The following is a 57501-nucleotide window of genomic DNA, read 5'->3' as shown; positions in this document are numbered from 1 at the left end:
AATTTTTTTGCCGCCTTGTTAGCGTGTGCTCGAAAATTTAAGCTCGTTCAGGCTAGGTATGGCCTGAGTAATGCGTTTTTACCCCTCTCTCAGCTTAAGGATAAGCGTATGTTCGCGCCGGCCAATGCTGCGCACTTCGCGTTACAGATCCCCTCTGTACGCAACGATTTTAAGGTGCTGGCCTTTCACGGCACTGAAGCTATCAGCACCTTGTACGCGATCCAGGTTGAACTCGTCAGCGAGTCCCCTGATTTCGATCTTGAGAGTCTGCTCAGTCAGCCGGCTTTCCTTCAGTTCGGCCTGAATGGCGAAGGTATTCATGGGCGTATTGAAGATGTGTTCGTTGGTGAGGCCGGTAAACGCTTGACCCGTTACCAGCTAACTTTGGTGCCCGCATTGCACTATTTGCAGTTCAGCCATAACGAGCGGATCTTCCAGCACCTGACGGTGCCGCAAATCATCGCCCAGGTACTCAACGGACACGGCATCCATGCCGATGCGTATACCTTTCATATCAGCACCAGCCCCGAGCGCGAATACTGCACTCAATACGGTGAAAACGACTTTGAGTTCATCCAGCGGTTATGCAGTGAAGACGGGATTTCGTGGCACCACCAACACAACCAGGATGGCCACCAGCTCGTCTTCACTGACGATCAGACCTATTTCCCCAAGCTGGGGGATACACCGTATCAGCAAGGCTCTGGCCTCGCGGCGGATCACGTGGTCGTCAGCCAGTTCTCCATGCGCTTCAGCACTCGTACTAGCACGGCCACACGCCGGGGTTATGATTTAAAACGTCCAAGCCAGCTGCTAGAAAGTCAATTCACTGCCGAGTTCAGTCCTGCACTTGAGGATTATCGCTATCCGCTGCTGATCGAAAATGAAAAGCTCGGCAAACAGTTGGCGCGGCAGACCCTGGAGCGGCACCGTAGCGACTACCAGTTGGCCGAGGGTGAAAGCGACCAGCCGATTCTGCGCAGTGGTCACTTCTTTACTCTGACCGAGCACCCACGCAAAACGTGTAACGCGTTGTGGCTGTTGCTGAGCGTCACGCATTCGGGCAAGCAACCTCAGTCACTGGAGGAATCAATCACCAGCGACGTTAAACCCGAAGACGGGTTTACCCAAGGTTACCGCAACAGCTTCAGCGCGATTCCCTGGGACGTGTTCTACCGTCCACCATTGGTCACACGTAAATCGGTGTTAGTCAGCCAGACAGCCCGGGTCACCGGCCCAGCGGGGGAAGAAATCTTTTGCGATGAGTACGGGCGGGTTAAGGTCGAGTTCCATTGGGACCGCGCCGAACTTGGCAGCGACAAGAGCAGTTGCTGGCTACGGGTATCCTCCAGCTGGGCCGGGGACAGTTTCGGTGCGGTGACCATCCCGCGTATCGGCATGGAAGTGGTGGTGACCTACTTGGAAGGTAATCCCGACAATCCATTGATTACCGGGTGCGTGCCTAACAAGGTCACACCTGTGCCGTACCCGTTACCCGCGAACAAAACCAAAACGGTCCTGCGTAGCCACAGCTCGCCCGCGAGTGGCGGTTACAACGAACTGTCGATTGAAGACCGCAGCGGTCAGGAGCTGATCTACCTGCGTGCTCAGCGTGACATGGAGCAGAAGGTCGAACATGACAGTCGGCTGGAAGTGGGTAACGAACGCCGGGAAACCATCAAGGGCAACAGCATTGCGGTGCTGGAAGCTGAAGAGCAGCGTACCGTCACCGCTGACCGCAAAGTCGACCTCAAAGCCAATGACTATTTGCAGGTTGCTAGTAGCAGCCATACCCGTGTAGGGCAAACAGTGGTGATTGAGGCGGGTCAACAAGTCCACCTCAAGGCTGGTGCTCATCTGATCCTAGATGCAGGGGCCAGCATCACCTTGAAAGGCGGCGGTCAGCACATCGTGATTGGCCCTGGCGGTATTTTCAGCAGTACCGAGATTCAAATAGGGGGCGCACCTGCTGCGGGAACCGCCGCCGCTCCCGTGTTGCCTGGGATGCTTGAAGGGTTGACGGCGCCATCAGCATTGCCGCTTCCCAGCCTTCCGTTTTACCAACAGCAGGCGGTGGCAGGTGCTCTTTTACCTATTCCTGGTTGTCAGCTCGACGCATCAGGTCATTGCCCAATCCACCATCCAGGTAAGACGGCATGATCAAGTCCATCTCCTCGCCCTTTCAGGCGCCTGAAGCACTGGGCGTCCTGTGTGTGATTCTGGATGCCAGTTTTGATCCGGATTTACCAGCTTATGTCGATCAGCTCACTGGCTATGGCGTCGAACGTTGTATACCGCTCTTCGACGATACTCCTTATGCCGGTCTGCAAGCTGCCGGGCCTTTCGCGTTACTGTGCCCGACACCTGGCGCTTCCATGGAGCACGTCAGCAGGCTGTTGGAGCGGGCCGATGCCGGATGTGTTGTCTATCTGCAGGATGAGCAATCCTTTGAGAGGGCCGTTGAACATTGGCGCAGCCTGCTGACCATCAGCACCGATGACACGCCTGTCCAACTGATGCGTTTTTTCGACCCGCGCTGGCTGGAGCCGCTGTTGAACAGCCTCGATGAAACGGAGCTGTTGCGGTTCATGGGGCCGCTCACCGATATGGCCTGGCGCAACGAGCTGGGCTGGCGCCATCTGGCTAATCCCCGACCTGACCCGGACGCAGAGATTCAGGAGCCTGGCTGGTTGCACCTGAGCTTCAAGCGCCAGGCTCAGATGGATGAGCACCGTTTGAAAGTGCTGGCCGGACGATTCGCTCTGGATTATCAGACGGTACTATCGATGCCTGAACCGGTGGAGTTCGTTTATCGGCAACTACTCGGGGCCCGGCAAACAGGGTATCTGCAACTGGCCGAGCAAGAGCGTTGGTTGCGTCTGGCGCTACGTCAGGGCGATGGCTTCTGGAACAGTTCCCCAAATACCGAATTATTGGCCCGTGATGACTTGGGCCTTGGCGACAAGCTAGTCGAGCTTGAGCGTCTCTGAATCACAAGGACGATGATCCGATGAACAACACCTACACGGTTAAAAACGGCGATACGTTGGGAGACATTGCCCAGCAAAGCGGTGCTAAAACGGCTGAGATCCAGGGGCTTAACCCGATCATTACTGATCCCAACTACATCCAGCCTGGTTGGGAGCTGAAGCTGCCCGATACCGCGCCCAAGCCAGCTCTGCCACCACCGATGCATGCGGATAACACCAGCTCCACCGCACTTAAGGGGCAAGCCCAGTGCGATGAAGAATTGGTCGATGTGGCCCATATTACCGGTGAGCCCCATTTCTATGTTTTGACTGACAAACAGTCGAAGGCACTGAAGCAGGAAATCAGTGCTGTTCAGAAACTGATGGATGAGCTGCATCAGAACCTCGCGAAAGCGCTGCCCACCACCCAGTGCAAGAAAACTCAAGATCCCAATGCCAGCTGCGCCTGCTCACGCTGCGTCAAAGATGCTTGGGCAGTCAAAGCCGAAGGTGCCGGGTTGCTGATGCGCGACCCCAAATCCCAGCAAAAAAAAGCCGCACCACTGACCAGTGATAAAGATCTTCAGGGGACAATGGCCACTTTGCAGAAAGCGCGTGACTGGTATCAAGGTTACAACCCCAGCTCTTTTGGGGTTATGCAATTTGAAACTAACTGGAAAGATTTACGGGACAAGAAGGTCAAAGAACTAGATACGGAAATTGGCAAGCTTCGTGCTCAACTTGCGGCCCAAAAAAAAGCCGAATCCGAAGACAGCTCTACCACAGCTAACAGCGCCGCCCCGGATCTCAAACATGGCAAGGGGCGCAGCATTGAACGTCAGCGAGGCAGTCAGACCAAATCTGGCGTCACCGTAGTGGAAATCATCCTGTTCAGCGACCCGACTCAGCGTCATTACGTTTCGATCCCGTGGCGAAGTACAACCGCATGGAATGTCCGAGTCCCTACCCGCGTCATGGCGGGAAAACCCTTCAACAAGCAACTGGCTGCTGATCTGATCAAGGACATAAAAAACGCGGTCGGTGGAGGACGCAAAGCAGGCCCCTTGGGCATTCTGGAACTCAAGATCAGTACCTGGACCAGCAAGCAGGATAACCTGCTCAATGCGTTGCATAAGGAAGTGGCCTGGACTTCTAATGAAAGTGATGCATCGCCCTATGCCATATCCGCCGAAGCCCATATCCTGCGCTTCGCCGCGAGTGCCAGTGCGGGGGTCAATAGCTGGAACCCCAAAGAGGGCAATATCGATGTGGGCGTTAAAGGGAGCGCGGCTTTCTCGCTGGCTGAAGCGTCAGCGTCCTTGAATTCGTATTTTCCTAGTCAGGGCGGATACGTCGCGAACATGGCCTATCTCAATGCTCTGAAAAAGGAGGTTCTACACCCTATGGGTGTGTTTCGCCTGAGTGGCAAATTGGAGTTATCGTGCTTTGTCGGAGCCAAGTTACAGGGCGAGGCTGGCGTCAAAACACAATACAAACCGACTGAAACACCCGCAGGAGCCACCGCGTTACTGGGTACACCGACCATGGAAATCGGTCGCAGTGGCAACATTGGTGTCAAGTGCGATGCCTTTGCAGGTGCGCAAACCGGTGGGGCCCTGAGCGGTGCCTTTGAGTGGGTTGAACCGGAAAAACAAGGGACGGGGAAAGCCGTCGTCGGTCAGACAAACGCCAATAGCAACTGGGCGAAGTTGGCAGAGATCAAGGCTGAAGGGAATGTCGCCTTGGGGATCGGTGCCGGTGGTGAGTTTGGCTTCAGCATTGCGAAAGACCGGTTGGCATTTAACTGCAAAGGCTCGCTGGTATTCGGTCCTGGTGCCGGTGGTGGGTTTGGTACGGTGGTGGACCTTGAGCAGGTGGGAAAGCTGACGTTGCTGTTTTGTAATGCCTTGGCGGATATAGATTACAGGCACCTGTTGGGGGTGACGGAGGAAGCTTTTAGCTACATGGCATCAGGGTTGTATCAGGTGGCGACCTCACCAGTGAAAAAGACCATTGAGGGGTTTGAGTGGGGGAGGGATGAAATGCTTTTTTGGTGGACAGAGAGACAAGCCACAAGGGTTGAGGCTGAAGCGCTGGCCGATTATTTGATTGCGCATAAGACAGATAAGATCATGCGGATTCAAGGGCAAGATGTGCCGTTGAGCGTGCTGCCGCCTGAAACCATTGGTCCCATGGTCTACCTGCTAACAGAAGGGGTTATCGCCAGAGGGATTGGTAGCTTCAACGAAAAGCAGGAGAAGGCCTTGGTCATTCTTCTGTCCGAAGTACGTCGCTGGCGGCAATTTATTGAAGTGCTGGAGCATTGTTCACTCGGCGCGACAAAGGTCAATGCCATGGAGAGTTTGGAGCGAATTAACGCCTTGCTCAATGGGCATGAACAAGACCAGTTCAATCGTTTTATTGATAGCTTGGCGGTAAACCAGACCTCCGATACTACAGTCCGATTGGCCTGGAACCCCAGCAATGCTTGGCGTAAGGAGAATGTGCTGGTGGCTGCACAGCACAGTGGCCGGTTTGATGGTTTGGCATGATTCTGAACGACAACAAGGGCGCTTGAAAGCGCCTTTGTTGGCTGCTGGAGTGCTTTAAAGTGGCTGATTGGATTGGATTGCGCAGCGAAAACTTGTACCGGGTAAATGCCTGCTTCTTGTAGGCTCATTAGGGAATCGTCGAACAGTACTGGCCGTGAGCAAAGGATCTTCGCCTGCATTGGTGCCTCGACGGATTCGTTCCGTTCCGGTAGCCGGGCCCTGAGGGTTTTCCAATGGCGAGTGGCGGTAATAGTCTTTATCGTACCAGTCGTTTACCCAGTCGGTAGCGTTGCCTGACATGTTATAGAGTCCTAGCGGATTAGGAACGAAACTGTCTACAGCAAAGGTGCGTCCCTTTCCTTGGAGAGGAAAATTTCGTCCGTAATTCAAACTGCCGTTATCTGTAGGGAAGAACACATGCAATCCGCGACTGCGGGCGGCATATTCCCATTGGGCTTCTGTGGGCAGATCGATAGGATATCCACTCAGGGCTCCTAGCCAGCCGCAAAAGTCCTTGGCTTCTTGCCAGCTTTGGGTCGGCGCAGGCAGATTTGGCGCGTAAAGAATTTCCTTCAGATCTTCTCGCTTGCGATTTTCCGCATCAAACAACGGTTTGCCCTGAGCAATAAAGAACAAATCGAAATCGCCCAGTGTTGTTTGGTATTTCGACAGATAATAACTGCTCAGCTTAACGGAATGAACGAAGTCGTCGTCACCGTCCATGCTGATATGACCCATCTGCTCCGTGTCCACACCGCATGGCCAGTCACATAGATTTTTGGGGTCATCGTCGTAGGGCCAACCAAAATCCCCCATCTGGAACTCGCCACCTTCGACAAACACCATATTGTCCAGTGATTGCACCACGGTATTCAGTATCTTTTCGCGAACCTCTGCGGAAAGGTTTGGGTATTTTTGCTCAATGGTCACATCGACTACAGCGACTTTATCCGGCGAGAGCTTCTGGCTTTTCGGTAGAGGGGAGGATTGCGCTTGGCAACCTGTTAGCAGCAGTAAAGTGCAAAGAGGTAATAATATTTTTATTGCCATTGAAATATCCTTATACATGCATATCAAAGCTCTAAGTCTATCATTTTTCCGCTCGATATGACCTAAAAAAGCAATTATTACAGGCAGTGTAGGTGCCCGAGAGTTGTTCCATTGTTGGAGCCATTCTCGGGACTGTGTCATGTATGTGACTGTTCAGTTGGGTATTCTGCCCTCGGCACACCATTCATCCCATTCACCAAGCTGGTCGCTGGTAATCATTGTGTCTTCACCGTTTTCCTTGTGGAAGGCATCAATCCATTTGGTGGAGCAGGAGTTGTCCTCGTTGGAAACCATAGTGGACTCTTCTGCTTTGGGGGCTTCGTCTGGATACCATGCTTCCCGTTTGTAGTTGCCCGAACTGATAAGATTGCCGTCCTCGTCCCACTCTTGAGATGACCCGTGTCTTATGCCGTCTACCATGGTGACGAACTTCAAAGGCCTACCGTTTTCATGCCATGTCTTGACCAGTCCTGTTTTCATTCCGTCCACAAATGGAACTTCGGCAGTGAGTACACCCTCGGGGGTCCATAGTTTCATAGAGTCCACGTAGGCCCCGTTTTTAGTGGTGGCGTGATAAGTCATTTTTCCGGTGTTTTCGTCCCAAGAGGTTTGTTCCCCGTCTGCCTTGCCATTAGTGGAATTGTATTCACCGACTAGCTTGCCAGTGTGAGGACCGTAAATTTCAGTCTTGCCGTCCCGTAAATCATTCTTGAAACTGGCTTTCGCTAGTAAAGTCGTTCCATCTGTAGCGAAAAGCTCTACCTTTCCATCAAGGTTGCCAGCGTTATATTGGGCGGTGTAGCGTTTGATTGTGGTATTGGATTTATAGCAGGTCGTCTGGCCGGACAGGTAGCCGTCTTTAAACGTGGAGTTGCAAACAAGGTGCCGTCCGTAGAAAAGATTTTCATCTGAATGAAATTTGGTCATAGCCTGATTGAAACTTACGAGAAGTTCATTGTAGCTATTAGCTGTGCGGATGTTGCGATCAGGAAGATTTGTCACGAATCCGGTGAACGGCTTGTTGTCGTTGTTTGCGTATATCTTGCCATTAGAGAATTGTGCGTTTCTGTAGTCCAGTTCGCTGGGGCCGCAGCCGGTAAGAACTGAGACACTGGTCGTAATGGCGAGCAGATAATGAATTTTCATTTTGTTTGCTTTTCCTGGTTTCGGTTGTATTGGGTAATGAAACGGAGTTCCTGCTTTTTGGGTGGCAGGCTACCTATTTTGCTATTACTGTGTTGCGATAGGAGCCTTGAAGTTTCACAGGGGGGTGTGAGTGTGTCGTATTAAGGGCATACCAAGCGCTTTATAGGCTGCAATGCAAGGTACTAATGCAATTATAGGCGAGGGTCGGTTTTTATGATTCTTGTAGAGTTGTTCAATACGCAGGAATAGTCGGAGATATCTCCACTGACTATCGTTCCCGCACCTATGGTGACTCCCTTGCCGATATTTGCGTAGGGTAGAATGGTTGCGTTAATGCCGATGAAACACTCATCATCAATTATGCAATGTTTAGATATGGTTGCTCCGTGCGCAATAATCACCGAATCCCCCACTTGGGAACTATGCCCGATGAAAGCTCTTGCATGAATGCTAGTGTTGTCGCCTATAGACACATCGGCCTGTAAGACCGCGCCAGCTTGGATGCAATTGCCCACGCCTATTTTGACCATGCTCAAGTCAACGTCAGGATGTATTAGGTTGTCTAGTACTCCGCCTTCTTTGAGGACTTTATTCGTAGTTTCGTGGCGAATGTTTGGAGAGTCGCTAATTAAGTTTACGAACTTTGCATCATGCTCTTTGAGCTGAACTGCCAGATCAAGGCCGCCTACGATAGGGAAGCCGTAGAAAAAGGTTCCATGTTTAGCCGGGTCATCATCCAGAAAAACAAACTCTAATCTCGGACTTTTCAAAAGTACTTCATGGATCGTACGAATGATTTCCGGGTTTTTTGCCTCTAACAGATAAGTTTTCACGTCCGCCTCCTAGATAGCGATCTCTGCCCAAGGAAACCCAGGACAAAGGGATTCCTTCTTAAAAACACCTCCCGTTAAAGCCTCCGCCCGCTTGGCGACTACTGGCGACATGCCGTGTTTTCTTCGGACCCAACCGGAAACGGTGCTTTGATCAACTCTCAATTTTTCGGCTGTGATTTCTTGTGTGCCGAAGAAGGCGACAAGGTCCTGATAAATACTGTTCATTTCTCTCTTCCGATTAGATATAGGGATTCCCATACAGTACATTACGGGTAATCCTGTTTGCAAGAATATGGGAGCACCCGTAATACTGCGCTGATGGAATTTAAAGACAGACTCAAAGCCGCCCGACTACACGCAGAACTCAACCAAACTGAGCTAGCTGAGCGTGCAGGCCTCACGCAGGCCTCGATTTCTGACCTTGAACGTGGAAAATCAAGAGCGACAGTTTTTGCTGTACAACTCGCTGCGGTATGCAATGTATCTGCAAGGTGGCTGGCTGAAGGCTCCGGGGATATGCTTGATTTTTCTTTGGTTCAAGATCGTTCTTTGGGTAGCGTTGTTACCAACGTTTCCGATCCGACTGAGTCGCAAAACAATACCTTTAGGCAGGATAAGATGTTTGCCGCTCAAGCAAGCCCTCGTTCCCGCTTGGTGCTCGAAAAAATCGCGGACGCAGTGGATGCAGGCTATTTAACTGAAGAAGACATGCTTCTCCTTGAGAAAATCGCCAGTCGAATCGCTGCGAAGCCGCAACCAAGCAAGGAATAGATAAAAAAGCGTTTGACCGCCAGGACGCGCTGACCAAACGCGGTTAAGTGAGCTGCTCTCAGGCAACGAGTTGCAAAGCGGCACCAAGGGCCTTCTGTTTGATTACCGCACCTTGGCCAAACCATGCTGAATCCATCCGATATTCCGAACTGCGGGCGCGCCGTTCGTGATCCACATACTCCGTCACAGCGTTCAGCAACCCCCATGCTGTACCGTGAGTAGATTCCAAATCTGCTCCTCGGCCTCTACCTTCGTACAGGCTTTGTACCTTCTCCATTGCTCGCTTGTTAGGCAGTACGTTGGGAATGGGGCTATTAGCGCTGGTATCACATAGCACCTCCATAAAAAATCCGAGAGCCTCCTTCGTCTGGACCTTGCGTTCTGCGAGGGTGCGCATCCGATACATGAATTCGTCCCATTGCGAGACGGCGATACCTAGCTGCTTTTTTACTGCTCGCGGATCAAAGCGAGTGCTATGTGGGACCTTAATGGCGTGGGTGGCTCCGTTCAGAGAGACAGTCAGCGTGTTGTTGCAGACCACTCGAACGGTCGTAGGCGTCGCTGTGGTGGCCAAAGTGCCATCGCATGAGGTAGCCAGTAGTAGATAGCCGTTTACTTGGTCATGTCCCTTCAGCGTGGCCGCTTGACCTGTTCTGGCAAGAGCCCAGAACTTGCGTCCACCTTTCAACACGCCAGCGGTTTCCAGCTCATACCCCGAGAACTCGGTAAGGTCTCGATAGAACTCCAGAACTTCGCGCGGCTGTACCACTTGATAGCGCTTGGATACCACCGATAGCGGCGCTTTAGTGTCAGAGCGATACAACACCTTTTGTTCTGGGAACGAGTGAATTGTGCCCAGGTGGCCTGATGCATCCGCTTTAAAATGAACTGGGCTTTCCTGGATCTGCCAATTCATACCGGCTTCACGTTGCCAGATTTCTAGGGGCTGTTTCGGCGACAACGCAGAGCCAAGGCCGTGCCAGGGTGCATCGCCAACGTATGCCATTTGTTCAACGAGATGTGCCATAAGAGTAGTTCCTTTGGGTATAGATCGGCATAAGCGCTGCGTAGAACGCAGCACTAGGCGGGGTAATTTGAGAGATTGATTAAGTAGGGAGGTTGAAACGATGCCCGCAGGTCAGGCAGAAGTTATTGGCCAGAACATGACGATCCAGCTTTTCGCCAAGTTGAGCGCCAACAATACAACCGCTCACGCCTCCGGCTAGTCCGCCGAGGATGGCGCTAGAGAATGCACTGAGCGTGATAGCAAATGGATCGGGAGTGCCCCCGACAGGAGGGACAATGCGGGTTGCAGCGAGCGCGGCGCTGACGCCTTGTGCTGCGCCTCCGACGGCGCCGAGAACGGCACCGATCCGCATGGCTGTTTTATGGAAAGCGATGTTTTGCGAGTTACAGAAAGGGCACCGAAATGACATGGTTGAAGCATCCATGATGAATATTCAGTACCGTGATATAGGTGTGTAATGAGTTTCAAAATCATTTGCGGCGGAAGCAGTTAGTCCTCCCGTCCCCAACGCTCGGCATTTGTCAGTCAAAACGCATACCGAGATAGTTCCTCGGTATACGCATTTAGTTCCTATTGAGAGTGTTACAGCCTCTGGCCCAGTCAGACCGGCGCTCGACTCGCCGTAAAAAAATACTGGTCGCTGGAGCCTTAAGTCTAGGGCGAGGGAGGCATAAAGTTGCGTCATTCCCAACACATGACGAGAAGGCAAGTGACAAATACAGAAGCCGTTTTCTACCCAAGGATCTTGCGCCTGAAGCAACTGTCCGAGCGTATTGGCCTTGGACGGTCAACGATCTACGATCGCATGGACACCCAGTCGCCGAGGTACGACGCTACGTTCCCCAAACCAATCAAATTAGGGCCAGCGGCCATCGGCTGGATTGACTCCGAAATCACCACCTGGATTGAGCAGCGCATGTCTGCCACGGTGGTGCGCTAATCCTAAAAGACCTGTTTGCTGATGAAAGGGGCTGAAATCACCTTTAATCTTTTCTAGCTGAATTCGAACACTAACTCCGTATACGGTTTCAACTAATACTTCTATTGCGAGGTGCGCTGCTGGCAGTGCTTCGATCGAGATCGGCTTGCCTTAATATTTTTGGTTTATATGTTATTAGTATTACTACTCTAGATAATAATAGATCTACTCTCTAGAGTTTAGTAACCATTCAGCAAGCATCACATATGCTTGCGTGTAAGTAGTGAGTGAGGTGTATCTACAGATATCAAAATGTAGTGAATTGACTTGATCAACAGTCAAGTCAATCAGCAGTTATCATTAATGATTAAGTGTCTTGAAATATGAGGAGGTGTATGTGGCGAGTAGTGACGAAGAGCGTTATGAGGCGCTTGTGAGCAAGATGGATATGCATATAGAGGGAGTGGGTCAAGTAGGAGCTTTGGATGCAGGCTTGATCTGTACTTTAAAAGAAGCCTCATCGTTGGTGGAGAAGCTAGTAAAGTCGAAAGGAGATGCGTTTGGCCTGAGTGCTTTGGATGAGTTTGATAGTGCATGCCTAGAGGTTAATGCCCCTGGCAAGATACTACTCAAGCTACTAAGGCTTCATATTCCTGACGACGCCCGATTCAATGCGCTTTACACGTTGGAGCCGTATATTGAAATGGCAGTGGATCACGTTAAAAAATTTGGTCTGTATCACCCCTCTTTGTCATGGCGGCTGAGAAGACCGGTCAATGAGACGCATAAGCTCATGGCGTACCTGAACGGGTGCGTGGATCAGATCCGTCAAGCGGTTAAAACTAAGAGCTTTCTAGCGAAGCTCAACAGCTATCAACGGTCGAGTAATAAAAACTACAAGGGACTCAAAGAATATGTAGACGCGTTGTTCGAACGCCATGCCAGGCTGCTGGTGTTGAGGGTTGATCTTTCTTACTCGGAAGAAAATTCCAAGACAGAGCAGGATCAAGCTCAGCGAGATCGAAAGCGCCTGTTCGAAAACGCGAGGTCGAATAAGCTGTTTGGTGACATGGTGGGCTACATCTGGAAGCTGGAGCACGGGCCGAAGAAAGGCTTCCATTATCACATGATGTTTTTCTTTGACGGCTCTAAGGTTCGAGAAGACATAACTCTGGCCAAACGGATTGGCGAGTATTGGACGAGCGTTGTTACGAAAGGCCGAGGCCTGTATTACAACTGCAATGCGGTAAAGCTTGCCTATAAGAGCTGTGGGATTGGAATGATTGAACATACGGATGTCGAACTGCGCAGCGGTTTGTGGAGCGCTGTGGTTTATCTCACTAAGACGGATCTATACATGAAACTTCAAACTGAAGGGCGAGGCATGGGAAAAGGGTCATACCCTCGCTCTAAAGACGCCCGTGGCAGACCTAGAGCGTTAATGGCTGCTTAAGAGTGCAGGGCCTAGGGTTCGGCGCTGTCGAGCGACCTGCGCAGCGCTGAAAACTCTATGGTGATTAATATGTATTCTTTAATTTATTATTTATTGGTGAACGCTTGGTTTTCTCCCAAACAGAATTCACGAGTTCATCTTCACGCAACCATTTGGTCAGCCAATTTTCAATGTTAGAGATCTGTACACCAGAAATGTTGTTGCTTTCGATAAAAACGGTCAAAGAAGGTTCTAGCGCCGCTACTGCGGTTGACTTATAAGGCCAACCTGCTTCTGGCCGCAATTTCTCCAATAGCCTTGTAACTTCCTCTTTCACAGGTAATAAAGATTTATTTCGGCCCTGAGCATTGTTGCTGTTTTGTACAGAGCGTTTGTTAGACTCGTTAAGGTTTTGGATGTTCGCTGAGCCCTCTATGATTTTGCCAATCATTAGGCTGGACTCGTTATTAAAAGCCCACGCCCGGTCGCGATCTTTATTCTGCTCGGCAGCGCTGGCTAATTCCAAGTATAAGCAAGCGTATTTCACGTTCTGAAGCAATATAGTGATTTCGTCGTCGTGCTTGCTGGCTTCGTTGTCCCAGTCGTCCTGTAACTGCCCCTGAATTTCAGGGGTGCTGATGCTGGAACGGATTCTTTCTAACAGTTCTAGATGTGCGTCAGGCTCGGTAAGTGGTGAGAAGAAGTGGTCTCGGAGAATGTGGTGATTTCTAGCGATGGCTGCATTTATTGTGGTATTGCCAATACGTTCATTCATATGCATTGCGAATTGGCTCGGCGAAAATAACGTGGGCTTTTTTTCTTTCATTCGGTCTGCTGATATTTGATGAGATTAGTTTGTTCGTATCTCGCCGACGCTACATTGTCGAACCCGTGGAGGAATGTTGGTCGGGAGGGGCGTGTTTAACCCACATGGCTATTGAGGGACGTAATAAATTTATTCCAGTCGTGCATTAGGTCGCGCCGTTTGTCGAGAAAATCAGTACGCGAATATGCCCCTTCAGTTTGATCTCGCTCATCATGCGCTAGCGCCATTTCGCAAACTTCACGTGGGTAGTGAGTGCATTCCCCAGCCCAGTCTCGGAATGAAGAACGAAAACCGTGTCGGGTGATTTTTTTGTATCCTATGTCATGTAGGAGCGTCCGTATGGCGTTTGCATGCATGGCCCCTGAGCAGCGCGCTCTATGTCTCATCATGGTCAGATTTTTAACAAACAGTTCGGCAGCGAAAAAACGCTGCCTTCACTTAGCTCTGTCGATTGCAAGCGAACGCCTGCTCACACGCCTCCCGAAGATAAGACGTTGGTCTTCCAGCTCATCGAAGAGTAGCTTCAGTCTAGGCTATCGATGATTGCGGATATTGAAAGGTTTCCGGTAGCTGCTTCCTTGATATGTTCGCTCCACCACTTCATCATTGGGCGTCGACGCTCAATGTAATCGGCCCGATTGTACGCGCTACGTACCTCATCCTTGTCAACGTGAGCAAGCGCAACCTCGATCAGCTCAGGATCCCAGCCGTGCTCGTTGAGGATGGTACTGGCCATTGAGCGCATTCCATGGCTCACCAGGCGACCTTCAAACCCCATGCGCTTCAGAGCCATATTGGCCGTTTGGCTGTTGCAATGGGTCCGGGGATTCCGGTCTGCTGGAAAAATATGCTCTCGGTGGCCGCTAAGCGGTTTTATAGCCTCTAGAAGCCCCAAAGCCTGTTCCGTAAGTGGGATGATGTGAGTCCGACGCTTTTTCATCCGCTCCGCAGGTATTGTCCAGATCCTCTTGTCGATGTCGATGTCTGCCCATTGTGCGGTAGCTGCTTCTGCGGGACGAGTCATGGTGTGGAGCTGCCACTCAATCAAGCAGCGTGTAGTCCTTTTTATACTGGCATTGGCCACCGTCACCATAAGTTCTTTCAGTTCGTCTGGTGCGAGCGCTGCCATGTTTTTCTTTTTTGGTTTCTTGAAAACCGAACGAATCCCGCTGAGTGGGTTTGAGTGAATCAAGCCGGAATTCACGCCGTAAGTCATGATTTCGTTAAGACGCTGGCTTAGCCGCTTTACGGTCTCAAGGCTGCCTTTGGTCTCAAGCGGTCTAAGTAATTTAATGACCGCCGGTGCGGTGATCGCTGAGATCGGGGTTGTACCCAGGTCGGGGAAAACATGCAGCGTCAGCGAACGCCAGATGTCTTCAGCATAGGCAGTGGTAACAGCGTCTTTCTTGAGTTCGAACCACGCGGTGGCAACGTTTTTAAAGGTATGTTCCGTAGTCGCTCTTAATATTTGCCGATCCGCGTCACGCTTCTCCTTCGGATCTAACCCTTGCGCCACCAACTCTCTGGCTTCTACGGTCCGTTTCCGGGCTTGAGCCAAGCTCACCTCCGGAAAGGTGCCAAGGCCCATGTTGATCCGTTTTTTGGTTGCTGGGTGAATGTAGTTAAAATTCCATAGTTTCGAGCCATTGGCTCTCACCCTCATCTGAAGGCCGTCGCCATCAGTGAGGATGTAGTCTTTTTCCTTTGGTTTCGCTGCTTTGACTTTGACGTCTGAAAGCCGCGTTGTTTGAGCACCCATGGTGATCTCCGGTACTGCGTGTATTCCAAAAATACCAGTCGTGGGTTTGGAATACCACGTGGAATACACGAATTGTAGGATGAGTTCAGATACCATCGGACCCAGTTGGACCTGAAAGCCCCGTATTTACTGGATTTCAGGCACAAAAAAAGACGCCCTTGGACGTCTTTAGATGTTTATTTGGTGGAGCCGGGGGGATTTGAACCCCCGTCCGCCAGTACTCCGCTGTCGGTACTACATGCGTAGCCGTGTCTATTAAGTTAACCCTCAGCGACCCGACGGGCAGGGTGCTTTGGGCGAGTTGTGTAAGTTTTAGCCGCTTCGTCCACAACGTACTGCACGGCGATTCTGTTCTATATGACAATCATTTTGGGTTTACAGACATCCCCTGATGATTGCTGGACCCGAAGGTACCAGAAGGGAAGGCTAAGGCTGCTTACGCAGCGAGAGCGTATTCCCCGTAGGTTTCGTCATTGGCAACTATAAGAAGTTGCAACAGTGGATTTACGAGTTCTGTTACCAACTCGGCATGCACCTAAAGTTTCGCAACCGGCGTCGAATCCTAAACGGCCCCGAACTCATTGCTCTGTACATCTTGATGAGCAACAAGCCTGCGCAGTGTACGCCAAACGACAGGGGAAGGCCAACCCGAAGGTTGGCCACGCTGTCATTAGTTGGCGGGTTCGTTGGCCAGATTGTCTACGCGTTGCAGCGCTTGCGTGGCCGAGGCGATGCATTTCTTGTCATCACCCGCTTTTTGCGCCATCTCCGCGTCGCCCTGCATGCGCTTGATGTCCATGGTGGTGTTTTCCGACGTGGCCGGGAGGGACGTGACCTTGTCTTTGAGTTCTTGCAGTTTTGAGGTGCACAGATCGTTGTCCGCAGCAAACACGGGGGAGGCCAGCAGTGCGGCGGAAATAAACAAACCAGCAAAAGCAGTGCGTTTCATGGGTATCTCCTTGAACAGTTGGTCTCGGTGCTGCCGGACGATCTGGCGGCTCTGCCGAGGTCGGAACAAGCCACGTTCGTTTAGGGCTTGATTAATCGACTGCGGCTGCGCAGAGGAATTCGTTTTTTTTTACGTTCGGTATGAAAAAGCCGAGACACCTCTCTGCTCGCCTTGAAAAGGGGCGAAATAGCCCCTTTTCCATACAAATGGATCAGGCAGATTTGGCTCGTGTGACTCGATCGACCAGATAAACCAAGCCGTGATAGTCGATCCCGCCATGCTGCGTCAGGCCGATTTCGCACGTGCGGCTGGTGGAAATCCCTTCACTGCAATGCTGCACTGCGTCCTTGAGTGTGCGCAGCGAGTGGCTGTTCAGTTCCGGTGTGGTGAAGCCCTTGTCGCCGGCAAAGCCACAGCAATGAATACCCTCCGGAATCACCACGGTTTTGCTGCACTTGCGCGCCAGATCGATCAGCGCCTGGCTTTCGCCCAGGTGCTGAGTGCTGCACGTCACATGCACTGCAATCGGTGCGTCCTGAGGCGTGAAGTCCAGCCGATCAAGCAGGTGCGTACGGATGAAACGCACCGGGTCGTACAGATCCAGACGCACATCGGCGACGTCCTGCACCAGTCGCAACGTACACGGACTGGTATCGCAATAGATCGGATCAAGCCCGCCGCGACTGGCGTGGAGCAAGGCGCTGATGAGTTCTTGCCGCTTGTGTTCGGCCTGCTCCGCATAGCCCTTTGAAGCGAAGGGCTGACCGCAGCAGAGGTTGTCCTGATTGTCCGGGAAGACGACCTGGTAACCGGCCTTTTCCAGCAAGCCACGGGTTTTGTCGTACAGCGACATCTGCTCTTTATCGCCCGCCGCCGGGCCCATGACCCGTGACACACACGCCGCCAGATACACCACGCGTGGGCGTTCGTCCGACACGCTCGGGCTGAAACGGATGGCTTTCTCCGGTTGCGGCATCGCGCTCGTCCACAGAGGCACTTGGCCCTTGGACAGGCGCGTCAGCGTTGCCGAAAGCTTGGTCAGACGCGGCGCACCGAGCAGCATTCGCGCGCCGTTGGCTACGTGCAGGGTGAAGCGTGCCCCTTGCAGGGTCTTGGCGAAATTTCCTTCGATCCAGTCGGCAGTTTTCTGATGCGTTGCGTGTCGACCGCGAAGCTTTTTCACCAGTTCGCCGGTGTTGATGCCTACAGGGCATCGTTGCGCACACAAACCCGTCGCGGCGCAGGTCTCGATGCCTTGGTATTCGTAGGCTTCTTCCAGTTCGGTGGTGTCGATGCCGGCACGTTTTTTCGCCTGAATGTCGCGCCAGATCACGATGCGCTGGCGTGGGCTGAGGGTCAGGCCTTTCGACGGGCAGACCGGTTCGCAGAAGCCGCACTCAATGCACTTGTCCACAATCTCGTCGGCCGCCGGCAGCGGTTTCAGGTGTTTGAGGTGGATCTGCGGGTCTTCGCTGAGTACCACATCCGGGTTGAGGATGCCGTTGGGGTCGAGCAGGCGTTTGAGCAGCCACATCAGTTGATACGCGTCGCTGCCCCATTCCAGCTCAACGAACGGCGCCATGTTGCGCCCGGTGCCGTGTTCGGCCTTGAGCGAGCCGCCGAACTCCACGGCCACCAATTGCGCGACGTCGTCCATGAACGCTTGGTAGCGTGCGACTTCTTCCGCGCTGTTGAAGCCTTGGGTGAAAACGAAGTGCAGATTGCCTTCCAGTGCGTGTCCGAAAAGGATCGCTTCGTCGTAGGCATGTTTGTCGAACAGTTCGATCAAGCGGTTCACACCGATTGCCAGTTGCTCGACCGGGAATGTCACGTCTTCGATGATCACCGTGGTACCGGTTTTGCGCACGGCGCCGACGGCGGGGAAGGTGTCTTTGCGGATTGCCCAGAGGCGGGCGTTCTCGACCGGGTCTTCAGTGAAGTCGACCTGTTTCTCCACCGGGAAACCACTGAGTGACGCCATGATCTGCGCCAGTTGTTCCTGCAGTAATGAGGAAGAAGCCGCGCGGGATTCGATCAATAACGCACAGGCATTGTTCGACAGTTGCTGTACGAAAGCAGGCATGCCCGGTTTGCTCTGCACCGAACGCAGGCTGCGCCGATCCAGCAGTTCCACCGCCGACACCGGTTGGCTTTTTAGTACGGTGACCGCGTTGCAGCAGGTTTCCACATCCGGGAACACGATCAGCGCCGAGGCCTTGTTCGGATGATCGATAACGGTGTCGTAAGTCACCGCGCTGATAAAGCCGAGAGTGCCTTCGGAACCGACCAGCAAGTGGCTCAGGATATCCACAGGCTCATCGAAGTCCACCAAGGCGTTGAGCGACAGGCCAGTGGTATTTTTCAGACGATATTTATGGCGGATTCTCTCGGCCAGTTCGGCATTGGCGCGAGTCTCGCGACCGAGCGTCGCCAAACGTTCGAGCAGATCGCCGTGGCTCGCGCGAAACGCCGCCACACTGTGGGCATCTTCAGTATCAAGGCGCGTGCCGTCGGCCAGAACAAGGCGCAGGCCGGCCAGCGTGTGATAGGTGTTTTGCGCGGTGCCGCAGCACATGCCGCTGGCATTGTTGGCCACGATACCGCCAATTTTGCAGGCATTGATCGAGGCGGGATCGGGGCCGATCTTGCGTCCGAATGGCGCCAGCCAGGCGTTGGCCTGGGCACCGATCACGCCCGGTTGCAGACGGATTTGCGTGCCCTGGCCACGAATTTCGCGAGCGTTCCAGTTATCCCCAAGCACGATCAAAACCGAATCGCTGATCGCCTGCCCCGACAGGCTGGTGCCGGCGGCGCGGAACGTGACCGGTACACGGTCGCGTTGAGCCAGTTTCAGCAGGGTCACCACTTCGTCTTCGGACTCGACGCGGATCACCAGTTTGGGGATCAGCCGATAGAAACTCGCGTCGGTGCCAAAAGCCAGGGTTGATAGCGGATCGTCAAAGCGTCGATCAGCCGGAATCAGTTGCTGCGCATCGCGCAGGAAAGCCGCCGGTAGACTCATCGGTCCTCCAGAATCAATACCACCAGGTCTTTCGGGCCGTGGGCGCCATAGGCCAGCACTTGTTCGATGTCAGCGGTTTTCGATGGGCCGGACACCAGCAGCGCGTTGGTCGGCATGCCCTGAGCCCATTCAAATTCTTGCTGCACCTGATAGAAGTTGTCGCGGATTTCGCTGGCCTTGAGCAGAGCGAAATGCACCGGCGGCACCAGGCTCATCAGGCGCGGTTCTTCGCGGGTCGGCCAGAGAATCAGGCTACCTGTTGCCGCTATGGCGCCGAGGGTGCCGGTGAGGCTGGCCGGGGTGTCGTTGAACAACTCGGCTTTCCATTCTTCCATCGGCCGGTTGTAGGATTTCAGCGTTGGCAGGTCAGGATTGTTCGCCCAGTGCTGCGTGACTCGTTGCCCGTGCGCTGTCGTCGGTGCGATCAACAGGCTGGGCAATTGACGGTCGCGCAGCAATTGCTGGAGCTGTGCCGGCCACTCTGCGTCTGAGGTCAGATGGATTTCGGTGTGCACCGCTTCCATCAGCTTGCGCAGTTGCGGGATGCGTTGTTCGGCGCTGTAGGTGTAAGGCTGAGTCACCAGATCGACGTCGAAGTCGTCAGCAATCGGCGTGGTGCCGGTCAGACTTTTGCGCAGTTTGCCGAGGATATTTTGCTTGGCACTCATCAGCGATCTCCCTGTTTGGCCAGATGCTCGCGGGCCATGTCATGCAATGAGCGGGCGGCGGGTTTCGGTGCACTGTGGTTCTGCGTCCATGGGCCGACATTGCTCGGCGCCAGGGCGCGCAGGCGCGTGGCGAAGAAACCGAATAACCGATACAGGGTCGGCGAGCTGTTGAGTTTCGCCCAGGCGTTCCAGATGAAACGTTCCTTGCGCGAGTACTTGCTGCCCTGACCGCGCATCACTTGATGAGGGCTGTCGGGGGCTTTGACGTTCTCTTCGCGTAGGCGACGCAGCAATGCCGGGATAGGAATTTTTACCGGGCACACTTCGCCGCACGCGCCGCACAACGACGAGGCGCTCGGGTGGTCTGGAACCTTCGCCAGACCGACCATGTGCGGGGTGATGATTTTGCCGATTGGCCCCGGATACACCTCACCATAGGTGTGACCGCCGACCCGGGTGTAGACCGGGCAATGGTTCATGCAGGCGCCGCAGCGGATGCAGTTCAAGGTCTGACGCAGTTCACTGTCGGCGAAGGCTTGGCTGCGACCGTTGTCGAGCAGCACCAGATGCACGTCCTGCGGGCCGTCGAGTTCATGTTCCTTGCGTGGACCGGAGATCATGTTGACGTAAGTGGTGATTGGAATGCCCAGCGCCGAGCGGGTCAGCAGCGATAGCAGCGGGACCACGTCGCGCAGGTTTTCCACGACTTTTTCGATACCGGTGACGGCGATGTGGACGGGGGGCACGGTGGTGGTCATGCGCCCGTTGCCTTCGTTTTCCACCAGCAGCAAGGTGCCGGTTTCGGCCACGGCGAAGTTGACGCCGGAGACGCCGATGTCCGCTTCGAAGAATTTCTGCCGCAGGACTCTGCGACCGATCTGAATGAGTTGGTCAACGTCCTTGGTGTATTCCACGCCAAGTTTGTCGTGGAACAAGGACGCGACCTGACCTGCATTCTTGTGGATCGCCGGCATAATGATGTGTGAAGGCTTCTCGTGGTCGAGCTGGACGATGTATTCCCCCATGTCGGACTCCAGACATTCAATGTCTTGAGCCTCGAGGAAATGGTTCATCTCCATCTCTTCGCTGACCATCGATTTGCCCTTGATCACTTGCCGCGCCTCGTGAGCGCGGATGATCGACAAGACGATGCCATTGGCTTCGTCCACCGTTTCCGCCCAGTGCACTGTCACACCGTTGCGGGTCAGGTTTTGTTCCAGTTGCTCGAGCAGGTCGGGCAACTTGGAGAGCGCGCGGGCTCTGATCGAGTTGCCCAGAGCACGCAAGTGTTCTCTTTCGTGGGCATCGCTGAAAGCCGCTGCCCGTTTGGTCATCAGTGAATCCATCGCCGTACGGAAGTTGTTCCGTAGCTGCGGATCACCCAAGGCGTTGTGCGCCCGGGTGCGGAAATCTTCTTCTACGGTGACCGTAGGAATAATCGCCGAGGTACTCATTGCGCACCCCCGGTTCGTTGCCAGAGGAAACTCGCCAGGTGTTGGCCGCGCAGCGCTTCTTTCTGTTTTTCCAGCGAACCGTTGATGTTCATCAAACAGCCGCAGTCCGCACTCAACACCTTGTGTGCGCCGGATTCCTTCAGCGCTCGGGTCTTGTCAGCCACCATCGCGCCGGAAATGTCTGGCATACGGACGCTGAATGTCCCACCGAAGCCACAGCATTCGCTTTCGTGGTCGTGATTGACCCGTTCCACGTTGCTCAACTGCGCCAACAACTCTCGGCCATGCAGGTGAGTGTTCATCTCGCGGCGCGCTGAGCACGAGGTGTGCAGCGCGACTTTCACTGGTGCGCCGCTGTCCTTGAGCTGCACCTTGCAGACGAACAGCAGAAACTCCGCTAACTCATAGGTACGGGCCGCGAGGGCCTGGACCTGTTTGAGTGTGTCCGGCTCGTCCTTGAACAAGTCGGCGTAATGTTCTCGCAGCATGCCGGCGCAGGAGCCCGACGGCACGACCACCGGATAATCCCCGGCAAACAGCGCCAGTTGTGAGCGCGCCACCGTCCGTGCCTGCTCGGTGTAACCCGAGGTGTAGGCCGGTTGTCCGCAGCAGCTCTGCCCTTGCGGGTACTCGACCCGGATCCCTTCGCGCTCCAGCAAATGGATCGCGTCCATCCCGGCTTCCGGGTAGAAGAGGTCGACTACACACGTCCCGAACAGGTAGACCTGCGAGGGTTTCTCGCTGGGGTATTGCCGAGGTTCGGGCAGTGGCGGTGCAACGCGGGTTGCGTTCGGCACCGCGTTGTAAAAAAGCTCGCTCATCAGGCGTGTCTCCGGGTGATCCCGGTTATCCGTCCGCTGAGGCTGCTGAATATAGAGCGCGTTGCTTTCAGCAGCCTTACAGACCGGGTTGTGAATTGCTGACGCCGGAATCACGAACCGGCGTCGGTTATTTCCATGTCGCTTGTAGGCTTCTTGCCGGTTTTAGTGCACCAGCATGCCAGTGAACCAGTAGGCCTGAGCCAAAGTGATCAGGCCGACAATCGTTGCAAAGAATAGGCTGTGCTTGAGGGTGAAGCGGAACAGATCCGACTCCTTGCCCACCAGGCCCGTCGCGGCGCAAGCCACGGCGATCGATTGTGGCGAGATCATCTTGCCGGTCACGCCGCCGCTGGTGTTTGCGGCTACCAGCAACACATCGCTGACACCGATCTGGTGGGCGGTGGTGGCCTGCAACGAGCTGAACAGGGCGTTGGACGAGGTATCGGAGCCGGTGAGGAACACACCAAGCCAGCCGAGGAACGGCGAGAAGAACGGGAATGCAGCGCCGGTCGCGGCCAATACCAGCGCCATGGTGGAAGACATGCCGGAGTAATTGGTGACGAAAGCAAACGCCAACACCATGCCAATCGACAGAATGGGCCAGCGCAGCTCGAACAGTGTCTCTTTAAAAGTGGTAAGACCAGTTTTAACGTTGATCTTAAGTACCAGCATCGAGATCAGTGCGGAGAAGAAGATCGCCGTGCCGGTCGCGGAAATCGGGTCGAATTTGAACACCGCCGCAATCGCCGTGGGCGTTGCCACGATCGGTGCGGTTTTGATCACCAGTTGATCGAGGTGCGCAATTGCGAAGTTGAATACCCAGCTGTACATCGAGCCGCCGGCGGCGAACATCGCCTTGAATGGCTTGAGGGTCCAGATGGTCACCAGCACGGTGAGGATCAGGAACGGCGACCAGGCTTTGAATATTTCCCCCAGGCTGTAGGGCGAAGCTACGGTGGTGCGCTTCTGGCCGAAACCGCCGACGCTGGCGGTGATGGTTGCGCTCGACGTGGCGCCGGCGATTTGCGCGTCGGCGCTGCGTTTCGGCTGCCAGACTTTCAGGAACAAGGTCAGGGAAATCAGGCTGACCAGGGCCGACGTGATGTCCGGCAGTTCCGGGCCAATGAAGTTGGAGGTGAAGTACTGGGTGACGGCAAAGCTCAAGCCCGCAACCAGCGCAGCTGGCCAGGTCTCACGGACGCCGCGCAGGCCATCCATCATGAACACCAGCCAGAACGGTACAAATAACGACAGCAATGGCAGTTGGCGACCGGCCATGGCGCCGATCTTGAATGCGTCGATCCCCGTGACCTGGCCGGCCACGATGATCGGAATCCCCAGTGCGCCGAACGCGACGGGGGCTGTGTTGGCGATCAGGCACAAACCTGCGGCATACAGCGGGTTGAAACCCAGTCCGACGAGGAGGGCGGCGGTAATCGCCACCGGCGCGCCGAAACCGGCGGCCCCTTCGAGGAATGCACCGAAGCAGAAACCGATCAGCAGCACCTGCAAGCGCTGGTCGTCAGTGATAGACAGCACCGAGCTGCGAATAACCTCGAACTGACCACTTTTGACGGTCAGTTTGTAGAGGAATACCGCGGCGACAATGATCCAGGCAATCGGCCATAGACCGTAGGCGAAGCCATACCCGGCAGCGGCGAAGGCCATGTCGACCGGCATCTGGAACGCGAAGATCGCCACGGCAATCGACAGGGCGAGCGTGATGCTGCCGGCTATATGACCTTTGAGGCGGAATACCGCCAAGGCGAGGAAAAAGAAAACGATGGGAATGGCGGCCGCGAGTGCGGACACGCCGAGACTGCCGAGCGGGCTGTAGAGCTGTTGCCAGGTTTGCATATGGGGTGGCCCCTAATTGTTGTTGGTCAGGCACTGTCAGCGTTCTTGGATAATTGGTAAGACCAATTTACAATCGCTGTTGGCTAGGGTAAAAGCCTTCATATCGGTGTGTCAATTTGTCGCCCTGAAACTTTTGTCGAACAAGCGGTGCAGATCGCATCTGATCCGGTTCGGGCCAATGTCGTCTGATAGGTGTCGGCAAGGCGCCGATAGGCCAGAATAGAGAGCCCGGCGATCGGTCGGGGTCGTGGAGAAATGAGTTATGGGGTTTGATCAGATACGTCAGCGCCGTTTGTCTGACGATATTGTCGAGCGACTTGAGGGGATGATTCTCGAGGGCACGTTGAAGTCCGGTGAGCGGCTTCCGGCGGAGCGCACGCTGGCCGAACAATTTGGCGTATCCCGCCCGTCGCTGCGCGAGGCGATTCAGAAACTGGCGGCCAAAGGTCTGCTGGTCAGTCGCCAGGGCGGCGGCAACTATGTGGTTGAGAGTCTGGGTTCAACGTTCAGCGATCCGCTGTTGCAATTGCTTGAAAGCAACCCTGAGGCGCAGCGCGATCTGCTGGAATTTCGCCACACTCTGGAGGCATCGTGTGCCTATTACGCTGCATTACGTGCTACCGACGTTGATCGTGAACGATTGACCGCTGCGTTCGATGAGCTGCAGGACTGCTATTCGCGACACGACGAAATCAGTCGTGCGGAGGAGGGCGCTGCGGACGCGAAATTTCACCTGGCGATTGCCGAGGCCAGTCACAACGCCGTGTTGCTGCACACCATTCGCGGGCTGTTCGATCTGCTCAAGCGCAACGTCGTGACTAATATTGGCGGCATGTACAAGCAGCGCACGGAAACCCGCGACATGCTGATCACTCAGCATCGGGAATTGTATCTGGCGATTATTGAGGGGCGCGCGGAGCAGGCGCGGGAAGTTTCCAGCCGACACATTCTGTATGTGCAGGAAGTGCTGGAAGAGGTGCGGCAAGAGGTTCAGCGCATGGCGCGAGCGGAGCGGCGAAAGGGGAAGTAGCTTTTTTAAAAGCAAAAGATCGCACCGGCGGCAGTTCCTGCGTGTGGGAGATGTATTTCCCTGTAGGAATTGCCGCCGGCTGCGATCTTTTCAGGCAGAAAGACTCAGTCTTCCTTGCCCTTGTTGCGCACGGCACGCTGCAACTCACGACCTGCATCGCGTTCACGCTCGGTGTCACGCTTGTCGTATTCCTTCTTGCCCTTACCCAGAGCGATCTCACACTTGACCATGTGCTTGCTCCAGTACCAGGACAGGCATACGCAGGCGTAACCCTTTTGCTGCACAGCGGCGGCGAGTTTTTCAAGCTCGCGGCGATTGAGCAGCAATTTGCGAGTGCGCACCGGGTCAGCGATGACGTGGGTGCTGGCGGTCATCAGAGGCGTGATGTGACTGCCGAGCAGCCACGCCTCGCCATCCTTGAGCAGCACATAACTGTCGACCAGTTGCAGCTTGCTTGCCCGCAGACTTTTTACTTCCCAGCCGGCCAGGACCAGACCGGCCTCGAACTTATGCTCGATGAAGTAATCGTGTCGCGCTTTTTTGTTCTGCGCGATGGTCCCTGTTGGGTGTTTCTTCTGTTTAGCCATAGGGGCGGCATTATATGGAGATAAATGGCCGTCGGCTACGGTGATGCTGCGTGCTTGAGCAGGTTGAGTGAATGCCGGACAATGCGGCCTCTTTTTCTAACGCTTGGGCGTGATAAACGATGTCGACAGACAAGGTTTCTGTCCACGGCAGTTGGGCTAGCCGCTGGGTATTCATACTCGCCGCGACCGGTTCGGCCGTGGGACTGGGTAGTATCTGGAAATTCCCCTACATGGTCGGGATGTACGGCGGCGGCGCGTTCGTATTGATGTTTCTGGTGTGCATCGCACTGATCGGCATCCCTGTCATGCTCGCTGAAACCCTGATAGGCCGGCGCGCCCGGCAAAGTCCGGCGAATGCCCTGAAGGTGCTGGCGCTTGAGGCTGGGCACTCGCCCAAGTGGTCGTGGGGGGCGTTTGCCGGGATGATCACGGCATTGCTGATTCTGTCTTTCTATAGTGTGGTCGGTGGCTGGTCGCTGGATTACATCATCGACATGGGACGCGGCGACTTTCAGGGCGCTACGGCTGATCAGGTCGGTGCCTATTTTGGCAATGTCATTGCCGATCCTTGGCGTCTGACACTTTGGCACACGATTTTTATGCTGCTGTCCGCGCTCGTCATCGCCAAGGGCGTGGTTGCAGGGCTTGAGCGCAGCCTGCGGATCATGATGCCGCTGCTGTTCGTGATGATTCTGGTGCTGCTGGGGTACAGCATGACCACTGGGCATTTCATGGAAGGCGTGCATTTCATGTTCGACTTTCACCCGGAAAAAGTCCTCGACGGTTTGCTGCCCGCCATGGGCCACGCGTTCTTCTCTTTGAGCGTGGGCGTTGGCTCGATCATGATCTACGGCGCCTACATGCCCAAGAGTGCGTCATTGTCCGGCACGGTTGTCGGCGTGGCATTGCTCGACACGTTTGTTTCGCTGGTGGCCGGTCTGGCCTTGTTTCCTATTGTGTTCGCCGGCGGACTGAACCCTAGCGAGGGGCCAGGCCTGATGTTCGTCAGTCTGCCATTCGCTTTTGGTAATGTGGCTTTCGGTCAGTTGATGGGCGTTGTGTTCTTTGTTCTGGTGGCGGTTGCGGCTTGGAGTTCGGCAATTTCGTTACTTGAGCCCATGGTTGCCTACCTGGTGGAACGCACGAAAGTCAGGCGTGCCTGGGTGACATTCTGGCTGGCATTCACCTGCTGGTTCGTCGGTTTGGGCACGGTGTTCTCCTTCAATATCTGGAAGGAAGCCAAGTTTTTCGTGAGCGAAGGCGGGATGTTCCATCTCTACCAATGGGGCGCGCAGAGTGGCCTTGATTTCTTCGGTGTGATCGATTTCTTCACCTCGCGGATCATGTTGCCGCTGGGTGGGTTGTGTTTCGTGCTGTTTGCCGGGTGGGTGATGGGGCGTGATGCGGTGCGTGACGAGTTGTCGACTCGTAACCCGGCGCTGTTTGCCCTGTCTTTGTTCTTGATGCGCTATGTGGCGCCCATCGGCATTCTTGTAGTGTTTGCCACCCAGCTCTGGAAGTGACGCTTACATGACGACACATATTCAACGATCGGCGCTGCTGCCGTACCCGGCGCAATTTCTTTACGACCTGGTCAACGACGTGGCGCGTTATCCGGAGTTTTTACCGTGGTGCTCGTCGGCTGAAGTGCTGGAAAGCTCGCCCGAGCATATGCGTGCCAGCGTGGGCGTGGCCAAGGGTGGCCTCAGTCAGCATTTCGTGACGCGCAACACGCTGGTACCTGGGCAATCGATCGAAATGAATCTCGAAGAGGGCCCTTTCAATCAGTTGCACGGCGTATGGGTGTTCAAGGTGTTGAACGAGAAGGCCTGCAAGATCAGTTTGGATCTGTCCTTCGACTACGCGGGGCCGCTAGTGCGCGCCACGCTGGGGCCGCTGTTCAATCAGGCTGCGAATACCCTGGTGGATGCGTTCTGCCAGCGTGCCAAGCAGATGCATGGTTGAATCGATGATCGAGATAGAGGTCGTATTTGCGGCCGTTGATCGTCAGGTGCTGCGTACGGTCAGCTTGGTTGAGGGGGCGACCGTGCGATCGGCGGTGTTTGCCTCGGGTATTGATATCGAGTTTCCCGAGTTGAATCTGTCTGAGTGTCCTCTGGGGATTTTTGGCAAAGTGGTTTCTGATCCGGATGCAAGGCTGGTTCAGGCGGGGGATCGAATCGAGATTTACCGGCCGCTGCTCGCCGACCCCAAAGAGGTTCGGCGTTTGCGTGCGGCTAAAGCAGCTGAAGCCAAAGCTCGAAATCAGTAAGCAAGCCAATCTGCAGGCAATAAAAAACCCGGAATTCCCGGGTTTTTTATTGCCTCGCCAATTATTGCGGCGAGGTGTCCAGCGGCTCTGGTGTCGGAACCGGAACGGTTTCTACACCATCGACTTCCTTCTGGATCTGATCCAGCATGGAACCTGGCTTGACCGGTTTTTCCGGTTTTGGCTTCTCGGCGTTTTCAGCAGGAGCGGTCACAGTAGTGCCACTGTCCTTGCCGAGAATGGCTTCGTCACGGCTTACGCCCGGCATGAAGTCACCAGACAGGCTGACAAGCTGGTCGTTTGAGTTAAAAATAACGCTGATGCGTTCCTGTTGGCGTTCACCGCCACCCGGTTGCAGGCTGTACAGATAATCCCAGCGATTGGCATGGAACGTGTCGGTAAGCAGGGGGTTACCCATGATAAACCGTACTTGCGGCCGGGTCATTCCCGGGCGTAACTGGTCTATCATGTCCTGCGTGACGACATTGCCCTGCTGGATGTCGATTTTGTAAACCCCGGGGAATGAACAACCGGCGAGTGCGAGCAGTCCCACAAAGGTGAAACTGGTTAGCAAGAGCTTGGTGTTTTGCATCGGTGGGCGACTTCCACTATCTTGGCTGGGACAACGTAAACGCCGATCATACCCGCATTAAGAGAAGCTGCGAAGCAGCATCGCGAGAAAGCTAACCATGGTTGAAAATAGCGAACTACGCAAAGCCGGTCTGAAAGTGACCCTGCCACGGGTCAAGATCCTGCAAATGCTCGACTCTACCGAGCAGCGTCACATGAGTGCCGAGGACGTCTACAAGGCGTTGATGGAAGCTGGCGAGGACGTCGGTCTGGCCACGGTTTACCGTGTTCTGACCCAGTTTGAAGCGGCTGGTCTCGTGGTCCGTCACAACTTCGACGGTGGCCACGCGGTATTCGAATTGGCCGACGGTGGGCACCACGACCATATGGTTAACGTTGAAACCGGTGAAGTCGTCGAGTTCATCAGCGTGGAAATCGAAAAACTCCAGAATGCAATTGCCGAGGAGCACGGTGTCGAGTTGGTGGATCACAACCTGGTGCTGTACGTACGCAAGAAAAAGTAAGCATGTCGCGCGAATTTCAGGTTCGCGAAACGAGCGAAGGCGACCCAAGGGTCGCCTTCGTGCTTTGTGTCATCTTTAAACTTTGGCGGTGACGACCATCTTTTTCGCATGCGCCAAGGATTCCTTGGTCAGGTCGATGCCGCCCAGCATGCGTGCCACTTCTTCTATTCGGTCGTTCTTGCTCAGCTTGGAGACAGCAGTATGGGTTGCCTGTTCGCCCCGTACCTTGTGTACAAACAGGTGTTGGTGACCTTGCGCCGCCACTTGTGGCAAGTGCGTCACTGTCAGAACCTGTCCGCGTTCACCCAGACGGCGAAGCAATTGGCCGACAATTTCAGCGGTCGGACCGCCAATGCCTACGTCCACCTCGTCGAATACCAGTGTGGGTACGCGGGAGGTTTGCGCGGTAATCACTTGAATTGCCAAGCTGATACGTGACAGTTCGCCACCGGACGCCACTTTCGCCAATGCCTTCAGGGGTTGGCCGGGGTTGGCGCTGACCAGCAGTTCGACTTGCTCCAGCCCGTTGGGCAGAAGTTCTTCGCTGCTATTGGCGCGCAGCTCAATGGTGAACCGCCCGCCCGGCATGCCCAGGCGTTGAATTTCCTGCTCTACCGCGCTGGCGAGGCTGCCGGCGGCCTGATGGCGCAAATCACTCAGCTCGCGGGCCTTCTCCTGATAATGGCGAGCATAAGAGGCTAGCTCTTCGCTCAAGCGCTCGATGGATTCGTCGTTGGCATTGAGCGTTTCGATTTCATCCAGCAGTTTCTGCTGCATTTCACTGACTTCGGTTGGTTGAATCCTGTGCTTGCGCGCCAGCGTGTAAATGGCATCCAGTCGCTCTTCCAGATATTGCAGGCGAGCCGGGTCGGCATCGAAGTTATCAAGGAAGCGATTGAGTTCACCAACGGCTTCTTCAACCTGGATCTGCGCGCTGGTCAGCAAGCTGCTTGCTTCGCCCAGTGCGCCGACCGAATTGTTCACACTCGATAAGCGATTGAGGCTGGCGGTCAGCGCATTCAGCACGTTGCCGGAATCACTTTCGCTGCATTGCTCGACCACTTGTCGACAAATACCCAGCAAGGTTTCGGCGTTGGTCAGGTTTTTGTGTTCCTGCTCCAACTGCTCGAGTTCGTTATCGCCGAGGCCGAGATTTTCCAGTTCTTCGAGCTGGTAGCTGAGCAGTTGATGGCGCGCGCGTTGTTCGTCGCCGGAATTGGAGAGGCGCTCCAGCTCCTGGCGTGTCTGGCGCCAACGCTGCGCGGCCAGATGCACTTGGCGCGCCAGGTCGGTAGCGCCGGCGTATTCGTCCAGCAGTCGGCGATGGGTGTCGGTTTTCAGCAGGGACTGGTGTTCATGCTGGCTATGGATATCGATCAGCAATTCGCCGAGAGCCTTGAGATCACCCAGCGGGCAGGGCGTGCCGTTGATATAGCCGCGCGAACGACCTTCGCAGGTGATGACCCGGCGCAGGATGCAGGGGCCGTCGATGTCCAGGTCGCGTTCGGCTAGCCAGGCGCGGGCTTCGGGGATATCGATCAGGTCGAAAGTCGCCAGAATATCGGCCTTGTCGGCGCCCGGGCGCACTACGCCACTGTCGGCACGATCGCCAAGGGTCAGGCCCAGGGCGTCGAGCATGATCGATTTGCCTGCGCCGGTTTCCCCTGTGATCACGCTCATCCCGCGATCGAGTTCGAGATCGAGATGTTCAACGATGGCGTAGTTGTGTACAGACAGGTGCACCAGCATAAAGGCCGCTCCCAGGCTTTAGGTCTGGTTATTTATACAGTGTTTTGTTTCGGGCTGACAATGCCCCCTCTTAGCTCGATTCGCTTGATCGGAAAAATTTCTTAGTGCATTGAGGAATGAGAAAGCGGCACTTTTTTGTAGGGTTAATCATTGAAGCCCCTTGAAGCCTGATTTTGCGGCCCCATATATCGGGACAGAAGCGCGAGTCGAACTCGCGGACGATATTGAAAGGAGAATTCTATGGCTGACGAACAGACAGTAGATAAGCAAAACCCAGAAGCCAATCCAACGCCCGAGGGTTCGGGTGACGACCTGGCGACCCGTGTACAAGTGCTCGAAGAGCAATTGGCCGCCGCGCAGGATCAGTCTCTGCGTGTTGCCGCTGATCTGCAGAACGTCCGTCGTCGTGCCGAGCAAGACGTCGAGAAAGCGCACAAGTTTGCGCTGGAAAAATTCGCCAGCGATCTGTTGCCGATTGTCGACAGCCTGGAGCGCGGCCTCGAGCTGTCGAACCCGGACGACGAAAGTATTCGTCCGATGCGCGAGGGGATCGAGCTGACGCTGAAAATGTTCCACGACACCCTCAAGCGTTATCAGCTTGAAGCGATCGATCCGCATGGCGAACCGTTCAATGCCGTTCACCATCAGGCGATGGCCATGCAGGAAAGCGCCGACGTAGAGCCGAACAGCGTTCTGAAGGTGTTCCAGAAGGGCTACCAGCTCAACGGCCGCTTGTTGCGCCCGGCCATGGTCGTGGTCAGCAAGGCGCCTGCGCCAGTTTCGCCTTCTATTGATGAGCAGGCTTGAAATTAGCCGCAAGGCCCCCATTTAGAAGTCAAGCGTTTAAGTGCTACCGCAGTTAGCCACCACTGCTGCGGCATCCAAATCCAAAGTTTCGGGAGAGTTAACATGGGCAAAATTATCGGTATCGACCTGGGGACTACCAACTCCTGCGTCTCCGTGCTGGAAAACGGCAAAGCAAAAGTTATTGAAAACGCTGAAGGCGCGCGTACCACGCCGTCGATCATCGCTTACGCCAACGATGGCGAAATTCTGGTAGGTCAGTCGGCCAAGCGTCAGGCTGTTACCAACCCGCACAACACTCTGTACGCCGTAAAGCGTCTGATCGGTCGTCGTTTCGACGAAGAAGTTGTGCAGAAAGACATTCAGATGGTCCCTTACAAGATCGTCAAGGCTGACAACAACGACGCTTGGGTTGAAGTAAACGGCCAGAAAATGGCCCCGCCACAAATCTCGGCTGAAATTCTGAAGAAAATGAAGAAGACCGCCGAAGATTACCTCGGCGAGCCAGTGACTGAGGCGGTAATCACCGTTCCGGCTTACTTCAACGACAGCCAGCGTCAGGCGACCAAAGACGCCGGCCGCATCGCCGGTCTGGACGTAAAACGTATCATCAACGAACCAACCGCCGCCGCTCTGGCTTACGGTATGGACAAGGCCAAGGGCGATCACACCGTGATCGTTTACGACCTGGGTGGCGGTACTTTCGACGTTTCGGTGATCGAGATCGCTGAAGTTGACGGCGAGCACCAGTTCGAAGTGTTGGCCACCAACGGTGACACGTTCCTGGGCGGTGAAGACTTCGACATTCGTCTGATCGACTACCTCGTGGACGAATTCAAGAAAGAAAGCGGCATGAACCTCAAAGGTGATCCGCTGGCCATGCAGCGCCTGAAAGAAGCCGCTGAGAAAGCCAAGATCGAGCTGTCGTCCGCTCAGTCGACCGACGTGAACCTGCCGTACATCACTGCAGACGCCACCGGTCCTAAGCACCTGAACGTCAAGATCTCGCGTGCCAAGCTCGAAGCTCTGGTTGAAGACCTGGTTCAGCGCACCATCGAACCTTGCCGCATCGCCATGAAAGACGCAGGTCTGGACGTTGGCGCGATCAACGACGTGATCCTGGTCGGCGGTCAGACTCGTATGCCGCTGGTACAGAAGCTGGTAACCGATTTCTTCGGTAAAGAAGCACGTAAAGACGTTAACCCGGACGAAGCGGTTGCCATGGGTGCTGCGATTCAGGGCGCTGTTCTGGCTGGCGACGTGAAAGACGTTCTGCTGCTCGACGTCAGCCCGCTGACCCTGGGTATCGAAACCATGGGTGGCGTGATGACCGCGCTGATCGAGAAAAACACCACGATTCCTACCAAGAAATCGCAAGTGTTCTCGACTGCCGACGACAACCAGGGCGCTGTGACCATTCATGTTCTGCAAGGTGAGCGTAAGCAAGCCACACAAAACAAATCCCTGGGCAAGTTCGACCTGGCCGACATTCCACCCGCTCCACGTGGCGTGCCGCAGATCGAAGTGACTTTCGACATCGATGCCAACGGCATCCTGCACGTTGGTGCGAAAGACAAGGCCACCGGCAAGACTCAGTCGATCGTGATCAAGGCCAACTCCGGTCTGTCCGACGAAGAAATCGAGCGCATGGTGCGTGACGCCGAAGCGAACGCTGACGAAGATCGCAAGTTCGAAGAACTGGCCGTCGCCCGTAACCAAGGTGATGCACTGGTTCACTCGACTCGCAAAATGGTCTCCGAAGCTGGCGACAAGGTCAGCGCCGAAGAGAAGACTGCGATCGAAGCCGCTGTGGTCGCTCTGGAAGCCGCTGTTAAAGGCGACGACAAGGCTGCCATCGAAGCCAGGGTTGAAGAGCTGTCGAAACTCTCCGCTCCGGTTGCTCAGAAGATGTACGCCGACCAGGCTCAGCCAGCTGATGGTGCAGCCCCGCAAGGCGAATCGGCTGAGAAACCTGAAGACGTGGTCGATGCAGAGTTCGAAGAAGTCAAAGACCACAAGTAAGTTGTTGGTCGGCCGGTTGACTGCCTTTCGGCGGTGACTGGTAGGATGTCGCCGCGCGGGAGCTTGCTCCCGCGTTGGTGTATCTGGAATACGCGAATTTTTACAGCATGCGACAGCGTTCGGATGCTGGCGGTATGGCTGAAAATGCTCCTGCTTTTCACGTCGAAAGTACCGCATGAATCACAGACCAGGATCGTTGAATTGACGTGAGTTGGGTCCGGGCCTGTATTGGGGCTCAACGAGTTTGGCGAGGCTCAGGAGGGGTTTGCCGAACGTCCTTAAGAGTGCAAAGACTTATGGCAAAGCGTGACTATTACGAGGTGTTGGGTGTTGAGCGTGGCGCGAGCGACGCAGACCTGAAAAAGGCCTATCGCCGTTTGGCGATGAAGCATCACCCGGACCGTAATCCCGATGACAAAGCATCGGAAGAACTGTTCAAAGAGGCCAATGAGGCCTACGAAGTATTGTCCGACTCGAGCAAGCGAGCGGCGTTCGACCAGTATGGTCATGCCGGTGTCGACCCAAGCATGGGGGGAGGCGGTGCCGGTTTCGGTGGTCAGAACTTCTCCGACATCTTTGGCGATGTCTTCAGTGACTTCTTCGGTGGCGGTCGCGGTGGTTCCCGTGGCGGGGCTCAGCGTGGCAGCGACTTGCGCTACACCCTGGAACTGAATCTGGAAGAAGCGGTGCGCGGCACAACCGTGAATATCCGCGTTCCGACACTGGTCAATTGCAAGCCGTGCGATGGTTCAGGTGCCAAAAAAGGCTCGTCACCTTCGACTTGCCCGACGTGTGGCGGCATCGGTCAGGTGCGCATGCAGCAGGGCTTCTTCTCGGTGCAGCAAACCTGCCCGCGTTGCCATGGCCAGGGCAAGATCATTTCCGATCCGTGCGACTCCTGCCACGGTGACGGCCGCGTTGAAGAGTACAAAACCCTGTCGGTCAAAGTGCCGGCCGGCGTCGATACTGGCGACCGCATTCGTCTGTCTGGCGAAGGCGAGGCGGGTACTCAAGGTGGTCCGACTGGTGACCTGTATGTCGTCATCAACGTGCGAGAGCACGACATCTTTCAGCGTGACGGCAAACATCTGTTCTGCGAAGTGCCGATCAGCTTTGTCGATGCAGCGCTGGGCGGCGAGCTGGAAATTCCGACCCTCGACGGTCGCGTCAAACTGAAAATCCCTGAAGGTACCCAGACCGGCAAGCAGTTCCGCGTGCGCGGCAAGGGTGTGGCTCCTGTGCGTGGCGGTGGTGCGGGCGACTTGATGTGCCGTGTAGCGGTCGAGACGCCGGTCAACCTGAATCGTCGTCAGCGCGAATTGCTGGAAGAGTTCCGCAGCTCCCTGGCCGATGACAACAGCCACTCGCCGAAAACCACGGGTTGGTTTGACGGTGTGAAGCGCTTCTTCGGCGACTTGTAAGGAGTGGGCATGCGACGTATTGCAGTGATGGGCGCCGCCGGGCGCATGGGTAAAATTCTGGTGGAGGCCGTGCAGCAGCGCGCGCCACTGACCGGGTTGACTGCCGCTGTCGTCCGTCCTGGCAGCACGCTGATCGGGGTGGATGCCGGTGAGTTGGCTTCGCTGGGGCGAATTGGCGTGCCGCTCTCCGGTCATGTGGAAGCGGTCGCTGATGAATTCGATGTATTGATCGACTTCACGCTGCCGGAAGTGATGCTGAAAAATTTGGCGTTCTGTCGTAAGGCAGGCAAGGCCATGGTTATCGGCACCACCGGGCTGGATGCGGCGCAAAAGCAATTGCTGGCCGAGGCGGGTAAGGATATTCCCATCGTCTTTGCCGCCAACTTCAGTGTAGGCGTCAACCTTTCGCTGAAGCTGCTGGACATGGCGGCGCGCGTGCTGGGTGATGATGCCGACATCGAAATCATCGAGGCTCACCACCGCCACAAGATCGATGCGCCGTCGGGTACGGCGTTGCGCATGGGTGAGGTGATTGCCGGTGCGCTGGATCGTGATCTGCAGAAAGTTGCAGTCTACGGCCGTGAAGGCCATACCGGTGCCCGCGAGCGCGAAACCATCGGTTTTGCCACGGTTCGTGGTGGGGATGTGGTGGGTGATCACACGGTGCTGTTCGCCTGTGAGGGTGAGCGTCTGGAGATCACCCATAAGGCGTCGAGCCGCATGACGTTCGCCAAGGGCGCGGTGCGTGCGGCGTTGTGGCTGGACGGTCGCGAACCGGGCCTGTACGACATGCAAGACGTGCTCGACCTGCGTTGATTGATCGTTTGAACCCGGCGCAAACGCCCTGTTTGCGCTGGATTTTCTCCGCCGAGCGACGTCCTGTCGCATTCTCCGGCCTTTTAGGCTCATTAGCGGTGGACCCAAAAAGCCTTTTTCTGTAAGCTACAGCTTTAGTGTGTCCACTAAAAGCGAGCAGAATAATTCAGTGAAGAAGCGGGGTGACGTGTCCATACGTCACTCCGCTTTTTTACAACCTGCGATCGCCCTTTCATGCGTTATTTACGGGAGGTCTTCTTGACTAAGCCAGCCATACTTGCCCTTGCTGATGGCAGCATTTTTCGCGGCGAAGCCATTGGAGCCGACGGTCAAACCGTTGGTGAGGTGGTGTTCAACACCGCAATGACCGGCTATCAGGAAATCCTTACCGATCCTTCCTACGCCCAACAGATCGTTACCCTGACTTACCCGCACATCGGCAACACCGGCACCACGCCCGAAGACGCCGAGTCCGACCGCGTCTGGTCCGCTGGTCTGGTCATCCGTGACTTGCCGCTGGTGGCGAGCAACTGGCGCAACACGATGTCCCTGTCTGATTACCTGAAAGCCAACAATGTTGTGGCGATCGCCGGTATCGACACCCGTCGTCTGACCCGCATCCTGCGTGAAAAAGGTGCACAGAACGGCTGCATCATGGCCGGTGACAACATCTCTGAAGAAGCCGCCATTGCTGCCGCGCAAGGCTTTCCGGGCCTCAAGGGAATGGATCTGGCGAAAGTCGTCAGCACCAAGGCTCAATACGAATGGCGCTCCACTGTCTGGGATCTGAAAACCGACAGCCACGCGACCATCGAAGCTTCCGAGTTGCCTTACCACGTCGTTGCCTACGACTTTGGCGTCAAGCTGAACATTCTGCGCATGCTGGTTGAGCGCGGCTGCCGCGTTACCGTGGTCCCGGCGCAAACTCCGGCCGCTGACGTACTGGCTCTGAAGCCGGACGGTGTGTTCCTGTCCAACGGCCCTGGTGATCCGGAGCCGTGCGACTACGCGATCCAGGCGATCAAGGACGTGCTGGAAACCGAAACTCCGGTATTCGGCATTTGCCTCGGTCACCAGTTGCTGGCGCTGGCCTCCGGTGCCAAGACCCTGAAAATGGGCCATGGTCACCACGGTGCCAACCACCCGGTGCAGGACCTGGACACGGGCGTCGTGATGATCACCAGCCAGAACCACGGTTTTGCGGTAGACGAAGAAACGCTGCCTGCCAACGTCCGCGCGATTCACAAATCGCTGTTCGACGGCACCCTGCAAGGCATCGAGCGCACCGACAAAAGTGCGTTCAGCTTCCAGGGTCACCCTGAGGCGAGCCCGGGCCCGAACGATGTCGCGCCACTGTTCGACCGCTTCATCAACGAGATGGCCAAGCGACGCTAAGCGTTCGCCTTGAGACTGTAGAGAGAAGCCCTTCGAGGGCGGCCCCGACACCGGCGGCCCCCTCGAGACTTCAGAAATCGATCAAGACGGCTTGCCGACTGACCTGCGGATTTGAGTGACAAACCCATGCCAAAACGTACAGACATTAAAAGCATCCTGATTCTTGGCGCTGGCCCGATCGTTATCGGCCAGGCTTGCGAATTCGACTACTCCGGCGCCCAGGCCTGCAAGGCCCTGCGCGAAGAGGGTTACCGCGTCATCCTGGTGAACTCCAACCCGGCCACCATCATGACCGACCCGGACATGGCTGACGCCACGTACATCGAACCGATCAAGTGGCAGACTGTTGCCAAGATCATCGAAAAAGAACGTCCCGATGCAGTGTTGCCAACCATGGGCGGCCAGACTGCTCTGAACTGCGCCCTGGATCTGGAGCGCGAAGGCGTTCTGGAGAAGTTCGGCGTGGAGATGATCGGTGCCAACGCCGACACCATCGACAAGGCTGAAGACCGTTCGCGTTTCGACAAGGCGATGAAATCCATCGGCCTGGCCTGCCCGCGTTCCGGTATCGCCCACAGCATGGAAGAAGCCAACGCAGTCCTCGAAACGTTGGGTTTTCCGTGCATCATCCGTCCGTCCTTCACCATGGGCGGCACTGGTGGCGGTATCGCTTACAACCGTGAAGAGTTCGAAGAAATCTGCGCCCGTGGTCTGGACCTGTCGCCAACCAAAGAGCTGCTGATCGACGAATCCCTGATCGGCTGGAAAGAATATGAAATGGAAGTTGTCCGCGACAAAAAGGACAACTGCATCATCGTCTGCTCGATCGAAAACTTCGACCCGATGGGCGTGCACACCGGTGACTCGATCACTGTCGCCCCGGCTCAGACCCTGACCGACAAGGAATACCAGATCCTGCGTAACGCCTCCCTGGCGGTACTGCGCGAGATCGGCGTCGAGACCGGCGGTTCCAACGTTCAATTCGGTATCTGCCCGAACACTGGCCGTATGGTCGTGATCGAAATGAACCCGCGTGTATCGCGTTCCTCGGCGCTGGCTTCGAAAGCCACCGGTTTCCCGATCGCCAAAGTCGCGGCCAAACTGGCTGTGGGTTACACCCTCGACGAACTGTCGAACGACATCACCGGTGGGAAGACCCCGGCGTCCTTCGAGCCGTCCATCGACTACGTCGTGACCAAGCTGCCCCGCTTCGCCTTCGAGAAATTCGCCAAGGCTGACGCACGCCTGACCACGCAGATGAAATCGGTCGGCGAAGTCATGGCTATCGGCCGTACCTTCCAGGAATCCCTGCAGAAAGCCCTGCGCGGTCTGGAGGTTGGTGTTTGCGGTCTGGACGAGAAGCTCGACCTGAGCAATCCGGAAAGCATGAGCGTGCTCAAGCGCGAACTGACTGTGCCGGGCGCCGAGCGTATCTGGTACGTGGCAGACGCCTTCCGTGCGGGCATGACTGTCGAAGACATCTTCGGCATGAACATGATCGACCCGTGGTTCCTGGTGCAGATCGAAGATCTGATCAAGGACGAAGAGAAGGTCAAGACCCTCGGTCTGTCCGCTATCGACCGCGACCTGATGTTCAAGCTCAAGCGCAAAGGCTTCTCCGATCAGCGTCTGGCCAAGTTGCTGGGCGTTACCGAGAAAAACCTGCGCACTCACCGTCACAAGCTGGAAGTGTTCCCGGTCTACAAGCGCGTTGACACCTGCGCGGCCGAGTTCGCCACCGACACTGCTTACCTGTACTCGACTTACGAGGAAGAGTGCGAAGCGGCGCCGTCCGGTCGCGACAAAATCATGATTCTGGGCGGCGGTCCGAACCGTATCGGTCAGGGTATCGAGTTCGACTACTGCTGCGTTCACGCGGCCCTCGCTCTGCGCGAAGACGGTTACGAGACCATTATGGTCAACTGCAACCCGGAAACCGTGTCCACCGACTACGACACGTCCGACCGTCTGTACTTCGAGCCGGTAACGCTGGAAGACGTGCTGGAAATCTGCCGCGTCGAGAAGCCCAAAGGTGTGATCGTCCAGTACGGCGGCCAGACTCCGCTGAAACTGGCTCGTGCTCTGGAAGCTGCCGGCGTACCGATCATCGGCACCAGCCCTGACGCCATCGACCGCGCTGAAGACCGTGAGCGCTTCCAGCAAATGGTTGAGCGTCTGAACTTGCGTCAGCCGCCAAACGCCACCGTGCGTAGCGAAGACGAAGCTGTTCGCGCTGCTGCGAAGATCGGTTATCCGCTGGTGGTGCGCCCGTCCTACGTGCTGGGCGGTCGCGCAATGGAGATCGTCTACAAGGAAGACGAGCTCAAGCGTTACCTGCGTGACGCGGTGCAGGTGTCCAACGACAGCCCGGTGCTGCTCGATCACTTCCTCAACTGCGCCATCGAGATGGACGTTGATGCGGTCTGCGACGGCAAGGACGTGGTGATCGGCGCGATCATGCAGCACATCGAACAGGCTGGCGTTCACTCCGGTGACTCCGCGTGCTCGCTGCCGCCTTACTCGCTGCCGGCGCACATCCAGGACGAGATGCGCGAACAGGTCAAGAAAATGGCCCTGGAGTTGGGTGTTGTCGGCCTGATGAACGTGCAGTTGGCGCTGCAAGGCGAAGACATCTACGTCATCGAGGTGAACCCGCGCGCTTCCCGTACCGTACCGTTCGTCTCCAAGTGCATCGGTGTTTCCCTGGCGATGATCGCGGCTCGCGTGATGGCCGGTAAAACCCTGAAAGAAATTGGTTTCACCAAGGAAATCATCCCGAACTTCTACAGCGTGAAAGAGGCGGTCTTCCCGTTCGCCAAATTCCCTGGCGTTGACCCGATCCTCGGCCCAGAGATGAAGTCCACTGGTGAAGTGATGGGTGTTGGCGACACCTTCGGCGAAGCTTTCGCCAAGGCCCAAATGGGTGCCAGCGAAGTGCTGCCGACCGGCGGTACTGCATTCATCAGCGTGCGTGACGACGACAAGCCGCTGGTTGCAGGCGTAGCCCGTGATCTGATCAACTTGGGCTTCGAAGTGGTCGCGACTGCCGGCACTGCCAAGCTGATCGAAGCTGCGGGCCTGAAAGTGCGCCGTGTGAACAAGGTGACCGAGGGGCGTCCGCACGTGGTCGACATGATCAAGAATGACGAAGTCACTCTGATCATCAACACCACTGAAGGTCGTCAGTCGATCGCCGACTCCTACTCCATTCGTCGTAATGCCTTGCAGCACAAGATTTACTGCACCACCACCATTGCTGCTGGCGAAGCTATCTGTGAAGCGCTGAAATTCGGTCCTGAAAAAACCGTGCGCCGCTTGCAGGATCTACACGCAGGATTGAAGGCATGAGCATAATCAAGTACCCAATGACTGTTCAGGGCGCTCGCGCCCTGGAAGAAGAGCACACTCACCTGACCAAGGTCGTTCGTCCAAAGCTTAGCCAGGACATCGGTACGGCCCGCGAGTTGGGTGACTTGAAGGAAAACGCTGAATACCATGCCGCTCGTGAACAGCAAGGCATGGTCGAAGCGCGGATTCGTGATATTGAGGGCCGGATTCAGAATCAGGTGATCATCGATGTCACGACGATTCCTCATACCGGTAAAGTTATTTTCGGCACCACCGTTGAAATCGCTAATGTCGAAACTGATGAAAGCGTCACTTACCACATCGTGGGTGAGGATGAGGCTGACTTCAAACTCGGCAAGATTTCAGTCGGTTCTCCTCTTGCTCGAGCTTTGATCGGCAAGGAAGAGGGTGATGTGGTTGCTGTGAAAACGCCAGGTGGCGTTATCGAGTATGAGATTGTCGAAGTCCGTCACATCTGAAACCGGGCGCCCGCTACGCGCGGGCGCCATGCTTTGGCAACTGACCCAGATGTTGTGGGTCGGTGGTCTTTGGTTGATTCATTTTGGTTTGCAGCCGGCGTTGGGCCAGATTGGCCTGGCGCAGTTGCTGATTGATGAAATCGCCAGTGCATTTGAAGTGCTGGTGGTGGGTTTTTCCGCCGCATGCTTGATTTTTCAGGCCTTGGTGCTGGTGCAGGCCGAGGGCCTTGGCAGTCTATGGCAAGATTTTCGCGGGCAGGTGCTGTTGATGGCGTTGAATGCGTGTGCGATGTTTGTCGCCGTGCGTATCGGCTGGCCGGATGCTCAGCGCTGGCAGGTATTCAGTTATCTGGTTCTGGGGTTTTCCGGGTTGGTGCTGGTGCTGCAGCCGGTACCTGGATGGAGTGGCAGGGTGCGCGAAGCACACCCTTGACCCTTGTCATCACTTGAAGCGATGAACGTTCGACAGCTGCTTGTTGACGCTGAAGTTCTTGCGGTAAACCAGTGCCATCTTGCCGATGACCTGTACCAGGTCAGCCTTGCCGACCTTGCACAGTTCTGCGATGTGCGCCAGGCGCGACTCGCGATCAAGGATGTTGAGCTTGATTTTGATCAGCTCGTGATCCGCCAATGCGCGTTCAAGTTCGGCTAAAACACCTTCAGTCAAACCGTTGTCAGCCACAGTCAAGACTGGTTTCAGATGATGGCCAATGGATTTGTACTGTTTCTTCTGCTCTTGAGTGAGCGGCATAATCTGACCCTTTCGTCTGGATTCTGTAAAATGGCGGCCATTTTACCCGAGGGTTCGTGGATCCGCCCAATTAATCACGACCCTTATCATCGAGGTGCCCAATGGCGCGTTCCAAGACAAGCCTTGGTTGGCTGAAAAGACATGTCAATGATCCCTATGTGAAGCAAGCGCAGAAGGATGGCTACCGCTCGCGTGCGAGTTACAAGCTTCTGGAGGTTCAAGAGAAATACAAGCTGATCCGTCCGGGCATGAGTGTTGTCGATCTGGGGGCTGCGCCTGGTGGCTGGTCGCAGGTTACTAGCCGGCTGATCGGTGGTCAGGGGCGTCTGATTGCCTCGGACATCCTGGAAATGGACAGTATTCCGGACGTGACCTTCATTCAGGGCGACTTCACCGAGGACGCAGTACTCGCGCAGATCCTGGATGCCGTCGGTAATTCGCAGGTAGACCTTGTGATTTCCGATATGGCCCCCAATATGAGTGGTACACCTGAAGTGGACATGCCCAAAGCCATGTTCCTTTGCGAGTTGGCGCTTGATCTGGCGGAGCGGATACTCAAGCCGGGTGGTAATTTCGTAATCAAGATTTTTCAGGGCGAAGGGTTTGATGTTTACCTGAAGGATGCCCGCAAGAAGTTCGACAAGATCCAGATGATCAAACCGGATTCTTCTCGTGGCAGCTCCCGCGAGCAGTACATGCTGGCTTGGGGTTATCGCGGGCGTAGTGAGTAAAACGGGTTTTTTTCACGGGGGTGATAGGTTTTTCGTATTTTGCCCCGAGCGCTTTAGCGAATATTGTGTAGAAAGTGTTTCACAAAGGGTTACAGACGGCGCCTGCCAGAGTTGTAGGTAATGTAGTAAGTTAGGCCGGTGAATATCATGCGAAGCGCGCGCCAGTAGCGGAGCTTGCTTCAGAGGGTAGTTAATTGAACGATATGGCAAAGAATTTGATCCTGTGGTTGATCATCGCGGCTGTCCTGGTGACGGTGATGAACAACTTCTCCAGCCCTAACGAGCCGCAGACCCTCAACTATTCCGACTTCATCCAGCAGGTCAAGGATGGCAAGGTCGAGCGCGTAGCGGTTGATGGCTATGTGATTACCGGCAAGCGCAACGACGGCGACAGCTTCAAGACCATTCGTCCCGCTATTCAGGACAATGGCCTGATCGGTGATCTGGTCGATAACCACGTTGTGGTCGAGGGCAAGCAACCTGAGCAGCAGAGCATCTGGACCCAGCTTCTGGTAGCCAGCTTCCCGATCCTGGTGATTATCGCGGTGTTCATGTTCTTCATGCGCCAGATGCAGGGCGGCGCTGGCGGCAAGGGCGGACCGATGAGCTTCGGCAAGAGCAAGGCGCGCCTGCTCTCCGAAGATCAGGTCAAGACTACTTTGGCTGACGTTGCCGGTTGCGACGAAGCCAAGGAAGAAGTGGGTGAGTTGGTAGAGTTCCTGCGTGATCCGGGCAAGTTCCAGCGTCTGGGTGGTCGTATCCCTCGTGGTGTGCTGATGGTGGGGCCTCCGGGTACCGGTAAGACTTTGCTGGCCAAGGCTATCGCTGGCGAAGCCAAAGTGCCTTTCTTCACCATTTCCGGTTCTGACTTCGTCGAAATGTTCGTCGGTGTCGGTGCCAGCCGTGTGCGTGACATGTTCGAGCAGGCGAAGAAACATGCGCCTTGCATCATTTTCATCGACGAAATCGACGCTGTCGGTCGCCACCGTGGCGCCGGCATGGGGGGTGGTCACGACGAGCGTGAGCAGACCCTCAACCAGTTGCTGGTTGAGATGGACGGCTTCGAAATGAATGACGGCATCATTGTGATTGCTGCAACCAACCGTCCTGACGTACTCGATCCGGCATTGCTGCGTCCGGGCCGTTTCGACCGTCAGGTTGTGGTCGGCCTGCCAGATATTCGTGGTCGCGAGCAGATTCTCAAGGTTCACATGCGCAAAGTGCCAATGGGTGACGACGTTGCTCCGGCCGTTATCGCTCGCGGTACTCCGGGCTTCTCCGGTGCCGACTTGGCCAACCTGGTCAACGAAGCGTCGCTGTTCGCTGCTCGTAGCGGCAAACGCATCGTCGAGATGAAAGAGTTCGAGTTGGCCAAAGACAAGATCATGATGGGCGCCGAGCGAAAATCGATGGTCATGTCCGAGAAAGAAAAGCAGAACACTGCTTATCACGAAGCTGGCCACGCCATTGTCGGTCGTGTTGTGCCTGAGCATGACCCGGTCTACAAGGTTTCGATTATCCCGCGCGGTCGTGCGTTGGGTGTGACCATGTTCCTGCCGGAAGAAGATCGTTACAGTCTGTCCAAGCGTGCGCTGATCAGCCAGATTTGCTCGCTGTACGGTGGCCGTATCGCTGAAGAAATGACCTTGGGCTTCGACGGTGTAACCACTGGTGCTTCCAACGACATCATGCGTGCCAGTCAGATTGCACGGAACATGGTGACCAAGTGGGGTCTTTCGGAAAAACTCGGTCCGTTGATGTACGCCGAAGAAGAGGGTGAAGTGTTCCTCGGGCGTGGTGGTGGCGGTCAGGGCGCCAGTTTCTCTGGTGAGACTGCGAAGCTTATCGATTCCGAAGTGCGCAGCATCATTGATCAGTGCTACGGCACGGCCAAGCAGATCCTCACGGATAATCGTGACAAGCTGGATGCAATGGCTGACGCGCTGATGAAGTATGAAACGATTGATGCTGAGCAGATCGACGACATCATGGCCGGTCGCACGCCTCGCGAGCCTCGCGATTGGTCGGGTGGTGCGGGTACGCCGCCGCCTCCTGTCGTTCAGGATGAGCGTCCGGAAAAACCGATTGGCGGTCCGGCTGCTGATGTTTAAGGTTTGAAATGACTTCTGTACAGTCCCTGACCCGGTTGCCTTGCGGCAACCGGGTTCTTGATTTTTCCCAGACGCATGTCATGGGTATTCTCAATGTAACTCCCGATTCTTTCTCTGACGGCGGCCGATACAGCCAGCTCGACGTGGCCTTGCGCCACGCTGAAGCCATGGTCGCCGCAGGTGCGACGCTGATCGATGTGGGTGGCGAGTCCACCCGTCCTGGCGCTCGTACGGTTTCGCCGCTGGAAGAGCTTGAGCGCGTGGCGCCAATCGTCGAGCTGATCAATCGCGAACTTGATGTCATCATCTCGGTCGATACGTCGACTCCGGCGGTGATGCGCGAAACTGCGAGACTGGGTGCCGGATTGATCAATGATGTGCGGTCACTGCGGCGCGATGGTGCATTGGATGCGGCGGCGGCTACGGGGTTGCCGGTGTGTCTGATGCATATGCTGGGTGAGCCTGGTGATATGCAGGATGATCCGCGCTATCAGAATGTCACTCGGGAAGTGAGCGAATTTCTCGCTGAGCGGATGGCTCAATGCGCGTTGGCAGGTATTGCTGCCGAGCGTGTCATACTTGATCCTGGTTTCGGATTCGCCAAAACCCTGGAGCACAACCTAAGCTTGTTCAAGCATATGGAGGCTCTGCATAAGCTAGGTCGACCTTTGTTGGTTGGTGTATCTCGGAAAAGCATGATTGGTCACGCCTTGAATCGTCCTGTGGGCGAGCGTCTGCATGGTGGTCTCGCACTGGCTGCGCTCGCGTCAATCAAGGGCGCACGTATATTGCGCGTCCATGATGTGGCGGAAACGGTAGACGTGGTGCGGATGATCGCGGCCGTTGAGTCGGCTGAATAAGAACGATGGAGCAGTTATGAGCAAGAAATACTTTGGTACTGACGGCATTCGTGGTCGAGTCGGGGAATATCCGATTACTCCTGACTTCATGCTCAAGCTCGGCTGGGCTGCTGGCATGGCGTTCCGCAAGATGGGCGCCTGCAAAGTGCTGGTTGGCAAAGACACGCGCATCTCCGGTTATATGTTTGAATCGGCGCTTGAAGCTGGACTGACTTCGGCGGGGGCGGATGTAATGCTGCTTGGTCCGATGCCGACGCCGGCCATTGCCTATCTGTCGCGCACGTTCCAGGCTGAAGCCGGCATCGTGATCAGTGCTTCGCACAACCCGCATGATGATAACGGCATCAAGTTCTTCTCAGGTAAAGGTACCAAGTTGCCGGATGAGCTGGAATTGATGATCGAAGAGTTGCTCGACACTCCAATGACCGTGGTCGAGTCGAGCAAGATCGGCAAGGTGTCGCGGATCAATGACGCCTCTGGTCGTTACATTGAATTCTGCAAAAGCAGTGTGCCAACCGGTACCAATTTCGCCGGTCTCAAGATCGTCATCGACTGCGCTCACGGTGCGACCTATAAAGTTGCGCCGAGTGTTTTTCGTGAGCTGGGCGCCGAGGTCGTGGTGCTGTCAGCCCAGCCAAATGGTCTGAACATCAACGACAATTGCGGCTCCACTCATATGGGGCAGTTGCAGGCGGCGGTGCTGGCTGAGCACGCTGATCTGGGTATTGCTTTTGACGGGGATGGTGATCGCGTCCTGATGGTTGACCACACGGGGGCGATTGTTGACGGTGATGACCTGCTGTTCATCATTGCTCGCGATCTGCAGGAGCGTGGAAAGCTGCAAGGAGGAGTGGTAGGCACCCTGATGAGTAATCTCGGTCTGGAGCTGGCCCTTGCCGATCTTTCGATTCCGTTTGTTCGCGCCAATGTCGGCGACCGTTATGTGATTGCTGAGTTGCTTGAGCGTAACTGGTTGGTCGGTGGTGAGAACTCAGGGCATATCGTCTGTTTCAATCACACCACGACCGGTGACGCGATCATTGCTGCTCTGCAAGTGCTGATGGCACTCAAAACGCGTAACGAAGGTCTGGCGTTAGCTCGACAAGCTTTGCGCAAGTGTCCTCAGGTGCTGATCAATGTGCGTTTCGGTGGAGGTGAAAGTCCGCTGGAACATCCGGCTGTCAAGGAGGCCAGCGCGCGCGTCACTCAGGCAATGGCCGGTCGCGGACGTGTGCTTTTGCGCAAGTCCGGCACAGAGCCTTTGGTGCGTGTGATGGTTGAAGGGGAGGATGCAACCCAGGTTCGCAGCTATGCCGAAGAGCTGGCAAAACTGGTAACTGAAGTTTCTGCCTGATTCGGCTTGCCAGCCATGATTGTGTTGGGTAACATCTGCGCCCACTTTGACCGACGAGGTACAGCATGCGTCGCCCTATGGTAGCTGGTAACTGGAAGATGCACGGTACCCGCGCCAGCGTCGCTGAGCTGATCAACGGGCTTCGTCATCTGGCCTTGCCAAGCGGTGTTGATGTCGCGGTATTCCCGCCTTGCTTGTATATCAATCAAGTGATTGATGGCTTGAAAGGCAAATCGATTTCGGTCGGTGCGCAGAATTCTGCGGTGGAATCCATGCAAGGTGCATTGACCGGTGAGATTGCACCGAGTCAGTTGGTGGATGCAGGTTGTTCCCTTGTGCTTGTCGGGCACTCCGAACGCCGCCAGATAATGGGCGAGCGAGACGGGATGCTGAATCGCAAGTTCGCAGCGGCACAGGCATGTGGCTTGATTCCGGTGTTGTGTATAGGGGAAACCCTCGAGCAACGCGAAGCTGGAAAAACTCTTGAGGTTGTCGGGCGTCAGCTGGGCAGCATCATCGAGGAGCTGGGTGTAGGTGCTTTTGCCAAGGCAGTCATCGCTTACGAGCCTGTCTGGGCCATTGGTACCGGACTGACTGCAACGCCGCAACAGGCTCAGGATGTGCATAAAGCCATTCGCGAGCAGTTGGCGGCAGAGAATTCTGAGGTCGCACGAGGTGTGCGGCTTCTATACGGCGGCAGCGTGAAGGCGGCCAATGCGGTCGAACTGTTCGGCATGCCGGATATCGATGGGGGGCTCATTGGTGGAGCTTCCCTGAATGCAGATGAGTTCGGTGCGATTTGTCGCGCCGCGGGAAACTGAAAAAATGCTGGAAACAGTCGTAGTCGTTTTTCATCTGCTGGGTGCATTGGGCGTAGTTGCGCTGGTTTTGCTGCAGCAGGGTAAGGGTGCGGACGCTGGTGCGTCTTTCGGAGCAGGTGCTTCAAATACTGTGTTCGGAAGCCAAGGTTCCTCTACCTTTCTTAGTAAGTTTACTGCTATACTTGCCGCCGGTTTCTTCATAACCAGCTTGGGGTTAGGTTACTTTGCTAAAGAGAAAGCTCATGAGCTGACTCAAGCAGGTTTGCCAGATCCAGCAGTGTTGGAAGTGCCTAAGCAGCAACAACCGGCTTCTGATGATGTACCGGTGCTTCAAGAGCAAAAGTCGGCTACTCCAGCGACTGACGTACCTCAAGCTCAAGAGCAGAAGTAAGAAGGGTTTCAAACGTAGTTTTGCCGAGGTGGTGGAATTGGTAGACACGCAACCTTGAGGTGGTTGTGCCCATAGGGTGTAGGGGTTCGAGTCCCCTTCTCGGTACCAATTAGTCAAGAGAGCCCGCTGTTGCGGGCTTTCTTGCAGGTGGAAGGTTACATTGACCCTGCAAGGGATCGGTCGTATACTTCCGCCCCAGCTTTGTCGCGGGGTGGAGCAGTCTGGTAGCTCGTCGGGCTCATAACCCGAAGGTCGTCGGTTCAAATCCGGCCCCCGCAACCAGTTTAAGGAGCCCCTTTTAAGGGGCTTTTTGTTAGCTGGATACTTTCGACGCCGCTGTTCGGCGGCGTTTCAAGGATGGGCGTTAGGCCCATTTTTTTATTTTGCATAGCATGCACATATCATGCACTAGGGGGTTCAGGTGTCGAGCAAGCTAGAAGAGTTGCAGGCCTTGCTGGCCCCGGTGGTCGTGGCCCTAGGCTATGAATGCTGGGGTATTGAGTTTTCGGCTCAAGGTCGTCACTCGATGTTGCGCGTTTATATCGATAAAGAGGGTGGCGTGCTGGTGGACGATTGCGCCATTGTCAGCCGTCAGATCAGCGGTGTACTGGATGTTGAAGATCCAATCTCCGTTGAATACACCCTCGAAGTTTCCTCGCCTGGCATGGAGCGCCCACTGTTCACTCTTGAGCAGTTTGCAAAATTTGCCGGTGAACAAGTGAAGATCAAGCTGCGCTCGCCTTTTGAAGGTCGACGCAACTTTCAGGGCCTTCTGCGCGGTGTAGAAGAGCAGGATGTCGTGGTGCAGGTAGATGACCACGAATTCCTGTTGCCGATCGATATGATCGACAAGGCCAACATTATTCCCAGTTTTGACTGAGACGCGGATCCCGCGGATCCAATGGCTTGCGAAAGGCGAGGCGTACGATGAGCAAAGAAGTACTGCTGGTTGTTGAGTCGGTATCCAATGAAAAGGGCGTACCGGCAAGCGTAATTTTTGAAGCGCTGGAGCTGGCTCTGGCCACTGCTACCAAAAAGCGTTTTGAAGACGAAGTTGACCTGCGTGTGGAAATTAACCGCCACACCGGTTCTTACGAAACTTTCCGTCGCTGGACGGTCGTCGAAGAAAACGATCTCGACGATCCGGCTATCGAAACTTGGCCGAGCAAGGTTGCTGAAACGCATCCTGGCGCCAATGTCGGCGACGTTGTTGAAGAAAAGATCGAGTCCATCGAGTTCGGCCGCATTGCTGCACAGACTGCCAAGCAAGTCATCGTGCAGAAAGTGCGCGAAGCCGAGCGTGCTCAAGTGGTCGACGCCTATCGCGAGCGCCTGGGAGAAATCATCTCCGGCACCGTGAAAAAAGTCACCCGCGATAACGTGATCGTCGACCTGGGCAATAACGCTGAAGCGTTGCTGGCCCGTGAAGACATCATCTCTCGCGAAACTTTCCGCGTCGGCGTGCGTTTGCGCGCGCTGCTCAAGGAAATCCGCACCGAGAACCGTGGCCCGCAGTTGATCCTGTCGCGTACCGCGCCGGAAATGCTGATCGAGCTGTTCCGTATCGAAGTGCCGGAAATTGCCGAAGGTCTGATCGAAGTCATGGCTGCGTCCCGTGATCCGGGTTCGCGTGCCAAGATCGCCGTCCGCTCCAAGGACAAACGCATCGACCCGCAGGGCGCTTGCATTGGTATGCGCGGTTCGCGCGTCCAGGCAGTGTCGGGTGAGTTGGGCGGTGAGCGTGTTGATATCGTCCTGTGGGACGACAACCCGGCTCAGTTCGTGATCAACGCCATGTCCCCGGCCGAGGTTGCGGCAATTATCGTTGACGAAGATGCCCACGCCATGGACATCGCCGTTGGCGCAGACAATCTGGCTCAGGCCATCGGTCGCGGTGGTCAGAACGTGCGTCTGGCGAGCCAGTTGACTGGCTGGACCCTGAACGTGATGACCGAATCGGACATCCAGGCTAAGCAGCAAGCAGAAACCGGCGACATCCTGCGCAACTTCATCGACGAGCTGGAAGTCGACGAAGAGCTGGCTCAGGTGCTGGTTGATGAAGGCTTCACCAGCCTGGAAGAGATTGCCTACGTACCGTTGGAAGAAATGCTCAACATCGACGGCTTTGACGAGGACATCGTCAACGAGCTTCGCGCTCGTGCCAAGGATCGCTTGTTGACCAAAGCCATCGCTACTGAGGAAAAGCTGGCAGACGCCCATCCGGCCGAAGACCTGCTCTCGCTTGAGGGTATGGACAAGGATTTGGCGATGGAACTGGCGGTGCGCGGCGTAATTACCCGCGAAGACCTGGCCGAGCAGTCTATTGACGACCTGCTCGACATCGACGGCATTGACGATGATCGTGCCGGCAAGTTGATCATGGCCGCCCGAGCCCACTGGTTCGAGTAATTAGGCGCGGCCTGAGGAGAGAAGTGCATGACGCAAGTCACGGTGAAACAACTGGCCGATGAGGTCAAAACACCGGTAGAGCGCCTGTTGCAGCAGATGCGTGAGGCAGGTCTGCCGCACACCGCCGCCGAAGAACATGTGACTGACAGTGAGAAGCAATCTTTGCTGACTCACTTGAAGAGCAGCCACAAGGCGAAAGTGGAAGAACCACGCAAGATCACGCTGCAGCGTAAAACCACCAGCACCCTGCGTGTGGCTGGTAGCAAGAGCATCAGCGTTGAAGTTCGCAAAAAGAAAGTTTTCGTACAGCGTAGCCCGGAAGAAATCGAAGCCGAGCGCAAGCGTGAACTGGATGAACGTCGCGCAGTAGAAAATGCTGCGCGTCAGAAGGCTGAAGAAGAAGCCAAGCAACGCGCCGAAGAAGAAGCGCGTCGCCAGCCTGCTGCTGCCAAAACCGCTACCAACGACGCCGTTTCGGCGCCGGCTGCAGCTGCCCAGCCAGTACGCGAAAGCGCACCGGTGGCCGCCGCTGCTCCAGCACCGTCTGCTGACGTTCGTAACAAGCAGAACGAACAGCGCCGTCCGGACAAACCACGTGCCGACGACAACAATCGTCGCAGTGGCGGTGGTGACGGCGAGCGTAAAAACGCTCCGCATCGCGCATCGGTCAAAGAGAAAGCGCCAGCACCACGTGTCGCGCCACGTACTACCGACGAAGAGAGCGATGGCTTCCGTCGTGGTGGTCGCGGCAAGTCCAAGCTGAAAAAGCGCAATGCTCACGGTTTCCAGAGCCCAACCGGCCCTGTCGTGCGCGATGTGCAGATCGGCGAGACCATCACCGTTGGCGATCTCGCCAATCAGATGTCGGTCAAGGCTGCTGAAATCATCAAGTTCATGTTCAAACTGGGTACTCCAGCGACCATCAACCAGGTGCTTGATCAGGAAACTGCTCAACTGGTAGCCGAAGAACTGGGCCACAAAGTGACCCTGGTCAGCGACACCGCTCTGGAAGATTCCCTGGCCGAGTCCCTGAAGTTTGAAGGTGAGTCGTTCTCCCGTGCGCCAGTCGTGACCGTAATGGGCCACGTTGACCACGGTAAGACCTCGCTGCTCGACTACATTCGTCGTGCCAAGGTTGCTGCGGGCGAAGCCGGCGGTATCACCCAGCACATCGGTGCGTACCACGTTGAAACCGAACGCGGCATGGTCACCTTCCTTGATACCCCGGGTCACGCCGCGTTTACCGCAATGCGTGCCCGTGGTGCCAAGGCGACCGATATCGTGATTCTGGTGGTTGCAGCCGACGACGGCGTAATGCCGCAGACCATTGAAGCTGTTCAGCACGCTGTAGCGGCTGGCGTTCCACTGGTGGTTGCAGTGAACAAGATCGATAAGCCGGGTGCTGATCTTGATCGCATCCGTAGCGAACTGTCGGTTCACGGTGTGACGTCGGAAGAGTGGGGCGGTGATACGCCGTTCGTACCGGTTTCGGCGAAAGTCGGTACTGGCGTGGACGAACTGCTCGAAGCCGTATTGCTGCAGGCTGAAGTTCTCGAACTGAAAGCGACTCCTTCGGCTCCAGGCCGTGGTGTCGTGGTTGAATCGCGTCTCGACAAAGGTCGTGGCCCGGTTGCAACCGTGCTGGTCCAAGACGGTACCCTGCGCCAAGGCGACATGGTGCTGGTCGGTTCGAACTATGGTCGCGTTCGCGCCATGCTCGACGAGAACGGCAAGCCAATCAAGGAAGCCGGTCCTTCCATCCCTGTCGAGATTCTCGGCCTGGACGGTACCCCGGACGCTGGCGACGAGATGAGCGTAGTGGCTGACGAGAAGAAAGCCCGTGAAGTGGCTCTGTTCCGTCAAGGCAAGTTCCGCGAAGTCAAACTGGCTCGCGCTCACGCCGGCAAGCTGGAAAACATCTTTGAAAACATGGGTCAGGCCGAGAAGAAGACGCTCAACATCGTCCTCAAATCCGACGTCCGTGGTTCGCTGGAAGCGTTGAACGGTGCCTTGAATGGCCTGGGCAACGACGAAGTGCAAGTGCGCGTAGTCGGCGGCGGTGTCGGTGGTATCACTGAATCCGACGCCAACCTGGCACTGGCCTCCAACGCTGTACTGTTCGGCTTCAACGTGCGTGCCGATGCTGGCGCACGGAAGATCGTCGAGCAGGAAGGTCTGGATATGCGTTACTACAACGTGATCTACGACATCATCGAAGACGTCAAGAAAGCCCTGACCGGTATGCTCGGCAGCGATGTTCGCGAGAACATCCTGGGTGTTGCCGAGGTGCGTGACGTGTTCCGTTCGCCGAAGTTTGGCGCGATCGCTGGTTGCATGGTGATCGAAGGTGTTGTGCACCGTAACCGTCCGATCCGTGTACTGCGTGAAGACATCGTTATCTTCGAAGGCGAGCTGGAATCCCTGCGCCGCTTCAAGGATGACGCTTCCGAAGTACGTGCCGGCATGGAATGCGGTATTGGCGTCAAGAGCTACAACGACGTCAAAGCTGGCGACAAGATCGAAGTTTACGAGAAGGTTCAGGTTGCTCGCAGCCTCTAACTCGCGCACTTCAGGAGCCGTGATGGTCGGCCGCACTGCAATGTGTGGCGCATCACTCGGACTCTAAACGCAACGCCCGGTCTGGCTTCTGTCAGGCCGGGCGTTTGCCGCTTTCAGACCTTGCGGGTTTCACCGTAGGGCAGTAACAGGTAACAAATCATGGCAAAAGAATACAGCCGCACCCAACGTATCGGCGATCAGATGCAGCGTGAGCTGGCCCAACTGATCCGTCGTGAAGTCAAAGATCCGCGCGTCGGCCTGGTCACCATTACCGCTGTGGAAGTCAGCCGTGACGTCGGTCACGCGAAGATCTTCATCACCGTGATGGGGCAGGACAATGCCGAAGACATCGCGCAAAGCATCAAGGTACTGAATGCCGCCGCAGGTTTCCTGCGTATGCAACTGGCCCGCGAAATGAAGTTGCGCAGCGTGCCGCAATTGCACTTCCACTACGACGAAAGCGTCGTGCGTGGTGCGCACCTGTCGGCCCTGATCGAGCGCGCCGTGGCTGAAGACAATCAGCACCCGGCAGTTGCTGAACCTGAAGACACCAAGGAGTAATTCGGTGGCTCAGGTCAAACGTATCCGTCGTAACGTCAGCGGTATCATCCTGCTCGACAAGCCGCTGGGGTTCACCTCCAACGCCGCGTTGCAGAAGGTTCGCTGGTTGCTCAACGCCGAAAAGGCTGGGCATACCGGCAGTCTCGATCCGCTGGCCACTGGCGTTTTGCCGCTGTGCTTCGGCGAGGCCACCAAGTTTTCGCAATATCTGCTCGATTCCGACAAGGGTTACGAAACCCTGGCGCAACTGGGCAAGACCACCACCACGGCAGATGCCGAAGGTGAGGTTTTGCAGGAGCGTCCGGTGACCGTTGGTCGCACCGATGTCGAGGCGGTTCTGCCGAAATTTCGCGGTCAAATCAGTCAGATACCGCCGATGTACTCGGCGCTCAAGCGAGATGGTCAGCCGCTGTACAAGCTGGCTCGTGCAGGCGAAGTAGTGGAGCGCGAACCGCGTTCTGTTACTATTGCGCGCTTGGAATTACTGGCCTTCGAGGGCGATACTGCGCGCCTTGCGGTGGATTGCAGCAAGGGCACCTATATTCGCACCCTGGTGGAGGATATCGGTGAGCAACTCGGTTGTGGTGCGTACGTCGCAGAATTGCGCCGTACCCAGGCCGGGCCTTTCACCCTGGCGCAGACCGTGACTCTCGAAGAGCTGGAAGCAGTACATGCCGAAGGCGGCAACGAAGCGGTCGACCGTTTCCTGATGCCATCGGACAGCGGCCTGCTGGATTGGCCGTTGCTGCAGTTCTCGCAAGCGAGTGCGTTCTACTGGCTTAACGGCCAGCCGGTTCGTGCTCCGGATGCTCCGAAGTTCGGCATGGTGCGGGTACAGGATCACAATGGTCGCTTCATCGGTATCGGTGAAGTGAGCGAAGACGGGCGCATCGCGCCACGTCGCTTGATTCGGTCAGAATGACCGGAACCGGCCTGTGTAACAGCAGGTCGGCGAGTGTGGCTGTTAACAGGCACGGTCACGACTCATTTATAGATACAGGGATTTGTCCCTGGCCTGTTGAAGCTGTTTCCTTGAAACAGTTTCCTGATAAAAGGATTGCCTCATGGCTCTCGACGTTCAAGAAAAAGCTCAAATCGTTGCTGACTACCAGCAAGCTGTTGGTGACACTGGTTCGCCAGAAGTGCAAGTTGCACTGCTGACCCACAACATCAACAAACTGCAAGGTCACTTCAAGGCCAACGGTAAAGATCACCACTCCCGTCGTGGTCTGATCCGCATGGTTAACCAGCGCCGCAAGCTGCTGGACTACCTGAAAGGCAAGGATCTGGGTCGTTACCAGACTCTGATCGGTCGCCTGGGTCTGCGTCGCTAATCAGCGATTGCGCTATGAGGTTGGTTGTCTGTCAGGCGTCAGCGGTTTACCGCTGGCGCCTTGCAGGCTCCCAGCCTCAAGTTTTATCTGGATACACGTTTTACCCTGGACAGGCGTTGGGCCGACTCCCGACATTGCCCAAGAATTTCGCAAGAAACCAGTTCCCCCAAGAGCCACAAAAGAAGGTAGGACACCGTGAACCCGGTAATCAAAAAATTCCAGTTCGGTCAGTCGACCGTTACCCTCGAGACTGGCCGTATCGCCCGTCAGGCCTCCGGCGCAGTATTGGTCACCGTTGACGACGACGTCAGCGTATTGGTGACTGTTGTTGGTGCCAAGCAAGCCGATCCGGGCAAGGGCTTCTTCCCTCTGTCCGTTCACTACCAGGAAAAGACTTACGCTGCCGGTAAGATCCCTGGCGGTTTCTTCAAGCGTGAAGGCCGTCCTTCCGAGAAAGAAACCCTGACTTCCCGACTGATCGACCGTCCGATCCGTCCGCTGTTCCCAGAAGGTTTCATGAACGAAGTGCAGGTTGTCTGCACCGTCGTTTCCACCAGCAAGAAGACCGATCCGGACATCGCTGCGATGATCGGTACCTCGGCTGCCCTGGCCATTTCGGGTATCCCGTTTGACGGCCCGATCGGCGCCGCTCGTGTAGCTTTCCACGAAAGCACCGGCTACCTGCTGAACCCGACTTACGAGCAACAAGCTGCTTCGAGCCTGGACATGGTCGTTGCCGGTACTTCGGACGCTGTGCTGATGGTTGAGTCGGAAGCCAAAGAGCTGACCGAAGACCAGATGCTGGGCGCGGTACTGTTTGCTCAAGACGAGTTCCAGGTTGTGATCAACGCCGTTAAAGAGCTGGCTGCCGAAGCTGCCAAGCCAACCTGGACCTGGGCGCCTGCTCTAGAAGCCACCGAGTTGCTGGGCGCGATCCGTGCCGAATTCGGCGAAGCGATCTCCCAGGCTTACACCATCACCATCAAGGCTGACCGCTACGCACGTCTGGGCGAGCTGAAAGACCAGGTTGTTGCCAAGCTGTCCGGCGAAGAAGGCCAGCCTTCTGCCAGCGAAGTCAAAGCGGCTTTCGGTGAAATCGAATACCGCACCGTTCGCGAAAACATCGTAAACGGCAAGCCACGTATCGACGGCCGTGACACCCGTACCGTACGTCCGCTGAACATCGAAGTCGGCGTTCTGCCGAAGACCCACGGTTCGGCTCTGTTCACCCGTGGCGAAACCCAGGCTCTGGTCGTCGCGACGTTGGGCACCGCCCGTGACGCACAGCTGCTGGATACCCTGGAAGGCGAGAAAAAAGACCCGTTCATGCTGCACTACAACTTCCCTCCGTTCTCGGTGGGCGAGTGTGGTCGCATGGGTGGCGCTGGTCGTCGTGAAATCGGTCACGGCCGTCTGGCCCGTCGTTCGATTTCGGCCATGCTGCCTGCCGCTGACGTGTTCCCGTACACCATTCGCGTGGTTTCGGAAATCACTGAATCCAACGGTTCGAGCTCGATGGCTTCCGTTTGCGGCGCTTCCCTGGCCCTGATGGACGCTGGTGTGCCGATGAAGGCACCGGTTGCCGGTATCGCCATGGGTCTGGTTAAGGAAGGCGAGAAATTCGCAGTCCTGACCGACATCCTGGGCGACGAAGACCACTTGGGCGACATGGACTTCAAAGTAGCCGGTACTGCCAAAGGCGTTACCGCACTGCAGATGGACATCAAGATCAAGGGCATCACCGAAGAGATCATGGAAATCGCTCTGGGCCAAGCCCTGGAAGCGCGCCTGAACATCCTCGGTCAGATGAACCAGATCATCGGTCAGTCGCGTACCGAACTGTCGGCCAACGCTCCGACCATGATTGCGATGAAGATCGACACCGACAAGATCCGTGACGTTATCGGTAAAGGTGGCGCCACCATCCGTGCGATCTGCGAAGAAACCAAGGCTTCGATCGACATCGAAGACGACGGTTCGATCAAGATCTTCGGCGAAACCAAGGAAGCGGCTGAAGCAGCTCGTCAGCGCGTTCTGGGTATCACCGCTGAAGCCGAGATTGGCAAGATCTACGTTGGCAAGGTTGAGCGCATCGTCGACTTCGGCGCATTCGTCAACATCCTGCCGGGCAAGGATGGTCTGGTTCACATCTCGATGCTGAGCGATGCTCGTGTTGAGAAAGTGACTGACATTCTGAAAGAAGGTCAGGAAGTGGAAGTGCTGGTACTGGACGTGGATAACCGCGGCCGTATCAAGCTGTCCATCAAAGACGTGGCAGCGGCCAAGGCTTCGGGCGTTTAAACACCCCGCAGCGTTAGCGCAATAAAAATGCCCCGCCGTGAAAACGGCGGGGCATTTTTTTGTCTGTTGAAATCAACCGTACCAAGTCCCGAGTTGCCGGACCTCAAGAGCGGTGCTAGGTTTAGCCCACCGCCCGTGTAGCTCAGCCGGTAGAGCAGCGCACTCGTAACGCGAAGGTCGCAGGTTCGATTCCTGTCTCGGGCACCATCCCCTTATTTCACCTTGCGGCTCAAATCCTCAACGGTGCGT

The 57501-nt window shown here is 55.8% G+C and carries 50 protein-coding genes, 3 tRNA genes, 1 other RNA gene and 2 pseudogenes (1 of these 56 cut by a window edge); 35 read left to right on the top strand and 21 right to left on the bottom strand.

Features of this window, described 5'->3' with window-relative positions; genetic code table 11:
* Positions 1-108: 108 nt before the first annotated feature.
* From AACY11_RS05810 to AACY11_RS05800, 3 genes are read left to right on the top strand one after another with little or no spacing between them, the layout of a single operon-like run.
* Positions 109-2160, top strand: a complete 2052-nt coding sequence (locus AACY11_RS05810) for a type VI secretion system Vgr family protein (protein ID WP_339494072.1) — start codon at positions 109-111, stop codon at positions 2158-2160.
* On the top strand, positions 2157-2990 hold the full coding sequence (locus AACY11_RS05805) for a DUF4123 domain-containing protein (protein ID WP_339494071.1): 834 nt from the start codon (positions 2157-2159) through the stop codon (positions 2988-2990). Before AACY11_RS05810 ends, AACY11_RS05805 begins: the two co-directional genes overlap by 4 nt.
* A gap of 20 nt (positions 2991-3010) precedes the next feature.
* Positions 3011-5521, top strand: coding sequence for a LysM peptidoglycan-binding domain-containing protein (locus AACY11_RS05800; RefSeq protein WP_339494070.1), 2511 nt, complete (start codon positions 3011-3013; stop codon positions 5519-5521).
* Between the two features lie 54 nt (positions 5522-5575).
* Here the strand turns inward: AACY11_RS05800 and AACY11_RS05795 are convergent, their stop codons facing one another.
* From AACY11_RS05795 to AACY11_RS05780, 4 genes are all read right to left on the bottom strand, one after another.
* Positions 5576-6589, bottom strand: a complete 1014-nt coding sequence (locus tag AACY11_RS05795) for a formylglycine-generating enzyme family protein (RefSeq protein WP_339494069.1) — start codon at positions 6587-6589, stop codon at positions 5576-5578.
* A 135-nt stretch (positions 6590-6724) separates the two neighbouring features.
* Positions 6725-7717: a toxin-antitoxin system YwqK family antitoxin gene (locus AACY11_RS05790; RefSeq protein ID WP_339494067.1), complete on the bottom strand. Its 993-nt coding sequence runs from the start codon at positions 7715-7717 to the stop codon at positions 6725-6727.
* 191 nt (positions 7718-7908) lie between these two features.
* Positions 7909-8550, bottom strand: a complete 642-nt coding sequence (locus tag AACY11_RS05785; protein WP_339494065.1) for a transferase — start codon at positions 8548-8550, stop codon at positions 7909-7911.
* Between the two features lie 9 nt (positions 8551-8559).
* On the bottom strand, positions 8560-8775 hold the full coding sequence (locus AACY11_RS05780; RefSeq protein WP_339494063.1) for a YdaS family helix-turn-helix protein: 216 nt from the start codon (positions 8773-8775) through the stop codon (positions 8560-8562).
* Between the two features lie 93 nt (positions 8776-8868).
* On the opposite strand from AACY11_RS05780, the pseudogene AACY11_RS05775 reads away from it, so the two are divergent.
* Positions 8869-9072, top strand: a pseudogene (locus tag AACY11_RS05775) (helix-turn-helix domain-containing protein); the annotation flags it as partial.
* Between the two features lie 307 nt (positions 9073-9379).
* Here the strand turns inward: AACY11_RS05775 and AACY11_RS05770 are convergent.
* Both AACY11_RS05770 and AACY11_RS05765 read right to left on the bottom strand, forming a co-directional pair.
* Positions 9380-10348, bottom strand: a complete 969-nt coding sequence (locus AACY11_RS05770) for a DUF932 domain-containing protein (RefSeq protein WP_339494061.1) — start codon at positions 10346-10348, stop codon at positions 9380-9382.
* Between the two features lie 79 nt (positions 10349-10427).
* Complete coding sequence (locus AACY11_RS05765) at positions 10428-10700, bottom strand: hypothetical protein (protein WP_339494113.1); 273 nt, start codon at positions 10698-10700, stop codon at positions 10428-10430.
* 357 nt (positions 10701-11057) lie between these two features.
* Between AACY11_RS05765 and AACY11_RS05760 the strand changes: the two genes are divergently transcribed.
* Both AACY11_RS05760 and AACY11_RS05755 read left to right on the top strand, forming a co-directional pair.
* Entirely contained in the window at positions 11058-11288 is a 231-nt protein-coding gene (locus AACY11_RS05760; RefSeq protein WP_339494059.1) for a helix-turn-helix transcriptional regulator, read from the top strand.
* Positions 11289-11664: 376 nt separating this feature from the next.
* Entirely contained in the window at positions 11665-12720 is a 1056-nt protein-coding gene (locus AACY11_RS05755) for a YagK/YfjJ domain-containing protein (RefSeq protein WP_339494058.1), read from the top strand.
* 64 nt (positions 12721-12784) lie between these two features.
* On the opposite strand, the gene AACY11_RS05750 is transcribed toward AACY11_RS05755, so the two are convergent.
* From AACY11_RS05750 to AACY11_RS05705, 10 genes and pseudogenes are all read right to left on the bottom strand, one after another.
* The gene (locus AACY11_RS05750; protein ID WP_339494056.1) at positions 12785-13525 is read right to left on the bottom strand and encodes a hypothetical protein; all 741 of its coding nucleotides are present in this window, start codon (positions 13523-13525) and stop codon (positions 12785-12787) included.
* 95 nt (positions 13526-13620) lie between these two features.
* Positions 13621-13890 (bottom strand): annotated as a pseudogene (locus AACY11_RS05745) (tyrosine-type recombinase/integrase); the annotation flags it as partial.
* A gap of 158 nt (positions 13891-14048) precedes the next feature.
* Positions 14049-15284 carry an integrase domain-containing protein gene (locus AACY11_RS05740; protein WP_339494054.1) on the bottom strand — a complete coding sequence of 412 codons (1236 nt, stop codon included), beginning with the start codon at positions 15282-15284 and terminating at the stop codon, positions 14049-14051.
* 181 nt (positions 15285-15465) lie between these two features.
* Positions 15466-15858: a transfer-messenger RNA gene (ssrA, locus tag AACY11_RS05735) on the bottom strand.
* A 96-nt stretch (positions 15859-15954) separates the two neighbouring features.
* Positions 15955-16233 (bottom strand): hypothetical protein, encoded by a 279-nt coding sequence (locus AACY11_RS05730; protein ID WP_221730590.1) that lies wholly within the window; start codon positions 16231-16233, stop codon positions 15955-15957.
* Positions 16234-16444: 211 nt separating this feature from the next.
* The gene (locus tag AACY11_RS05725) at positions 16445-19255 is read right to left on the bottom strand and encodes an FAD-binding and (Fe-S)-binding domain-containing protein (protein ID WP_339494052.1); all 2811 of its coding nucleotides are present in this window, start codon (positions 19253-19255) and stop codon (positions 16445-16447) included.
* Positions 19252-19923 carry a LutC/YkgG family protein gene (locus tag AACY11_RS05720; protein ID WP_339465466.1) on the bottom strand — a complete coding sequence of 224 codons (672 nt, stop codon included), beginning with the start codon at positions 19921-19923 and terminating at the stop codon, positions 19252-19254. The genes AACY11_RS05725 and AACY11_RS05720 overlap by 4 nt, the downstream gene beginning before the upstream one ends.
* Positions 19923-21377: a LutB/LldF family L-lactate oxidation iron-sulfur protein gene (locus AACY11_RS05715; RefSeq protein ID WP_339431679.1), complete on the bottom strand. Its 1455-nt coding sequence runs from the start codon at positions 21375-21377 to the stop codon at positions 19923-19925. The genes AACY11_RS05720 and AACY11_RS05715 overlap by 1 nt, the downstream gene beginning before the upstream one ends.
* Positions 21374-22198: a (Fe-S)-binding protein gene (locus AACY11_RS05710; protein ID WP_339465469.1), complete on the bottom strand. Its 825-nt coding sequence runs from the start codon at positions 22196-22198 to the stop codon at positions 21374-21376. The genes AACY11_RS05715 and AACY11_RS05710 overlap by 4 nt, the downstream gene beginning before the upstream one ends.
* Positions 22199-22360: 162 nt before the next feature.
* Complete coding sequence (locus AACY11_RS05705; protein WP_339494051.1) at positions 22361-24055, bottom strand: lactate permease LctP family transporter; 1695 nt, start codon at positions 24053-24055, stop codon at positions 22361-22363.
* A gap of 262 nt (positions 24056-24317) precedes the next feature.
* Here AACY11_RS05705 and AACY11_RS05700 point away from each other — a divergent pair, with 262 nt between their 5' ends.
* Complete coding sequence (locus tag AACY11_RS05700; RefSeq protein ID WP_339431682.1) at positions 24318-25085, top strand: FCD domain-containing protein; 768 nt, start codon at positions 24318-24320, stop codon at positions 25083-25085.
* Positions 25086-25189: 104 nt separating this feature from the next.
* On the opposite strand, the gene smpB is transcribed toward AACY11_RS05700, so the two are convergent.
* Positions 25190-25672 (bottom strand): SsrA-binding protein SmpB, encoded by a 483-nt coding sequence (smpB, locus tag AACY11_RS05695; protein ID WP_007915208.1) that lies wholly within the window; start codon positions 25670-25672, stop codon positions 25190-25192.
* A 119-nt stretch (positions 25673-25791) separates the two neighbouring features.
* Here smpB and AACY11_RS05690 point away from each other — a divergent pair, with 119 nt between their 5' ends.
* Genes AACY11_RS05690 through AACY11_RS05680 form a run of 3 tightly spaced genes read left to right on the top strand, consistent with a single transcriptional unit; the run spans position 25792 to position 27944 of the window.
* Positions 25792-27195 (top strand): sodium-dependent transporter, encoded by a 1404-nt coding sequence (locus AACY11_RS05690; RefSeq protein WP_339431683.1) that lies wholly within the window; start codon positions 25792-25794, stop codon positions 27193-27195.
* Between the two features lie 7 nt (positions 27196-27202).
* Complete coding sequence (locus AACY11_RS05685) at positions 27203-27637, top strand: type II toxin-antitoxin system RatA family toxin (protein WP_016986510.1); 435 nt, start codon at positions 27203-27205, stop codon at positions 27635-27637.
* Positions 27630-27944 carry an RnfH family protein gene (locus AACY11_RS05680; protein ID WP_339431684.1) on the top strand — a complete coding sequence of 105 codons (315 nt, stop codon included), beginning with the start codon at positions 27630-27632 and terminating at the stop codon, positions 27942-27944. Before AACY11_RS05685 ends, AACY11_RS05680 begins: the two co-directional genes overlap by 8 nt.
* Before the next feature lie 61 nt (positions 27945-28005).
* Here the strand turns inward: AACY11_RS05680 and AACY11_RS05675 are convergent, their stop codons facing one another.
* Positions 28006-28533 carry an outer membrane protein assembly factor BamE gene (locus AACY11_RS05675; RefSeq protein ID WP_339431685.1) on the bottom strand — a complete coding sequence of 176 codons (528 nt, stop codon included), beginning with the start codon at positions 28531-28533 and terminating at the stop codon, positions 28006-28008.
* A 97-nt stretch (positions 28534-28630) separates the two neighbouring features.
* Between AACY11_RS05675 and fur the strand changes: the two genes are divergently transcribed.
* Positions 28631-29035 (top strand): ferric iron uptake transcriptional regulator, encoded by a 405-nt coding sequence (gene fur / locus AACY11_RS05670; RefSeq protein ID WP_339431686.1) that lies wholly within the window; start codon positions 28631-28633, stop codon positions 29033-29035.
* 75 nt (positions 29036-29110) lie between these two features.
* Here the strand turns inward: fur and recN are convergent, their stop codons facing one another.
* The gene (recN, locus tag AACY11_RS05665) at positions 29111-30784 is read right to left on the bottom strand and encodes a DNA repair protein RecN (protein WP_339465471.1); all 1674 of its coding nucleotides are present in this window, start codon (positions 30782-30784) and stop codon (positions 29111-29113) included.
* Positions 30785-31024: 240 nt separating this feature from the next.
* Here recN and grpE point away from each other — a divergent pair, with 240 nt between their 5' ends.
* The 8 genes from grpE to AACY11_RS05625 all read left to right on the top strand — a co-directional run bounded on the left by grpE (position 31025) and on the right by AACY11_RS05625 (position 41502).
* Positions 31025-31591: a nucleotide exchange factor GrpE gene (grpE, locus tag AACY11_RS05660; RefSeq protein ID WP_339494049.1), complete on the top strand. Its 567-nt coding sequence runs from the start codon at positions 31025-31027 to the stop codon at positions 31589-31591.
* Positions 31592-31693: 102 nt separating this feature from the next.
* Complete coding sequence (dnaK, locus tag AACY11_RS05655) at positions 31694-33610, top strand: molecular chaperone DnaK (protein WP_339431689.1); 1917 nt, start codon at positions 31694-31696, stop codon at positions 33608-33610.
* Between the two features lie 296 nt (positions 33611-33906).
* The gene (gene dnaJ / locus AACY11_RS05650) at positions 33907-35031 is read left to right on the top strand and encodes a molecular chaperone DnaJ (protein WP_221730603.1); all 1125 of its coding nucleotides are present in this window, start codon (positions 33907-33909) and stop codon (positions 35029-35031) included.
* Between the two features lie 9 nt (positions 35032-35040).
* A complete protein-coding gene (gene dapB / locus AACY11_RS05645; RefSeq protein ID WP_339494047.1) occupies positions 35041-35847 on the top strand; it encodes a 4-hydroxy-tetrahydrodipicolinate reductase in 807 nt (268 codons plus the stop codon).
* Between the two features lie 258 nt (positions 35848-36105).
* Positions 36106-37242, top strand: a complete 1137-nt coding sequence (gene carA / locus AACY11_RS05640) for a glutamine-hydrolyzing carbamoyl-phosphate synthase small subunit (protein ID WP_339431691.1) — start codon at positions 36106-36108, stop codon at positions 37240-37242.
* Between the two features lie 126 nt (positions 37243-37368).
* Positions 37369-40590: a carbamoyl-phosphate synthase large subunit gene (gene carB, locus AACY11_RS05635; RefSeq protein ID WP_339431692.1), complete on the top strand. Its 3222-nt coding sequence runs from the start codon at positions 37369-37371 to the stop codon at positions 40588-40590.
* A 2-nt stretch (positions 40591-40592) separates the two neighbouring features.
* The gene (greA, locus tag AACY11_RS05630) at positions 40593-41069 is read left to right on the top strand and encodes a transcription elongation factor GreA (protein WP_339431773.1); all 477 of its coding nucleotides are present in this window, start codon (positions 40593-40595) and stop codon (positions 41067-41069) included.
* Positions 41070-41097: 28 nt separating this feature from the next.
* Positions 41098-41502: an MFS transporter gene (locus tag AACY11_RS05625; RefSeq protein WP_339431693.1), complete on the top strand. Its 405-nt coding sequence runs from the start codon at positions 41098-41100 to the stop codon at positions 41500-41502.
* A 9-nt stretch (positions 41503-41511) separates the two neighbouring features.
* Here AACY11_RS05625 and AACY11_RS05620 read toward each other — a convergent pair whose 3' ends face one another.
* Positions 41512-41820 (bottom strand): YhbY family RNA-binding protein, encoded by a 309-nt coding sequence (locus AACY11_RS05620; RefSeq protein WP_201228024.1) that lies wholly within the window; start codon positions 41818-41820, stop codon positions 41512-41514.
* Positions 41821-41921: 101 nt separating this feature from the next.
* Here AACY11_RS05620 and rlmE point away from each other — a divergent pair, with 101 nt between their 5' ends.
* From rlmE to AACY11_RS05540, 16 genes are all read left to right on the top strand, one after another.
* Positions 41922-42551, top strand: a complete 630-nt coding sequence (gene rlmE / locus AACY11_RS05615; RefSeq protein ID WP_150617091.1) for a 23S rRNA (uridine(2552)-2'-O)-methyltransferase RlmE — start codon at positions 41922-41924, stop codon at positions 42549-42551.
* Between the two features lie 203 nt (positions 42552-42754).
* Positions 42755-44662 (top strand): ATP-dependent zinc metalloprotease FtsH, encoded by a 1908-nt coding sequence (gene ftsH / locus AACY11_RS05610; RefSeq protein ID WP_221730609.1) that lies wholly within the window; start codon positions 42755-42757, stop codon positions 44660-44662.
* 8 nt (positions 44663-44670) lie between these two features.
* Complete coding sequence (gene folP / locus AACY11_RS05605; RefSeq protein ID WP_339431695.1) at positions 44671-45522, top strand: dihydropteroate synthase; 852 nt, start codon at positions 44671-44673, stop codon at positions 45520-45522.
* Positions 45523-45538: 16 nt separating this feature from the next.
* Entirely contained in the window at positions 45539-46876 is a 1338-nt protein-coding gene (gene glmM, locus AACY11_RS05600) for a phosphoglucosamine mutase (protein ID WP_339431696.1), read from the top strand.
* 65 nt (positions 46877-46941) lie between these two features.
* Positions 46942-47697, top strand: a complete 756-nt coding sequence (gene tpiA, locus AACY11_RS05595) for a triose-phosphate isomerase (protein WP_016986498.1) — start codon at positions 46942-46944, stop codon at positions 47695-47697.
* 4 nt (positions 47698-47701) lie between these two features.
* The gene (gene secG, locus AACY11_RS05590) at positions 47702-48088 is read left to right on the top strand and encodes a preprotein translocase subunit SecG (RefSeq protein ID WP_339494111.1); all 387 of its coding nucleotides are present in this window, start codon (positions 47702-47704) and stop codon (positions 48086-48088) included.
* Between the two features lie 22 nt (positions 48089-48110).
* Positions 48111-48196, top strand: a tRNA-Leu gene (locus tag AACY11_RS05585).
* Between the two features lie 97 nt (positions 48197-48293).
* Positions 48294-48370: transfer RNA gene (locus tag AACY11_RS05580), tRNA-Met, on the top strand.
* A gap of 139 nt (positions 48371-48509) precedes the next feature.
* A complete protein-coding gene (rimP, locus tag AACY11_RS05575) occupies positions 48510-48968 on the top strand; it encodes a ribosome maturation factor RimP (RefSeq protein ID WP_007915250.1) in 459 nt (152 codons plus the stop codon).
* A 47-nt stretch (positions 48969-49015) separates the two neighbouring features.
* Positions 49016-50497 carry a transcription termination factor NusA gene (gene nusA / locus AACY11_RS05570; RefSeq protein WP_221730613.1) on the top strand — a complete coding sequence of 494 codons (1482 nt, stop codon included), beginning with the start codon at positions 49016-49018 and terminating at the stop codon, positions 50495-50497.
* A 27-nt stretch (positions 50498-50524) separates the two neighbouring features.
* On the top strand, positions 50525-53056 hold the full coding sequence (gene infB / locus AACY11_RS05565; RefSeq protein WP_339431697.1) for a translation initiation factor IF-2: 2532 nt from the start codon (positions 50525-50527) through the stop codon (positions 53054-53056).
* 159 nt (positions 53057-53215) lie between these two features.
* Complete coding sequence (gene rbfA / locus AACY11_RS05560) at positions 53216-53617, top strand: 30S ribosome-binding factor RbfA (protein WP_095191053.1); 402 nt, start codon at positions 53216-53218, stop codon at positions 53615-53617.
* Between the two features lie 4 nt (positions 53618-53621).
* Positions 53622-54539, top strand: a complete 918-nt coding sequence (gene truB, locus AACY11_RS05555; protein ID WP_339431698.1) for a tRNA pseudouridine(55) synthase TruB — start codon at positions 53622-53624, stop codon at positions 54537-54539.
* A gap of 142 nt (positions 54540-54681) precedes the next feature.
* Positions 54682-54951 carry a 30S ribosomal protein S15 gene (rpsO, locus tag AACY11_RS05550; RefSeq protein ID WP_003177875.1) on the top strand — a complete coding sequence of 90 codons (270 nt, stop codon included), beginning with the start codon at positions 54682-54684 and terminating at the stop codon, positions 54949-54951.
* Between the two features lie 195 nt (positions 54952-55146).
* The gene (gene pnp, locus AACY11_RS05545) at positions 55147-57252 is read left to right on the top strand and encodes a polyribonucleotide nucleotidyltransferase (RefSeq protein ID WP_221730616.1); all 2106 of its coding nucleotides are present in this window, start codon (positions 55147-55149) and stop codon (positions 57250-57252) included.
* A 131-nt stretch (positions 57253-57383) separates the two neighbouring features.
* Positions 57384-57459, top strand: a tRNA-Thr gene (locus tag AACY11_RS05540).
* A 5-nt stretch (positions 57460-57464) separates the two neighbouring features.
* Here the strand turns inward: AACY11_RS05540 and AACY11_RS05535 are convergent.
* Positions 57465-57501: the final stretch of a hypothetical protein gene (locus AACY11_RS05535; protein ID WP_339431699.1), read on the bottom strand. The gene runs 458 nt beyond the window's last position; only the last 37 of its 495 coding nucleotides appear in the window; its start codon lies off the right edge, out of view — the gene reads right to left on this strand; its stop codon occupies positions 57465-57467.

The organism is Pseudomonas sp. RA_105y_Pfl2_P56, assembly GCF_963970845.1.
GTDB lineage: Bacteria > Pseudomonadota > Gammaproteobacteria > Pseudomonadales > Pseudomonadaceae > Aquipseudomonas > Aquipseudomonas baetica_A.
The sequence above is the reverse complement of the archived record's forward strand: the minus strand, read 5'-3'. Positions and strand labels throughout refer to the sequence as shown.

What these genes read in the sequence shown, in the direction of transcription:
- recN (WP_339465471.1), bottom strand. Translation starts at nt 30,784, where the DNA reads ATGCTGGTGCACCTGTCTGTACACAACTACGCCATCGTTGAACATCTC.
- tpiA (WP_016986498.1), top strand. Translation starts at nt 46,942, where the DNA reads ATGCGTCGCCCTATGGTAGCTGGTAACTGGAAGATGCACGGTACCCGC.
- AACY11_RS05725 (WP_339494052.1), bottom strand. Translation starts at nt 19,255, where the DNA reads ATGAGTCTACCGGCGGCTTTCCTGCGCGATGCGCAGCAACTGATTCCG.
- AACY11_RS05715 (WP_339431679.1), bottom strand. Translation starts at nt 21,377, where the DNA reads ATGAGTACCTCGGCGATTATTCCTACGGTCACCGTAGAAGAAGATTTC.
- infB (WP_339431697.1), top strand. Translation starts at nt 50,525, where the DNA reads ATGACGCAAGTCACGGTGAAACAACTGGCCGATGAGGTCAAAACACCG.
- AACY11_RS05780 (WP_339494063.1), bottom strand. Translation starts at nt 8,775, where the DNA reads ATGAACAGTATTTATCAGGACCTTGTCGCCTTCTTCGGCACACAAGAA.
- AACY11_RS05765 (WP_339494113.1), bottom strand. Translation starts at nt 10,700, where the DNA reads ATGCGGATCGGTGCCGTTCTCGGCGCCGTCGGAGGCGCAGCACAAGGC.
- AACY11_RS05730 (WP_221730590.1), bottom strand. Translation starts at nt 16,233, where the DNA reads ATGAAACGCACTGCTTTTGCTGGTTTGTTTATTTCCGCCGCACTGCTG.
- smpB (WP_007915208.1), bottom strand. Translation starts at nt 25,672, where the DNA reads ATGGCTAAACAGAAGAAACACCCAACAGGGACCATCGCGCAGAACAAA.
- grpE (WP_339494049.1), top strand. Translation starts at nt 31,025, where the DNA reads ATGGCTGACGAACAGACAGTAGATAAGCAAAACCCAGAAGCCAATCCA.
- AACY11_RS05750 (WP_339494056.1), bottom strand. Translation starts at nt 13,525, where the DNA reads ATGAAAGAAAAAAAGCCCACGTTATTTTCGCCGAGCCAATTCGCAATG.
- AACY11_RS05720 (WP_339465466.1), bottom strand. Translation starts at nt 19,923, where the DNA reads ATGAGTGCCAAGCAAAATATCCTCGGCAAACTGCGCAAAAGTCTGACC.
- carB (WP_339431692.1), top strand. Translation starts at nt 37,369, where the DNA reads ATGCCAAAACGTACAGACATTAAAAGCATCCTGATTCTTGGCGCTGGC.
- AACY11_RS05675 (WP_339431685.1), bottom strand. Translation starts at nt 28,533, where the DNA reads ATGCAAAACACCAAGCTCTTGCTAACCAGTTTCACCTTTGTGGGACTG.
- AACY11_RS05690 (WP_339431683.1), top strand. Translation starts at nt 25,792, where the DNA reads ATGTCGACAGACAAGGTTTCTGTCCACGGCAGTTGGGCTAGCCGCTGG.
- rpsO (WP_003177875.1), top strand. Translation starts at nt 54,682, where the DNA reads ATGGCTCTCGACGTTCAAGAAAAAGCTCAAATCGTTGCTGACTACCAG.
- rbfA (WP_095191053.1), top strand. Translation starts at nt 53,216, where the DNA reads ATGGCAAAAGAATACAGCCGCACCCAACGTATCGGCGATCAGATGCAG.
- AACY11_RS05740 (WP_339494054.1), bottom strand. Translation starts at nt 15,284, where the DNA reads ATGGGTGCTCAAACAACGCGGCTTTCAGACGTCAAAGTCAAAGCAGCG.
- ftsH (WP_221730609.1), top strand. Translation starts at nt 42,755, where the DNA reads ATGGCAAAGAATTTGATCCTGTGGTTGATCATCGCGGCTGTCCTGGTG.
- AACY11_RS05625 (WP_339431693.1), top strand. Translation starts at nt 41,098, where the DNA reads ATGCTTTGGCAACTGACCCAGATGTTGTGGGTCGGTGGTCTTTGGTTG.
- nusA (WP_221730613.1), top strand. Translation starts at nt 49,016, where the DNA reads ATGAGCAAAGAAGTACTGCTGGTTGTTGAGTCGGTATCCAATGAAAAG.
- AACY11_RS05770 (WP_339494061.1), bottom strand. Translation starts at nt 10,348, where the DNA reads ATGGCACATCTCGTTGAACAAATGGCATACGTTGGCGATGCACCCTGG.
- dnaK (WP_339431689.1), top strand. Translation starts at nt 31,694, where the DNA reads ATGGGCAAAATTATCGGTATCGACCTGGGGACTACCAACTCCTGCGTC.
- AACY11_RS05810 (WP_339494072.1), top strand. Translation starts at nt 109, where the DNA reads ATGTTCGCGCCGGCCAATGCTGCGCACTTCGCGTTACAGATCCCCTCT.
- AACY11_RS05710 (WP_339465469.1), bottom strand. Translation starts at nt 22,198, where the DNA reads ATGAGCGAGCTTTTTTACAACGCGGTGCCGAACGCAACCCGCGTTGCA.
- rlmE (WP_150617091.1), top strand. Translation starts at nt 41,922, where the DNA reads ATGGCGCGTTCCAAGACAAGCCTTGGTTGGCTGAAAAGACATGTCAAT.
- fur (WP_339431686.1), top strand. Translation starts at nt 28,631, where the DNA reads ATGGTTGAAAATAGCGAACTACGCAAAGCCGGTCTGAAAGTGACCCTG.
- AACY11_RS05805 (WP_339494071.1), top strand. Translation starts at nt 2,157, where the DNA reads ATGATCAAGTCCATCTCCTCGCCCTTTCAGGCGCCTGAAGCACTGGGC.
- dapB (WP_339494047.1), top strand. Translation starts at nt 35,041, where the DNA reads ATGCGACGTATTGCAGTGATGGGCGCCGCCGGGCGCATGGGTAAAATT.
- dnaJ (WP_221730603.1), top strand. Translation starts at nt 33,907, where the DNA reads ATGGCAAAGCGTGACTATTACGAGGTGTTGGGTGTTGAGCGTGGCGCG.
- folP (WP_339431695.1), top strand. Translation starts at nt 44,671, where the DNA reads ATGACTTCTGTACAGTCCCTGACCCGGTTGCCTTGCGGCAACCGGGTT.
- AACY11_RS05800 (WP_339494070.1), top strand. Translation starts at nt 3,011, where the DNA reads ATGAACAACACCTACACGGTTAAAAACGGCGATACGTTGGGAGACATT.
- AACY11_RS05685 (WP_016986510.1), top strand. Translation starts at nt 27,203, where the DNA reads ATGACGACACATATTCAACGATCGGCGCTGCTGCCGTACCCGGCGCAA.
- glmM (WP_339431696.1), top strand. Translation starts at nt 45,539, where the DNA reads ATGAGCAAGAAATACTTTGGTACTGACGGCATTCGTGGTCGAGTCGGG.
- AACY11_RS05620 (WP_201228024.1), bottom strand. Translation starts at nt 41,820, where the DNA reads ATGCCGCTCACTCAAGAGCAGAAGAAACAGTACAAATCCATTGGCCAT.
- AACY11_RS05680 (WP_339431684.1), top strand. Translation starts at nt 27,630, where the DNA reads ATGGTTGAATCGATGATCGAGATAGAGGTCGTATTTGCGGCCGTTGAT.
- AACY11_RS05700 (WP_339431682.1), top strand. Translation starts at nt 24,318, where the DNA reads ATGGGGTTTGATCAGATACGTCAGCGCCGTTTGTCTGACGATATTGTC.
- secG (WP_339494111.1), top strand. Translation starts at nt 47,702, where the DNA reads ATGCTGGAAACAGTCGTAGTCGTTTTTCATCTGCTGGGTGCATTGGGC.
- AACY11_RS05790 (WP_339494067.1), bottom strand. Translation starts at nt 7,717, where the DNA reads ATGAAAATTCATTATCTGCTCGCCATTACGACCAGTGTCTCAGTTCTT.
- AACY11_RS05795 (WP_339494069.1), bottom strand. Translation starts at nt 6,589, where the DNA reads ATGTATAAGGATATTTCAATGGCAATAAAAATATTATTACCTCTTTGC.
- AACY11_RS05705 (WP_339494051.1), bottom strand. Translation starts at nt 24,055, where the DNA reads ATGCAAACCTGGCAACAGCTCTACAGCCCGCTCGGCAGTCTCGGCGTG.